Origin of the sequence: Sphingomonas sp. S2M10 (assembly GCF_012650175.1) — a bacterium.
In the GTDB taxonomy this organism is placed as follows: Bacteria; Pseudomonadota; Alphaproteobacteria; order Sphingomonadales; family Sphingomonadaceae; genus Sphingomonas.
On record NZ_JAAILI010000028.1, the window covers coordinates 1 to 45,186 of the forward strand.

33 protein-coding genes and 1 pseudogene are annotated in these 45,186 nt (G+C 67.9%); 17 read left to right on the forward strand and 17 right to left on the reverse strand.

Going from position 1 to position 45,186, the window contains the following annotated elements:
- Positions 1–258, forward strand: a 258-nt coding sequence (locus tag S2M10_RS22390; RefSeq protein ID WP_211090920.1) for a hypothetical protein, incomplete at its 5' end; no start/stop codon positions are given.
- 163 nt (positions 259–421) lie between these two features.
- On the opposite strand, the gene S2M10_RS07370 is transcribed toward S2M10_RS22390, so the two are convergent.
- Complete coding sequence (locus S2M10_RS07370) at positions 422–1,654, reverse strand: FAD-dependent oxidoreductase (protein ID WP_168845550.1); 1,233 nt, start codon at positions 1,652–1,654, stop codon at positions 422–424.
- Between the two features lie 126 nt (positions 1,655–1,780).
- Between S2M10_RS07370 and S2M10_RS07375 the strand changes: the two genes are divergently transcribed.
- Positions 1,781–2,425 carry a GntR family transcriptional regulator gene (locus S2M10_RS07375; RefSeq protein ID WP_168845551.1) on the forward strand — a complete coding sequence of 215 codons (645 nt, stop codon included), beginning with the start codon at positions 1,781–1,783 and terminating at the stop codon, positions 2,423–2,425.
- 63 nt (positions 2,426–2,488) lie between these two features.
- Here S2M10_RS07375 and S2M10_RS07380 read toward each other — a convergent pair whose 3' ends face one another.
- Positions 2,489–3,487, reverse strand: a complete 999-nt coding sequence (locus S2M10_RS07380; protein WP_168845552.1) for a 4-hydroxyproline epimerase — start codon at positions 3,485–3,487, stop codon at positions 2,489–2,491.
- Between the two features lie 4 nt (positions 3,488–3,491).
- Positions 3,492–4,418: a dihydrodipicolinate synthase family protein gene (locus S2M10_RS07385; RefSeq protein ID WP_168845553.1), complete on the reverse strand. Its 927-nt coding sequence runs from the start codon at positions 4,416–4,418 to the stop codon at positions 3,492–3,494.
- 194 nt (positions 4,419–4,612) lie between these two features.
- Between S2M10_RS07385 and S2M10_RS07390 the strand changes: the two genes are divergently transcribed.
- Positions 4,613–7,807, forward strand: coding sequence for a helicase-related protein (locus S2M10_RS07390; protein ID WP_168845554.1), 3,195 nt, complete (start codon positions 4,613–4,615; stop codon positions 7,805–7,807).
- Positions 7,808–7,876: 69 nt separating this feature from the next.
- Positions 7,877–8,203: a hypothetical protein gene (locus S2M10_RS07395; RefSeq protein WP_168845555.1), complete on the forward strand. Its 327-nt coding sequence runs from the start codon at positions 7,877–7,879 to the stop codon at positions 8,201–8,203.
- Between the two features lie 36 nt (positions 8,204–8,239).
- Here S2M10_RS07395 and S2M10_RS07400 read toward each other — a convergent pair.
- Positions 8,240–9,498, reverse strand: a pseudogene (locus S2M10_RS07400) (M20/M25/M40 family metallo-hydrolase).
- Between S2M10_RS07400 and S2M10_RS22620 the strand changes: the two are divergent.
- Complete coding sequence (locus S2M10_RS22620; RefSeq protein ID WP_247650691.1) at positions 9,395–9,916, forward strand: hypothetical protein; 522 nt, start codon at positions 9,395–9,397, stop codon at positions 9,914–9,916. The pseudogene S2M10_RS07400 and the gene S2M10_RS22620 overlap by 104 nt on opposite strands.
- Before the next feature lies 1 nt (position 9,917).
- Here the strand turns inward: S2M10_RS22620 and S2M10_RS07410 are convergent, their stop codons facing one another.
- A complete protein-coding gene (locus S2M10_RS07410; RefSeq protein WP_247650688.1) occupies positions 9,918–11,258 on the reverse strand; it encodes an oligogalacturonate lyase family protein in 1,341 nt (446 codons plus the stop codon).
- A 111-nt stretch (positions 11,259–11,369) separates the two neighbouring features.
- Between S2M10_RS07410 and S2M10_RS07415 the strand changes: the two genes are divergently transcribed.
- A complete protein-coding gene (locus S2M10_RS07415; RefSeq protein WP_168845557.1) occupies positions 11,370–12,887 on the forward strand; it encodes an MFS transporter in 1,518 nt (505 codons plus the stop codon).
- Between the two features lie 89 nt (positions 12,888–12,976).
- Here S2M10_RS07415 and S2M10_RS07420 read toward each other — a convergent pair whose 3' ends face one another.
- The 4 genes from S2M10_RS07420 to S2M10_RS07435 form a co-directional block, all read right to left on the reverse strand.
- Positions 12,977–15,667 carry a Tat pathway signal sequence domain protein gene (locus S2M10_RS07420; RefSeq protein WP_168845558.1) on the reverse strand — a complete coding sequence of 897 codons (2,691 nt, stop codon included), beginning with the start codon at positions 15,665–15,667 and terminating at the stop codon, positions 12,977–12,979.
- Positions 15,668–16,265: 598 nt separating this feature from the next.
- Entirely contained in the window at positions 16,266–17,480 is a 1,215-nt protein-coding gene (locus S2M10_RS07425; protein ID WP_168845559.1) for a replication initiator protein A, read from the reverse strand.
- Positions 17,481–17,643: 163 nt separating this feature from the next.
- Positions 17,644–18,726 carry a ParB/RepB/Spo0J family partition protein gene (locus S2M10_RS07430; protein ID WP_168845560.1) on the reverse strand — a complete coding sequence of 361 codons (1,083 nt, stop codon included), beginning with the start codon at positions 18,724–18,726 and terminating at the stop codon, positions 17,644–17,646.
- 31 nt (positions 18,727–18,757) lie between these two features.
- Positions 18,758–19,957: an AAA family ATPase gene (locus S2M10_RS07435; protein ID WP_168845561.1), complete on the reverse strand. Its 1,200-nt coding sequence runs from the start codon at positions 19,955–19,957 to the stop codon at positions 18,758–18,760.
- Positions 19,958–20,116: 159 nt separating this feature from the next.
- Here S2M10_RS07435 and S2M10_RS07440 point away from each other — a divergent pair, with 159 nt between their 5' ends.
- A complete protein-coding gene (locus S2M10_RS07440) occupies positions 20,117–20,398 on the forward strand; it encodes a type II toxin-antitoxin system Phd/YefM family antitoxin (protein ID WP_168845562.1) in 282 nt (93 codons plus the stop codon).
- Positions 20,395–20,727, forward strand: a complete 333-nt coding sequence (locus S2M10_RS07445) for a type II toxin-antitoxin system RelE/ParE family toxin (RefSeq protein WP_168845563.1) — start codon at positions 20,395–20,397, stop codon at positions 20,725–20,727. Before S2M10_RS07440 ends, S2M10_RS07445 begins: the two co-directional genes overlap by 4 nt.
- 9 nt (positions 20,728–20,736) lie before the next feature.
- On the opposite strand, the gene S2M10_RS07450 is transcribed toward S2M10_RS07445, so the two are convergent.
- Positions 20,737–20,994 carry a LuxR C-terminal-related transcriptional regulator gene (locus S2M10_RS07450; protein ID WP_247650689.1) on the reverse strand — a complete coding sequence of 86 codons (258 nt, stop codon included), beginning with the start codon at positions 20,992–20,994 and terminating at the stop codon, positions 20,737–20,739.
- A 235-nt stretch (positions 20,995–21,229) separates the two neighbouring features.
- On the opposite strand from S2M10_RS07450, the gene S2M10_RS07455 reads away from it, so the two are divergent.
- On the forward strand, positions 21,230–21,907 hold the full coding sequence (locus S2M10_RS07455) for a FadR/GntR family transcriptional regulator (RefSeq protein WP_168845564.1): 678 nt from the start codon (positions 21,230–21,232) through the stop codon (positions 21,905–21,907).
- On the opposite strand, the gene S2M10_RS07460 is transcribed toward S2M10_RS07455, so the two are convergent.
- Positions 21,897–22,442: a gluconokinase gene (locus S2M10_RS07460; protein WP_168845565.1), complete on the reverse strand. Its 546-nt coding sequence runs from the start codon at positions 22,440–22,442 to the stop codon at positions 21,897–21,899. The genes S2M10_RS07455 and S2M10_RS07460 overlap by 11 nt on opposite strands.
- Before the next feature lie 138 nt (positions 22,443–22,580).
- Here S2M10_RS07460 and S2M10_RS07465 point away from each other — a divergent pair, with 138 nt between their 5' ends.
- The 8 genes from S2M10_RS07465 (at position 22,581) to S2M10_RS07500 (ending at position 36,796) form a co-directional block, all read left to right on the forward strand.
- Positions 22,581–25,604: a glycosyl hydrolase family 28-related protein gene (locus S2M10_RS07465; RefSeq protein WP_168845580.1), complete on the forward strand. Its 3,024-nt coding sequence runs from the start codon at positions 22,581–22,583 to the stop codon at positions 25,602–25,604.
- Between the two features lie 114 nt (positions 25,605–25,718).
- On the forward strand, positions 25,719–28,688 hold the full coding sequence (locus tag S2M10_RS07470; RefSeq protein ID WP_168845566.1) for a TonB-dependent receptor: 2,970 nt from the start codon (positions 25,719–25,721) through the stop codon (positions 28,686–28,688).
- 132 nt (positions 28,689–28,820) lie between these two features.
- A complete protein-coding gene (locus S2M10_RS07475) occupies positions 28,821–29,027 on the forward strand; it encodes a hypothetical protein (protein ID WP_168845567.1) in 207 nt (68 codons plus the stop codon).
- A gap of 99 nt (positions 29,028–29,126) precedes the next feature.
- On the forward strand, positions 29,127–29,738 hold the full coding sequence (locus S2M10_RS07480; protein ID WP_168845568.1) for a TetR/AcrR family transcriptional regulator: 612 nt from the start codon (positions 29,127–29,129) through the stop codon (positions 29,736–29,738).
- Positions 29,739–30,174: 436 nt separating this feature from the next.
- Complete coding sequence (locus tag S2M10_RS07485) at positions 30,175–30,588, forward strand: hypothetical protein (RefSeq protein WP_168845569.1); 414 nt, start codon at positions 30,175–30,177, stop codon at positions 30,586–30,588.
- Positions 30,566–31,816 (forward strand): efflux RND transporter periplasmic adaptor subunit, encoded by a 1,251-nt coding sequence (locus S2M10_RS07490; RefSeq protein WP_168845570.1) that lies wholly within the window; start codon positions 30,566–30,568, stop codon positions 31,814–31,816. The genes S2M10_RS07485 and S2M10_RS07490 overlap by 23 nt, the downstream gene beginning before the upstream one ends.
- Before the next feature lie 160 nt (positions 31,817–31,976).
- Positions 31,977–35,150, forward strand: a complete 3,174-nt coding sequence (locus S2M10_RS07495) for a multidrug efflux RND transporter permease subunit (RefSeq protein WP_168845571.1) — start codon at positions 31,977–31,979, stop codon at positions 35,148–35,150.
- Between the two features lie 239 nt (positions 35,151–35,389).
- Positions 35,390–36,796, forward strand: coding sequence for an efflux transporter outer membrane subunit (locus tag S2M10_RS07500; protein WP_168845572.1), 1,407 nt, complete (start codon positions 35,390–35,392; stop codon positions 36,794–36,796).
- 4 nt (positions 36,797–36,800) lie between these two features.
- Here the strand turns inward: S2M10_RS07500 and S2M10_RS07505 are convergent, their stop codons facing one another.
- The 6 genes from S2M10_RS07505 to S2M10_RS07530 form a co-directional block, all read right to left on the reverse strand.
- Entirely contained in the window at positions 36,801–38,045 is a 1,245-nt protein-coding gene (locus S2M10_RS07505; RefSeq protein WP_168845573.1) for an MFS transporter, read from the reverse strand.
- Positions 38,046–38,090: 45 nt separating this feature from the next.
- A complete protein-coding gene (locus tag S2M10_RS07510) occupies positions 38,091–39,143 on the reverse strand; it encodes a glycoside hydrolase family 88 protein (protein ID WP_168845581.1) in 1,053 nt (350 codons plus the stop codon).
- Between the two features lie 83 nt (positions 39,144–39,226).
- Positions 39,227–40,171 carry an alpha/beta hydrolase gene (locus tag S2M10_RS07515; protein WP_168845574.1) on the reverse strand — a complete coding sequence of 315 codons (945 nt, stop codon included), beginning with the start codon at positions 40,169–40,171 and terminating at the stop codon, positions 39,227–39,229.
- Positions 40,168–43,152 carry a beta-galactosidase gene (locus tag S2M10_RS07520; protein WP_168845575.1) on the reverse strand — a complete coding sequence of 995 codons (2,985 nt, stop codon included), beginning with the start codon at positions 43,150–43,152 and terminating at the stop codon, positions 40,168–40,170. The genes S2M10_RS07515 and S2M10_RS07520 overlap by 4 nt, the downstream gene beginning before the upstream one ends.
- Positions 43,149–43,463, reverse strand: coding sequence for an L-rhamnose mutarotase (locus S2M10_RS07525; protein WP_168845576.1), 315 nt, complete (start codon positions 43,461–43,463; stop codon positions 43,149–43,151). The genes S2M10_RS07520 and S2M10_RS07525 overlap by 4 nt, the downstream gene beginning before the upstream one ends.
- A gap of 15 nt (positions 43,464–43,478) precedes the next feature.
- Positions 43,479–44,960 (reverse strand): glycosyl hydrolase family 28-related protein, encoded by a 1,482-nt coding sequence (locus S2M10_RS07530; protein WP_168845577.1) that lies wholly within the window; start codon positions 44,958–44,960, stop codon positions 43,479–43,481.
- Positions 44,961–45,186: the final 226 nt, after the last annotated feature.

Sequence of the window (45,186 nt, forward strand, 5' to 3'; positions counted from 1 at the left end):
CATCTAAACCAACAATGTCAAAGAGCGACAAAAATCGACGCTGCGCCTTTCCCCTTTTTCCAGGGGCGGCCGCTGCGCCTCAATTTCGGTGACCGCCGCTGCCTCAGTGAAGAGCACCGCGTCGGTGGAGTGGCTTCTATGCCCGACATCCAAACCCGTCAACACCGTTTTGCATTTTTGTGGCGCTTCGTCCGCCGAAGCTCCCAAAAGTGGCAGAAAACCTTGGTTTGTCCAGGGGCGCAGCAGCGCCTCGCATGACCATTTGATGACCTGTGCGCCCCGAATCACCCCGAATCAGCGTCGAATCGCGATCCTGAATCGAAGAATCGGGCGCAGCCGCCCCGGCCGCTCGCCGCCGCGCGCGTCCGCTTTCCGCGCGAAGGGCGATGTCGCAGGGGGCCGCCATGCCCATGCGTCTTCTTCATGCATCGAATCGTCGCAGGTCGAAGGGGGCAAGGTCGATCGTCGCAGGGCGGCCCTCTGCCAGCGCGACCAGGCGTTCTGCGGTCGCCGCGGCGAGCGTGAGCCCGAGATGCTGGTGGCCAAAGGCGTAGAGCAGATTGCCGGCCCGCACGCTTCTTCCGATCGCCGGCAGATAGTCGGGCAGCGTCGGTCGCGCCGCCATCCAGCGCGTGAACGGGGGACGCAGCGGCAGGCCGAGCGCGGCAACATGTGCCTCGAGGCGCGCCCATTTCGCCGGGTCGGGCGGCGTGTCGATGCCGGCGAACTCGGCGAAGCTCGCCGCCTGCACGCAGCCGACAAAGCGGGTGAGGATCATCGAGCGATCCTCAAAGACAAGCGGCGGCAGATCGGCAGGCCAGTCGTGATCGGTCGCGCGGAGATGATAGCCGCGCTCGGCGATGATCGGGACACGGTGGCCAAGGGGCGCGAGCAGCCGCCCCGAACTGACCCCCGCCGCGAGCAGCAGCTGGTCGACCTCCGGTACCGCCGCACCGTCAATGGCCAGTCGCGCCTCCCCATCGACGAGCGCCAGCGTCGCGCGGCCCGGCAGGATCCTGCCGCCCGAAGCCAGCAGCGCGGCGCGCAGCGCATGACCCAGTGCGCCGAGATCCGCGATCTGCCCGCTATTGGTGCAGCGGATGGCGCCGGCCAGCGCCCTTCCCGGCAGCTGGAGGAGTTCGGCGGGAGTCGCGTCGCGCAACGCCGCCGTGCCGATGTCGGCCCTTGCCCATGCACGTCGTCCCGCCTCGGCTGCCGCGACACTCTCCCACGCCACGACATGGCCCCCCTCCCGCAATAGATGCGGCGCATCGAGGCTGGCGATCAGCCGCCGCCACGCCGGCATCGCCTCCTCCAGCAGGCCGGATAGCGCGGTTCGTCCGCGCACGAATCTGTCCGGGCGCGCGGCAGCGAACGCGCGCAGGCCGAATGGCAGCCAGTGGCGCCATGCCGCCGCCGGCAAAGATATCGCCCCGCCCGCCCCGAACCGCCGCGTCGGCAGGCTCCGCAGCATCGCCCTGGAAGCGAACGGCTCCACCTGCTCGATCGCGATATGGCCGGCATTGCCCCATGAGGCCGCGCGCCGCTGCGGATCGTCATCGACCAGTCGGACGAACCATCCCGCGCGCGCCAGCGCCAGTGCGCTTGCTAGCCCGATCACCCCTCCCCCGATCACCACCATGCTGCGCCGCATCAACTCCGCCTTGTCCGGATCTTGCTGCTGGTATACTGTATCTTGAGTCGATTGCGCCATTTGTCGCTTGCACCAGGCGCGCAAACCAGCCTGCATATTCGCACCTACCAAGGAAAGCTTCGCCGCATGAGCATCGTCGTTCGCACGCTGTCGGAACAGATCTTCACGATCGTCCGCGAGCAGATCGTCTCCGGCAAGCTGCCGGTCGATCAGGCGATTCGGCAGGACGCGCTCGCCAACCAGCTGGGCGTGAGCAAGATCCCGCTCCGCGAGGCGCTGGCGCGGCTCGAGCAGGAAGGACTTCTCGTCGGCCAGGCGAACCGTGGCTATTTCGTGCGCGCGATGTCCGCAGGCGAGGCGGAGGAGATCTTCGCGCTGCGGCTGGCGATCGAGCCCGATGCGGTGGCGACGGCGGCGGTCGCGGCGAACGATTCCGACCGCGCAGCTGCGCGCGAGGCGGTGGCCGCGCTGGACATGGCGGCGAGCGAGCATCTCGACGACGTCGCCGCGCGCAATCGCGAGTTCCACATGGCGCTGGTCCGCCCCGGCGGGCGACTGCTCACCACCCAGCTGGTGGAGCGGCTGCAGATCCTGTCCGAGCGCTATGTGCAAAAGCATCTCGAGCCCGCCGGGCGCGAACACCGCGCCCATCTGGAACATGCCGACCTGATCGAGGCGTGGCAGCAGGGCGACGGCGCCCGTGCCCGCGAGCTGGCCCGGGCACATATCGAAGGCACCCTGGCCGATCTGCGTCGTCAGCTGAACGGCTGATCCCAGGGCGCCTCGTTGCGGTGCCCGTCACCGCAAACCGCGCGGCTCCGGAAGCCGCAAGGATCAGATGACCGAGAAACCGGCCCAGAACGGGTCCTCGCGATCGATCCAGATCGTGTTGAACCCTGTCGCCGTTGCCGAGCCTTCGATCGAAGGGATGATGCCGGGCCGATCACCGACCATCACGGCTTCCTCGATACGGCCGATGAAGCGGCTGCCGATATAGCTCTCGTGGACGAAGCGATCGCCGACGTTGAGACGCCCTTGCTGCTCCAGATGCGCGAGCCGCGCCGAGGTGCCGGTGCCGCACGGGCTGCGATCGATGGCGCGCTCGCCGTAGAACACGGCGTTGCGGCCATCGGCCCCCGCCCCCTTGGGCTGGTCGGCCCAGAGGACATGGCTGACGCCGCGAATGCGATCGTCGAGGGGGTGCACCGGCTCCACCTTGCTTCGCACAAGCTCGCGGATCGCTCGGCTGAGCTCGACGATGCGCGCGGCGCCGAGCGCGTCGAGGCCGATATAGGGGCCCTGCGGTTCGATGATGGCGTAATAGTTGCCGCCATAGGCGACGTCGACCAGCAGCGCGCCGAAGCCCGGCACCTCGATCCCGATGCCGACGGCTGCAACATAGGCGGGCACGTTGCGGATGCGTACCCAGCGCACCCGATCGCCCTCCATGCCATAGGCGATGTCGATCATGCCCGCCGGCACTTCGATGCGCAGCTGCCCCGGCGTGCGCGGCGTGATCAGGCCGTTTTCCAGACCGAACGTGACCATGCCGATGGTGCCATGGCCGCACATCGGCAGGCAGCCCGAAGTCTCGATGAACAGGATGCCGCAATCGGCATCCTCGCGCGTGGGCGGGTAGAGGAACCCGCCCGACATCATGTCATGCCCGCGCGGCTCGAGGCACAGGCCTGTGCGGATCCAGTCGAAGCGCTCGAGAAAGTCCGCGCGGCGCGCCAGCATGTCGCCGCCCCGCAGCAGCGGCGTCCCGCCCGCCACCAATCGCACCGGATTGCCCGCGGTATGGCCGTCGATGCAGAAAAACAGGTGGCGCATGGGTTCAGGCTGCCTTGCTGCTGGTCCGCCGGCTCGGGCGGCTTGCCGCGGCCTCCTCGACCCAGCGGATCACCTGCGCGCGGCGCTCGCCCGAAAGCGGCAGGCGCGGCAGGCGGACCCGCTCGCAGCCGCGGCCCATGATCTGCTCGGCGAGCTTGATGGATTGTACCAGATCATGCTCGGCATCCAGGTGAAGCAGGGGCATGAACCAGCGATAGATGGCGCGCGCCTCGTCGTACCGGCCTTCCTCGAAGGCGGCGACCAGCCGCACCGATTCTGCAGGAAAGGCGCTGGTCAGACCCGAGACCCAGCCCGCGGCGCCGAGGAACAGCCCTTCCAGCGCCACATCGTCGAGGCCGGCCATCAGCGTGTAGCGATCACCATAGCGGTTGAGGAGATCGGTGAAGCGGCGCGGATCCGGCGCGCTTTCCTTCACGGCGATGATGTTCTTCACCTCGGTCAGCCGGTCCAGCGTCTCGGTATCGATCGACACGCGATAGGCAGGCGGATTGTTGTACAGCATGATCGGCAGCGACGTCGCCGCCGCCACCGCGCGGAAATGCGCTTCCAGCTCCGCAGGCGTCGGCACATATACCATGGCCGGAAGCAGCATCAGCGCGTCGACACCGATCTTCTCCGCGTCACGGGCATATTCGATCGCGCGCGCGGTGGTGCATTCCGATACCCCCGCGACCAGCGGCACGCGGCGGCCGACCGCCTCCACGCCGGCACGAAGCACCAGCCGCTTCTCGTCTGCCTCAAGCGAATTGTTCTCGCCACAGGTGCCGAGCAGGACCAGCCCATCGACGCCTTCGTCGATCAGGGCGGTCTGGGTCCGCTGCGTGGCGCCGAGATCGACCGAAAAATCCTCGGCGAACTGGGTGGTCACCGCGGGGTAGACACCGGTCCATAGCGTCTTGGCTGCGGCCATAGGAACACGATCCTCCTGGATGTCGCATGGTTTCGTATACGGTAGCCGCGCGGCTTTCAACGTTTCAGCGAAACAGTATATGCGTCCTGCCGCGGTGGAAGCGGTGCCGCGCACGGGCTGCCGACGAGCACTACCGGAACGGGGGCGCAAGCCGCTCGTTAGCGGTAGCTCGTTCTTTCCAAAGGCCTTGCTGCATGACGTCCCCCTGCGATCCGGTTGCGCGCGCGATCGCGCCGAGCGAGGCGCCTGATCCTCTCGCAGCGGGAGAAACCGCCGCGCTTCTTGCCGAGGCGCTCGCGGCGCAGGATGTCCTCTACGCGGCGACGGACGAGCCGCGTGCCGTCGCCGTCGCCCATGCGCTCGCAGCGCTGGTGCCGGAAGCGATCGTCGTCCTTTGCCCGGGGAGCGACGCGCTTCCCGGCGATTCCGCCCCTGCCTCGCCTGCCAATGTCGGCGCGCGCGTTGCCGCGCTGCGGCGCCTGTACCTTGCACAGGGCACCGAGGCGCGGCAGCGCCTGGCCTGCATTACCACCGGCGAGGCGCTGGCCCGCCGCTACCCGCCGCCCTCGGCGTTCGACGCCGCCCCGCCGCGGGTGGCGATGGGGGATCCGGTGGACCTGTCGGCCCTGTTCGACGCGTTGATCGAGGCCGGCTATGTCGAGGACGAGCGGGTCGACGAGCCCGGCGAGGTGGCACTGCGCGGGCAGGTGCTCGACGTCTACCCCGCCGATGCGGAAGAGCCCCGGCGGATCGAAGTCGCCGATGGGCTAGTGCACGCGCTGCGCAGCTACGATCCCGCCTCCCAGCGCACCACCGGCGAATGCGACGCGCAGGAACTCGGCCGCGTCGCCGAACCCGTACTCGGCAAGGACGGCGTGCCGCTGCTCGCGCATCTGCCCGGCGCGCTGCTGGCGATCGAGCCCGCCGCCGAAGATCGGCGCCGGCGATTTCTCGTGCTTGCCGCTGATGCCGCGCGTCGACGTCCGGGCCGGGCGCTGCGCGACGTGATCGAAACCGCCGACTGGCAGGCTGCTGTCGCGCAGCACCCGGCGCTGGCGCTGGAAACCGGCGGCGATGCCCCGCCCCGCTTCATCGAAGGCCGTTCGCCGCTGCGCGCCTTTGGGCGAGTCGCCCGCGCCGCACTCGACGCGGGGAACCGGCTGGTGCTGCTGGGCAGCGCGCGCGACCTGCGCTTCCTGCGAGGCCGCATCGCCGGTACGCTGAAGACAGACCTGGTACCGGTAGAAGGCTGGAGCGCGCTCCGCGATCTCCCCCCGGGTACGGCCGCGCTGCTGGAGGCGCCGGTGGACCGCGGATTTCGGCGCGACGGCCTGCTCGCCGTCGCCGCTGCGGACCTGCTCGGCAGCCGTGCCGAACGCGACGCAGGACTGACAGCCGCCGCCGACATCGCAGTGTTCGGCCAGACCGAAATTCGCCTGGGCGATCTGGTGGTGCACGAGGACCATGGCATCGCCGTGGTGGCGGGGCTTGCACCACTGCCGGGCGAGGAAGCGGCCGGCGGCGACGCGATCATGCTGCGCTATGCCGATGGCGGCACGCGGCTGGTGCCGGTTGCCGAGGCGGATCGGCTGTGGCGCTATGGCGGCGATGCCGATGCGGTAGCGCTCGACAAGCTCGATGGTTCGAGCTGGCAGAAGCGGCGCGGTGCCATCGACCTCGCCATCGCCGAGACGGCGCGCGGCATGATCGCGATGGCCGAGGAAAGGATGGCGCGCACGGCCCCCGTGCTCTCGCCCGACACTGCCGCCTATGAGCGGTTCGTCGCAGGCTTCCCCTATCATGAGACACGCGACCAGGCGCGCGCGATCGACGCGGTGCGCACCGATCTCGCCAGCGGGACGCCGATGGACCGGCTGGTGATCGGCGATGTCGGCTTCGGCAAGACCGAAGTCGCGCTGCGGGCCGCCGCACTGGCCGCGCTGGCCGGCCATCAGGTGGCGATCGCCGCTCCCACGACGGTGCTTGCTCGCCAGCATCTTGAAACCTTCGGCGAGCGCTTCGAAGGCACCGGCATCGCCGTGGCGGGTCTGTCGCGCCTGTCTAGCACGGCGGAGAAGAAGCGGGTGAAGGCCGGGCTCGCCGATGGATCGATCCAGGTGGTGGTCGGCACCGGCGCGATCGCCGGCAAGGGCGTCGCGTACGACAAGCTCGCGCTGGTCATCATCGACGAGGAACAGCGCTTCGGCGCGGCGGACAAGGCCAAGCTGCGCATGCTCGGCGCGGGCCATGTCCTGACGCTGAGCGCCACGCCGATCCCGCGCACATTGCAGGCGGCGCTGGTCGGCATTCAACATCTCTCGGTGATCGCCACGCCCCCCGCCCGGCGCCAGCCGATCCGCACCGCCGTCGGCAAGTTCGACGACGCGGTGGTGCGCGCGGCGCTGCTGCGCGAGCGCAGCCGGGGCGGGCAGAGCTTCGTCGTCGTGCCGCGGATCGAGGACATGGCCCCCCTCGCCGCAAGGATCGCGCGGCTGGTGCCCGAGCTCACCCTGCTCCAGGCGCACGGCAAGATGCCCGCCGCGGAGATCGACGAGGCGATGGTGCGTTTCGGCCGCGGCGACGGCGACGTGCTGCTGGCAACCAACATCATCGAGGCGGGGCTCGACGTGCCGCGCGCCAATACCATGGTGCTGTACCGCGCCGACCGCTTCGGGCTGAGCCAGCTCCACCAGTTGCGCGGCCGGGTCGGGCGCGGCAGCCGGCGTGGTCAGGTGCTGCTGCTCACCGAGCCCGACAAGCCGATCAGCCCGCGCACGCTCAAGCGGCTCCGCACGCTCGAGGCGTTCGACCGGCTGGGCGCAGGCTTCGCAATCAGCGCGCAGGATCTCGACATGCGCGGTGCCGGCGACCTGCTCGGCGAGGCACAGGCCGGGCACATGAAGCTGATCGGCGTGGATCTCTACCAGCACCTGCTCGAGGCGGCGCTGCGCACCGCGCGCGGCGAGACGGTGGAGCGCTGGGCACCCGAACTCCATCTCGGCGTGCAGGGATGCCTACCCGAAAGCTGGATCCCGGACGAGGAACTGCGTGTGGGCTTCTATGTCCGCCTCGCCCGCGTGCAGGACGGCGGCGCGATCGACTCGCTCCAAGCGGAGCTGGAAGACCGTTTCGGCGCGCTGCCCGATGCGGCGGCGACGTTGCTCGCCGTTGCGCGCGTCCGTGCCCAGGCGCTGGCGCTCGGAATCGCGCGGATCGACGCCGGACCGGCGGCGATCGCCTTCACCCCCCGCGGCGATTTCGCCGGCGATCCGGCTCGGGCCGGCCTCACGCCGAAAGGCGATCGCCTGCTGCTCAGCGAGCGGATCGAGGCCCCCGAAGATCGACTGACCCGGATCGAAACGGCGTTGGAGGTCATGGGGAGCGATTGACGGCGTTGTGCAGCGTGCAGATCCGGCATAGGCTCCTCCCCAGAAAACATAATTGAGAGGAATGGCGCGATGATTCTGCCGATCCTGCTGCTGATGCTCCAGACGACCCCGGCGTTCAATGCCGAGGAGGAGATCATCGTCGTTTCCCGCCAGCTGCGGATGATCAAGGTCGATCTCAAGACCGACAAAAGCAGCGACGGCATGGCCCTGCGCAATTGCCGGATCCTGCGCAGTTCGGGCCAGACCGATCTCGACGCGATCCCGTGCGGCGTCGCACAGCAGTGTGTCGAAGCCGGGGTGCCGACGCGGCGCGAGCTGAAGGCTTGTGTGGAGGATCGCTCGACCGACCGGATCAACGCCGTTCTCGCCGCGCGCCGCGCCGCACGCGACGGCTGACCGCCGTCCCCGACGACAACGGGCACGGCCAGCACTTCACCGGCGCGGCTGGGCGCTGAGCCGCGACATCAGGATGGCTGCGCGCTTGGCCTGGCGGCGGATGCTCGCGAGATCAACCGTCTCGCCCGGCGCATGGTCGCCTGTGCTGTACGGCCCCAACCCGGCCAAGCTGTCGACATCGGCCGCGACGAACGAGACGTCCCCCGCCCCGCGCTTCAGCGGATCAAGCGCCGGCATCTCGGGCAGCCCGAGGTCGCGATTCACCCCGTTGAGGGCGGCGAGCAACGCACGGTTCCCCTCGGTCGGCGCCATTGCGGGATAGCCCTCGCCGAAGGTGATCTTTGCATCGGTTTCCAACGCGTGCGCGGCGACGATCGCTTCCATCCTGGCCCGTACCCGCGCCGTCTGTTCCGGGCTCAGCGTGCGGAAGTCGCCGATCGCGATCGCCGTCTGCGGGATGATGTTGGTCTTGCCCGCCGCGGTCGCGTCGCCGCTCTCGGTGAGCGTGGCCTGGGCGCCGCCGGCGATGACGCCGGTGTTGAAGGTGAGGTTGGGCTCGGGCAGCTCCTTGCGGAAGGCGGCGAGGATCCGCGCCAGCTCGTTGATCGCGCCGTCGCCCATGCCGGGTGCGAAGATGCCCGAGCTGTGCCCGGTCTTGCCGGTGGCGGTGATCCGCCAGTCGATCGCCGAGCGCCGCGCGATCGAGCCCATGTCGCGCCGCCATCGATCACCAGCCCCTCGAAATCGAGCGCGACATCGGCGCGCTTGCCCGCCGCGATCAGGTCGGCACGCGCGATGCTGTGCGGGCTGCCGGACTTTTCCTCGTCGCCGGTCAGGACGATCTCGATATTGGCGTTCTTGAGCGTGCCCGCGGCCTGCATCGCTCGGAGCGCGGCGAGCATCACGACCATGCCGCCCTTGTCGTCCCCCGCCCCCGGCCCTTCCGCCAGTTCGCCCTTGCGGACGAAGGTCTGGAAGGGCGAATTGGTCTCGAACACCGTGTCGAGATGACCGATCAACAGCAGCCGTCTGGTCCCCGGCCGCCCCTTGTGGACGGCGATCAGATGGCCGGCGCGCTGCACCGCGTCCATCGGCATCCAGGTGACGGCGAAGCCTAGCGGCTCCAGTTCGGCGCGCATCATCGCGCCGACCTTCGTGACGCCGGCGAGGTTCAAGGTCCCGCTGTTCTGATTGACCAGCCGCTCCAGCAGCGCCACCGAGCGATCATATTCCGCATCGACGGTGCGCGTCATCGCCGCCTCGCGCGTGGACAGGCGCTGCGCCGCCGCAGGCACCGCGAACAGCAGGGCTGCCAGCAGCAGCGCGGCGGTGCGGCCAAGGCGAAACGGTTCGATCATCGGAGCCCCCGGTGCGGAATGGATCATGCTGATTGACCACAGCCGCGCAGACCCGGCAAGCCGCACTACCGTGTCAGGAGAGCTGTCGCGCGAGATCCGCAAGGAGGATCCGGGCGACCGGCTGGTCGCGCTCGTCCTCAATGTCGAGGCTGCCGCGCAGGGGCGACCGGCCGTCGCGGTGGCGCAGCAGCGATCGTGCCAGGCCGTGGCCCGCGATCAGCGCCGCGCGCAGATCCGGCAGGTCGCGCCGCTCCGTGCCATGGGGATGGTGGTCCGGCGTGCACAAGCGAAAGCGGTAAGCGGGCATGCAAGCATAATGCCCACTGCATCAAGTAGTTGCCGAGACCTGATGTAGTTTATTGTTGCTGCGGCACGGGCCTTGCCACCTCCACCGCGTAGAGGTGCGCGGCGCCTTCGAAATTTCCGCGGAACAGGATCCATTTGCCGTCCGGCGTGAAGATCATGTTCGGTTCGAGCCGGTAATCCTGCCGACGCATATCGACCAGCTTCTCCGCCGATAGCGTGCCGGGGGCGATCAGCGCGGCGGCATTGTCGGCATGGATGCCCGCAACATCGGCGATGCTGTCGGGTGTGAAGAGGTAGAGATATTTCCCGTCCGGCGCGTGCGCGACCATCTCCGCGTCGCCGCCGTCCCCGGAGAAGCGGGTGCCGTCGGGCGCGATATTGTAGTGCACCGACCAGAGGTTGCGCTCGACATGGAGCCAGCGACGCTTGCCGGTCGCCAGCTCCACCCCGGCGAGCCAGAAGACCTGCCCGCGTGGCGTCTGCAGATCGTACCAGACCCATTTGCCGTCCGGCGAGAAGAACTCGTGGCCGGCAATCTCCATGTTCATCGTGCGGGTGTGGAGCCGGTGCTTCCCCGTACCGTCGGCGCGGATCGCCCAGAGCCGATCGACCCGGTGCCACGGCCCCTCGTGGCAATAAAGGATCTGCTGCGGATCGGTAGGCGAGAACTGGACGTGGTTGAGCCAATCGGTCGACGCGGTGACCACCCGCCTCGCGCCGGTGCGCAGGTCGATGGTGAAGATCTCCATCGGCACCTGCGCATCGAGGCGGCGGTTCATGTGCACCTCCTTCGCCTCGGCATAGGGCAGCGGTTTGCCGTCCGGCCCGTTGGCGCGATAGTCGTTCACGCCGGGCGTGTTCACTTCGCCCTCGGCGCGCGCGAGCGTTCCATCAGGCCGCAGGGGCACGACGGGCTTGGCGACCTGCCCCAGCAGCAGCGTCTCGTCGGCGTTGATCGATCCGATCCAGCCGCCCGGTACGGTCGCCACGCGCCGAACCGCGCCGCTATCGGCATGGACCGCGAAGACGGCGAACGGCCCACCGGCATCGTCGCGTCCGCGCTCGGCGAAATAGACGTTGCGGCTCCTGCGCCCGGTGAACAGCAGCACCGCGCCGGGCCGGGTGACCAGCGGCCGTATCTCCCAGCGCTGCAGATCGACCAGCGCAATGCCCCGGGGCGTCGTCACCGCCATCTTGTCGCCCTGCGGCAGGAAGCCGTTCTGGGTGAAATAGAGGCTCACCGTGCCCGGTTCACGGCTTATCCGGAGGACGCGATGCCCGGTCGTCGCATCGATCCAGCTGGCCGCGGGATCGGCAGTGGCTGTGCCAGTTAGCGAGAGCGCCGCAAATGCCGCTCCCAGCATTCGCATCCAGCTGCCCAGCCGTGCCATGATCGCTCTCCCAAGCCGCTTGATGTTGTTTCACATAGTATGATAGCAGTTCATATTATGGAGTAAAGTAGCCGGTGCCGTCGAAGCGGACTCCGGAGTCCAGGAGAGAGCATGGCCCGCAGCGCGCCCACCCCCCGTCCCGTACGATGGTATAACTACGCGGCATATGGCTCGAACGACGTGCTGGGCGCGGGTTCGATGGCGGTGATCTCGGGCTGGGTGCTGATCTTCTACACGCAGTTCTGCGGACTGGAGGCATGGCAGGCGGCGTTGATCTTCACCGTGGCTCGCGTGCTGGACGCGATCGCCTCGCCAGTCATCGGGCACCTGTCCGACGCGATGGGCGAAACCCCGCTCGGCCGCCGCTTCGGACGGCGTCGCTTCTTCATCCTGGCGGCCATCCCCCTCCTCCCCTCCTTCGCGATCATGTGGGTCGCGGGGCAGGGTTTCTGGTATTATCTGGCTACCTACGTCCTGTTCGAGCTCGTCTATGCGATGGAGATCATCCCGTACGAGACGCTCGCGGCGGAAATGGCCCGCGACTATCGGACCAAGGCCAAGTTTGCCGGCGTCCGCATCCTCTTCGCCCAAGCCAGCGCGATCCTGGCGGGATTCCTGCCCGGCATGCTGATCCAGGCGCTGGGCAAGGACAGCCCGCAGACCTTCCTCTACATGGGCATCCTGTTCTCCGCGCTGTTCATGGTGACGGCGGGGCTGCTCTACCGCTTCAGCTGGGAGCGGCCTGCGGCGGAAGTGGCGGCGCTGCGCCCCGCAGGCGCGCCGCGGCCCAGCGTGGGGGCGGCGATCCGCGGGCTCTACACCAACCTGTTCTCCACCTTCCGCATCCGCGCCTTTCGGCTGCACCTCGGCATGTATCTGGGCGGCTATATCAGCCAGGACGTGTTCAACGCCGCCTTCACCTTCTTCGTCGTCTTCGCGCTGATGGGCTCGATCGAGGCGGCGTCAACGCTGCTCGGCACGATGTACATCGTCCAGTTCGTCGCGGTGATGCTGGCGATCAACCTGGCGCTGCGCAGTTCCCCTGCCCGCGCCTATCAGCTGGCGGCGCTGAGCTTTGCGGCGGGCGTGCTGGTACTGCTGGCTCAGTGGGGCGCGGGCGTCCGCGTGGGCAATGCCTGGCTGTGGCTGCCGATCGCGCTGGCCGGGCTGGGCCGCGGCGCGCTCAACTATATCCCCTGGGCGACCTACAACTACATGGCCGATGTCGACGAGATCGTCACCGGCCGCCGCCGCGAGGGTGCGTTCGCCGGCGTGATGACCTTCGTGCGCAAGCTCACCCAGGCGGCGGCGGTGGCCGGCGTCGGCGCGATCATGAGCGCAGGCGGCTTCGCCAAGGGCGCCGCAGTGCAGAGCCCGCAGGCCATCCACACCATCGCGCTGGTGCTCGGGATCGGCACGGTGGGCGTGCTGATCGCGGGCATGTTCGTCTCCACCCGCTTCCGGCTGAACGCAGCGCGCCATGACGTGCTGATGGCGGAGATCGACCGCTTCAAGCGCGGCGAGACGGCACCTGGATCGGAAGAAGCGCGCCTCGTGGTGGAGGATCTTTCGGGCTGGCGCTACGACCAGCTCTGGGGGCGCAACCCGGTGGCCGGGGTGCGAGCGTAGCTCGCGACCATAGGACACGGGAGACCATGGAGCGGGCAGCGGACCAGGCCCGCTGCCAGACATCGTGTCGCCTATGCAAGGCTCGGATATCATTCGCCCTTTGTTGGCGAACGCGTCTGGCCCCGATCCAGCGCCTCCGGAATCAGCGCGAGGTTCTGGATCGCCGCCAGCCCCCATTGCGACGCCGCATTGGTAGAGATGCCCGGCCATTCCACCCCGCCTCCCGGCAGCGGCCGCCGAGGATCGCCGCGATGGAGCCCCAGTCCCGCATCGCCCGACAGGAACTCCTCCGCCGCGCGCGCGGCCAACGCAGCGTCGCCAGTGGCATGCGCCGCATAGGCCGTCAGCCGCGAATGCGATTCGCGCAGATTGCGCGGGCCGAAGGGCGCTCCCCATTTCGCCAGCCATTCGGCCTTGGGGGCATTGTACCAGCGGCAATAGTCGAGCCACGCCGTGCGATAGCGCGGCACGTCCAGCAGACGCAGCAGCTCGGCATTGATTTCCACCGCGCCGAATACGGCGTTGAGGTGCGACAGGCGGATCTTTGCCCCGCGATCAAGGAAGCGCCCGCTCGCCAGGTCATAGGGCGCGCTGCCGGTCAGCCAGCCGTGCGGCAGCCTGCCGATGCTGTCCATGCCGGCGACGATCCGATCGCGCCATTGCCGGTCGCCGGTCCGCTCCCATTCGGCGAGCCATGCCCCCGCCAGCACTGCCCAGCTGGTGCCGAAGGCCATTTCGATCACGCCCGGCGGCAGCGGCTCCCGCGCCCCGCCCGGCACCTTGCGCCCGATCTCGACCGTGCGCAGCGCCTCGTGCGACGCGACCAGATCGCGCATCAGGTCGCCGGTGCGTTCGTCGGCGGTCAGATAATGGAAGATGCGGCGATAATTGGCATTGCTGACGCGTGGCTGCTTCGAACTGTCACTCCAGTGCTGCACCCCATGCCGCGTGCCGAGCCCCGCGAAACGGCCAAGATGATAAACATCAACCTCGCTGGTATGCCGCGTCATCGCCTCGGCCAGGCGAAACGCCTTGGGATCGCGGCTGCGCAGCGCGGCGGTCCATAGCCAGAGGTCCGGCGACAATTCGCTGTTCGCCCAGGCGAACCCGCCGATATCGTAGCGCCACTGGTGCCGATCGGCATCATAGCTGTGCATCACGTCGCCGTGGTTCCAGAAGCCGTACCAGCTGCGCCGATCGACCTCGCCGGCGTAGAAGTCGACCAGCCGCTCCAGCTGATCCTCGACGGCGGTGCGCATCGGCGTCGAGCGATCGGGCAAGCCCCAGTCGCCGAACACGCCCGCCGCATGGAGCTGGGCCGGATCCGCCATCAGGCGCGGGGGTTCGGCCGTCGTGCGGGCAAGCGCCTGGAGCCGCTCGGTCGGCGGCGTGGCGGGGAAAGCCCACAGCATTACCTCGCTGGTACGCGCGATCCCCACGGGCGAATCCCAGCCCGGCTCGTAATCCTCATAGGTGATGTCGAGCCCCTGGTTCTGCGCCGCATATCCCTCCATGCCCATCACGCCGCGATACCGGCGCAGGTCCATCGGCTGGGCGCGCGGCGACCATAGCCAGGCGCAGAGCCGCGCCTTGTCGCCAGCAGCGCCTTCGATCTCCAATTCGGTCGGATGCCGCTGCCAGAACCAGCGCGCCGCGATCGCCGCCCCTCCCCAGGGTGAGCCGACATAGGCGAGACCGGGTGCGCGCCGCCCATCCCCCGCATCGATCCAGGCCATGTCGGGCCCGTTCCGCTTGGTGAGGGTGAAGCCGTTGGCCGACGCCTGGAGCAGGCGGAACGCGTCCCAAGCCGGAATGCGTTCGAGAAGGGCGCCCACGGGTGCGCGCATCTCCGCCACGGGCGGCACCGGCTGTCCGGCAACCTGCGCGGCACGGAACGCTGTCCCCGGATCCCTCCGCAGCCCGGTGAGCGGGCGCACCGCCTCCGCGAACATCGTGTCAGCGGCGGTGGCGAGGCGGATATGACGATCGTGAAGCGCGCCGCGCATCGGCACGCTTGCGGCGATTCCCAGACCCGAGACGAGATGCTTTTCGGGATCGACGTCGTTGATGACGCTATGGACGAGCCGGAGGCCCTCGGCGCCCGCATAGCATTCGATCCGTACCGTGAAGGGCAGGAACGCCTGTTCGCCCGCGCGGTGATGCCCCTGCACGCGGACGACCGCGCGCACCGGCCCGCTCTGCTCGACATCGGCCCGGTCGATGATGCCGATCAGGGGCATGCGTTGGCCCTCCGGCGTGCCGAGACGTAGTTCGCCGACAAGCTCGACGGCTTCCATCAGCGTGGTGCCGTCGGTTCCCTGCGCTTGAAGGACGGTGGAGCCGCTGCGGGCGATGCGCCAGGCGAGGCTTCCGGTGCGCAACGTGATGGCGTCCGGCGTCGTCTCGACCCGTACCGGGGCATCCGGGAGGCGGGGCTTGCCGGGCAACACCCGTACGGCAGATGGCGGCGACGCAAGGGCCGGCAAGGCGTGTCCGGTCCATTTGCAGGAGCCGTCCGGCCAATAGGCAAGCGGCCAGCTCTGCAGCGGGAGGGGCGCACCGGTGGAGTCCGTTGCGGTGAGCGCGGTGTTGCGGCGCAGACGGCCGATGGGCCAGACCTGGCCCCAACAAGTTCCGTCAACGCGGAGGGCGGGAGCAGGGTCGTCGATCCAGGCGGCGTTGGCGATGCCGGGCGCGGTCGCTAGGGCGGGCTTGGCGAGCAGGGCGGGCAGCGCCACGCCGGCCTGAAGAACACGACGTCGATCGATCGAATGGCGCATTTGCCTCTCCCATCCAGCGCACGCGTCCATGTTCCGATATGTGGGACGTGCTGTCATATCATGGCGGGTTGTGCGCAGATAGGCAATTGGCTGCGGACGATCGGCAAGCAGAAGGTTGTGGGACGAGGATCGCCGGAAAGGGCTTCTTCTCTCGTCTATCTTCAAAAAAGAGAGAACTCTCAGCGTTAGAGGGTTTGATGAATCTTTAAGGAGTTAGGCCGCGCCGGCCGGGCATGCGAATCGCGGGTTTCGCACGATTCGTGCATGGAGCGCCGTTCCCTTTGTGTCGAGGCAGCGTTCCCGAAGGATCGGCACGAGCGTTCCCGAAGGATCGAGAGCGTGTTCCGCAAGGATCGAAAATGGTTCCTCAAGTGTCGAAGGTCAGTAGCAAAGCGCTCCTTTTCGGCATGCCCACTGGCAAGCTGGCCGGGTATTGAATCACTTGGCCGTGAAACGGGCGGGAACAGCTTCAAAGAAATGGTGCCGGAATGCGAATGGGGTGCGTGATCTTCCTGCCGCCCGACACTTCGGGAACGCGGATCGTGGGCGTGAGACAGCGTCGACGCGCGATCAACGATAGGTGGGGAACAGCCGCAGGTCATCGCAGCTGGTGCTTGTTACGGGCGTGCCACTGGCGGACGAAGCCGAGAAAGGCGTTTTGATAATTCGCCGGCGTCCGTGCGGGATCGGCCTCCACCCAGTCGCGAAACTGACGATGTAGTTCCTGGTAATCCCAGCCAGGACATTCCTGGCGGAGCTGCACCAGCGTGGCGTCGGTGACCATCCCGCTCGTCCCGCGGGTGGCGAGGCTGGTCAGCGAACGGCGAATGCGCGAACGTGCCTCGGGGCCGAGGGGCGTCTCCGTATGCGCCGGCAGGTCGGCAGCCGGATCGGCGATCAGATCAGTCGGCGGTTGCGGCAGGGCGGCCTGAGCTGCCTTTGTCGGCACGGCTCGGCGCGCGCGCGGGCCCTCCCCTTCCGCCCTGCGGCGCATGCGAAGGCTTGGTTCGCGCTTGCCGGGAGGCGTCTCCAGGGAGAGAGTATAGCCCGGAAGTTCGTCGCGCTCGACGATCTTGGCGATCTCGAACTTGAACCGGCGATACTGACCTTCGGCGCCGGATTTCTCGAACAGGGTCGGCATGGAGATCGCGAACCCGGCCTCCCCTGCCCCGCCGGCATGCTTGCGCGCGACCTTGTACAACCAGCGTTCGCGCCCGCCGGTGAGGTCGAAATAGGCGCGGTCGATGGACAGCACGCCCCCTGTCATCAGCACGCCCTCATAGAACCAGCTGGACAGTTCGATGGTCATGCCGCGCGACCGCTCGGTCCGCTCGTCGACCAGCTGGGTCCAGCCGTCCAGCCAGCTGAAGGTTGCCTCGCGCCGGTTCTCCGCGCGGATATTGGTCTTGATCGTCGTGGCGACCAGCCGGTCCAGCGACTGGCCCAGCAGCTCATAGGCGCGGCCGGTGGTCGGGCGGCCGATCGCGCGCAGCAGGTCGTAAGGCATCAGGTGCAGCTTGCGCGGAATGTCGTTGCGGCCGCGTCGCGCCATGTCGGCCAGCACGCTGGCGCAGTAGATCAGGATGTCGGCATCCCAGATCGTCGCCATCCCATAATCGGGATTGGCCGAAACGTGGACCCACAGTTTTCCATCCGGACTGCGATAATCGATCGGCTTGATCCGTTTGGTCTTGGCGAGGCTGAAGAACGGGCGCTCCATCATCTCGCGCTGGTCGCGGAGCGGCATGTCGGCAAGATAGGGTAGGAACAGGTCGAACTGTTCCGGGATCGACTGGCGATCGGCCTGGGTCATGGAACCTCGAACGGGGGAAGGGGGCGGGGGAGTTTCCCCGGGGAAACGGGAATGGGCAGGGCGCCGGTGGTGTGCAACAGCTGCAAGCCGATGCGGCAACGGTGCGTTTCCCCGGGGAAACCGGCGGGCCGAGTGGCACCGTTGTTTTCCCGGGGAAACAACATCAGCGTTGCAACCCGCGGCCCTCGCGCTCGAGCTGATCGAGCGCCTCGCGGAACGCGGTGACAAGGTGGTCGTGATCCGCGCCGGCACCGGCATGCAGCCGCAGCGTCACCCCCTGGCGGTTGGCCGACAGCACGCTGAGCGCCGTGCGGCCGCCGGGCATTGCCCAGGAGAACAGCGTTTCCGGTACCTGCGGGCCGGCGGGCGCGGCCAGCAGCCTGCGCAGCACATCGCCGGAGCCGATCGAAGCCGCGCCGCGCGCACGGCGCTCGCCCTGCTCCCGTGCGATCTGGCGGGCTTCGGCAAGGATCGCCTTTGCTGCCGCCTTGTCGTCGAGCGCCTGGGCCAGCGGATAGGCCGGCTTGAGCTGCACGTCCGCGGTCGAAGCGAAGGCGGCGATCACCGCATCCGGAATGCCGGCCACCTTGATCACCTTGGACAGCCAACCCTTCGACAGCTTCAGCCGCTCGGCCATCCGGGTGAGGTGGTTGCCGTAGTGCGTGCGAAGCGCCTCGGCATAGTTGCGCGCGCGCTCCAGGTCCGACACGTCCTTGCGGGCGCGGTTTTCCAGGTCTGCAAGGCGGAAGGCGGCCTCGTCGTCGAGCTGGGCGACCTGCGCCACGAAATGCATGTCGGGATAGCTGTGCGCGCGCAGCCAAGAGACGGCAAAGTGCCGGCGTGTGCCCGCGATGACCTCGAAGTCATGGTCGGGATCGCCTTCGATCCGGCGCACCACGGCGGGCACCTTCTGGCCATTCTCCGCGACGATGGAGTCGATCAGCTCGCGGGCATTCTCTTCGGTCAGGTCGGCATATACGCGCGCATTGCCCGGCCAGATGCGTACCCGCGCCGGATCGAGGAGCAGCTGGGTGACCTGACGGACTTCGCCCGAGGCGACGCGGGCGAGCGCCGATTCCCGGCCGAGCAGGGTGGTGCCGCGGGTCCGCGCCAGCCGCGCCGGGGGCTCCGGGTCCACCGCCGGAGCAGCGGTCGGCGCGTGAGGAGCGGCTGCCTCGTTCGCCGCTTCCGCCGCAGCTTCTTCCGCCAGCAAGTCGGCGAGATAGTCTTTCTGGGTACGTGCCACGGTTCAGCCCTTCTGCCCGGGTGCGGCGTGATCAGGCCGCTTCATTGACGACATCCTCTTCGCTCGCCGGCGCCACCCGACCCCAGTTGCGGCGCACCAGCGCCTCAACCTGTCCTAGCGCCTCGTCGAGATTGGCCTTGCAGCGCTTGTGGGTGCGGGCGGTCCCGATCGGGCGATCCAGTTCGTAGATCGTCATCATCCGCATCGCGGCATGGCTGATCTCGGCCGATTCGAGGATCGGCACCGGCAGCAGGGCAGGACCAAATGCCTGCTCCATGATCTGGCGAACCATGGCGTGGCTGGGATCATTGCCATCGAACTTCGAGCAGATCAGCCGGACGAAATCGTAGCGCACCTCGATGCCCGCCTCGGTGAGCTGGTGGAGCACCTGGTCCATCATCGAGAGGAACTGGACGGTGGAGCAGAAGTCCGGCGTGGTCGCGGCCAGCGGCACCAGCAGCGCATTTGCGGCCTGCATCACCGCTAGGCTGATCGTGCCCAGCGCCGGCGGGGGATCGAGGATCACCACATCATAATCGCGGGCGAGATCGCTCAGCCCGGCCTTGAGTTTGCGAAAACGCGTCGCGAGAATGGAACCGCCATCGGCGCCCGCCGCTGCCAGTTCATATTCTACATCGAACAGCTCGAGGTTGGACGGGATCAGGTCGACATTGGGCCAAGGCGTCTTCTTGACCGCATAGAGGAGATCCGCCTGGGTCGGATCGATCGAGAGATACGGATAGAGCGTCTCTTCCCGGGTGATGTTGAAGTGCGGATTGAAGCCGAACAGCGTCGTGGTCGTCGCCTGGCTGTCGCAATCCACCACCAGTACGCGATAGCCCTGCACCGCGAAATAATGGGCGAGATGGGTGGTGACGGTCGACTTGCCGACGCCGCCCTTGAAGTTCTGGACCGCGATGATCGCAGGTACGTCGAGCGGGGCGCGGGCAGGGGAGGCGCCCAACACCTGCCGCATGTTGAGCAGTTCCTCGACGGTATAGCCTGGCCGGCGGCCGTTCTCGCTCGGCGGGGGCGGCGGCAGCCGGCCATCGTCCTCTGCCATGCGGATGCGGTTGGTCGAGCAGCCGAGCAACTGTGCGGCCTCGGCAATGCCGAACCGGACGTGGAGGCCTTTCCGGCTTTCAGGTAGAAACGCCTTGCGGCGCAGTCGTTCGATCATGCGTTCGCCTGCGTCAGCAAGCTCGCCGATCCGCTCAATGTCTGAATGCATTCTTGCCTCGCCCCGCGCGATTGAATGAGAGTTCGATATCCTATGCACGAATTCGTTCAAATCAACAAGCTGCTGTGATGATGACGCGGTATGGTTATGGACGATTGCTTACATGCCGTGGCAGGACTATATTCGGACCATTATCGGTCTGAGGGCATCATGCGCTATACGGAACAGGTCAAGCCCGTCAGCTATCTGAAGGCGAATGCGGCGGATGTGCTGCGCGGGCTCGCCGAAGGCGCGCCGCCCCTGGTGATCACCCAGAACGGCGAGGCGCGGGCCGTGCTGCAGGACGTGGCAAGCTACCAGGCAACGCAGGAGACGCTGGCGCTGCTCAAGCTTCTCGCGCTTGGCACCCGCGATGTGGAGGCCGGGCGCACTACCCCCGCTCGCGACGCGATCGCGCGGCTGCGGAAGGGGCGGGACATACCGGCGGCATGACCAGCCGCTATGTCGTCCATTTCACGGCCGGCGCGGAAACCGACCTGGCCGACATCCATGGGTGGATCGCCAACAACCGTTCGCCGGAGCAGGCCGATGCTTTTCTCGATGCCATGCTGGCCAGGGTGGAAAGCCTGGAGACGTTTCCCGAACGCGGCAGTGTGCCGGGTGAACTGGACGCAATCGGTGTCCGCGAGTTTCGACAACTGGTCGCGCCGCCCTATCGGCTGATCTACCGGGTGATCGTCGACCATGTCTTCGTGCTGCTGATCGCGGACGGGCGCCGCGATTTCCAGGCACTGCTGGAGCGGCGTTTGCTGTCCGCCTGAGCGCCGCGATCAGCCGTGCGACCAGCCAAATTGGCCGGCGGCAATCGCGGCCTGGGTGCGGTTGCGGACGTTCAGCTTGCGCATCACCGCGGTCATGTGGACCTTTACCGTCGCCTCGGCCATGCCGAGCTCATACGCGATCTGCTTGTTGAGCAGACCCGAATGCACGCAGCGCAGCACCTGCATCTGCGTCGGTGTCAGCCGGGGCGGCGTGGTCGTCTCCACGCCGATGCGGTCAATCTGCTGTGCTTGAGTCGCGGCCTGCATGCCATCCTCCCTGACGATCCGCTTTGCGAGGCACTGCCTCCAGATTCGTTAACGTTAACTACGCCAACTTGTCGGACAGGTTCAAGCGAAAACTCGTAGGCAGCACCAGTTCCGATCGTTTCGACTGGCCGATGTCCCACTGGACGTGTAAATCTGTCCGATAAGTTGCCGCAACCATCGCGGCGAGAACGCAGGGGAGGGGCATGGCGGCTGCAATATTGCGGAGGCGGGGTCGGTGAATCAGCCCCGGCTTTCCGATCACGCCTATGCCGCGATCGTCGAACTCATCAAAGCCGAGTCGCTGGAAGTCGGCGCGCGGCTTCCCTCGGAAGCGCGGCTGGCCGAGATGTGCGGCGTGTCGCGCGCCATCGTCCGGGAGGCACTGGTGCGCCTTGGCTCCGACGGGATCACCGAAGTCCGCCGTGGGGCCGGATCGTTCGTGAAGGGGCGCCCATCGGAACGGCTCGCCGCCTTCATGCCGCTGGCGGAGCTGCCGGCGACCCTCGGCAGCTACGAGGTTCGCTTCGTGCTCGAAACCGAGGCGGCGCGGCTGGCGGCGGTGCGCCGCACCCCGGACCAGATGGACGCGCTGGAAGCGGCGCTGGGGGCACTGCGGACGGCCTTGCTTTCCAGCGCGCCGGCGCATGACGAGGATCGGGAGCTCCACCGCGCGATCGCAGATGCCACCGGCAACCTGGCGTTCCAGCAGGCCTTCGACGCACTTTGGCCGGATGTGGAGAAGGTGATGCAGGCGGGCGTGGACATCTCCCGCTCGCGATCGGCGGAAGTGGTCGCGGTCATGCTCCACGAGCATGAGGTGATCGTCGATTCGATTCGGGCGCAGGATCCGGAGCGTGCCGCGCTGGCGATGCGCTGGCATCTCGGCGAGGGGCGGCGCCGACTCATGCCCTGAGCGCGGACGGCGCCAGATGGGCGAGGACGCGGTCGCGCAGAACCTCCGGCGGCTGCCCGGCGGAGAGCGTGAGCGCGCCTTCGACGGGGAGGGGGCGTTCCAGCGTCGCCAACTGGCTGTCGAGCAGGCTGGCCGGCATGAAATGCCCCTTGCGCGACGACATGCGCGCGACCAGCTGGCTGCGATCCGCCTCCAGAAGCACGAACTGCACCCATCCCGGTATGCCCGCGCGCAGCCGATCGCGATACGTCAGCCGCAGCGCCGAACAGGCTGCGACGGCGATGCCGCAGCTATCGATCGAGGCAGCGGCAGCCGCGGCGACTCGATCGAGCCAAGGCCAGCGATCCGCATCGGTGAGTGGCGTCCCGTCCCGCATCTTCGTCACCGCATCGGCCGAGTGGAAGGCGTCGCCTTCGAGGAACACGCAGCCCAGCGCCTCGGCGAGCAGCGCGCCAAGCGTCGACTTGCCGCAGCCGCTGACCCCCATCACGATCACGGCCTTGGGCACGGGCGATCGTTCGGCAGGGCTGGGCATGGCAACGAGCTCCGATGGCAAGGATTTGGTCGCTTCTGAAAGGCTGGAACGGTGCTGGGAACTACGACCTTCGTCGCAGATGCTCGCATTGCCTCAGCGGGTTAGCTCCTTCAATCAAGAAAGAAGCTCAACATGGGGATGGATATGCGCTGGACCTTGGCCGCTCTGCTCGCCGCGAGCTCGCTCGCTACCCCCGCCTGCGCGCAGCAGGCGTCGATCTTCCCCATGGCGCCAGACGAGCCGCGCGCGGTGACGGTGAAGGCCAAGGGAGACGGCAGGGCGGACGACAGCGCCGCGCTGCAAAAGGCGCTCGACGATGCTCGCGACGCGACGCGGCACGGCATCGTCTTCCTGCCTTCCGGCCGCTACCGCATCAGCCGCACCCTGGTGGTGCCTGCAGGAGTGCGCGTGTACGGCGTGGGGCCGACGCGGCCGGTGATCCTGCTCGGGGCGAATACACCGGGGTTCCAGCAGGGCGTCTCCACGATGATCGTGTTCGGCGGGGACGATCAATATGCGGTAGGCAAGGTGCCGGTGCCCGTGCCGACGGTGGTGCCGCGCGACAAGATCGTCCGCGATGCCAATTCGGGTACCTTCTATTCGTCGATGAGCAATGTCGACATCGAGATCGGGGGCGGCAATCCGGCGGCGGCCGGCGTGCGCTTCCGCATGGCCCAGCACGCCTTCCTCAGCCATATGGAGTTCCGCATCGGTTCGGGTTTTGCCGGCGTCTATCAGGCCGGCAACGTCATGGAGAAGGTGGCGTTCAAGGGCGGGCGCTACGGCATCGTCACCGAGAAGACCTCGCCCGCCTGGCAGTTCACGCTGATCGATTCCACCTTCGACGGGCAGCGCGAGGCGGCGATCCGCGAGCATGAGGTGGACTTGACCCTGGTCAACGTCGCGATCCGCGACACGCCGGTGGGGATCGAGATCGACCGTGGTTATTCGGACTCGCTGTACGGCAAGGACGTGCGGTTCGAGCGCGTGTCCAAGGCGGGGGTGGTGATCTCCAACGAGGACAACGTCTTCACGCAGGTCGGCTTCGACAATGCGGTCGCGATCGACAGCCCCGTCTTCGCGCGCTTTCGCGACAGCGGCAAGACGGTGGCGGGGAAGGGGAGGGCGTACCGCGTCGGCGCCTTCTCCTACGGCTTGAAGGTGCCGAAGCTCGGCGAGATGGGGAAATACGATCTTCAGGCCGAGGTGCAGCCGCTCGCCGCTCTGCCGGCAGCGCGCGATCCGGCGGTGCGCGCGCTGCCGCCGATGTCGGAATGGGCGAACGTGCGCACGCTGGGCGTGAAGGGGGACGGCACGAGCGACGATACCGCCGCGCTCCAGAAGGCGATCGACGGCCATCGCGTGCTGTATTTGCCGGCCGGCTTCTACAAGGTGACCGACCGGCTGACGCTGCGTCCGGACAGCGTGCTGATCGGCCTGCACCCGGCGACCACGCAGCTCTATATCCCCGATGACAATCCCGCCCATGCCGGGCTGGGCAGCGTGCTGCCGATTCTGGAGACGCCGCAGGGCGGGGACAATATCCTGTCGGGCCTGGGGCTCTTCACCGGTCGGGTGAACCCGCGCGCCGCGGCGGTGCTGTGGCGCTCCGGCGCGAACAGCCTGATGCACGACGTGAAGATCATGGGCGGCGGCGGCACGCCGACGGCGGACGGCAAGCCGCTCGGCACCCAGCAGGCGCGCAGCGGCGATCCCGTGGCGGACGGCCGATGGGATGCCCAATATCCAAGCATCTGGGTGACCGACAACGGCGGCGGCACCTTCACCGACGTCTGGAGCCCCAACACCTTCGCCCAGGCAGGATTTTATGTCACCAACACCCGCACGCCGGGTCATGTCTACGAGATGTCGGTGGAGCACCACGTCCGCAACGAGATCGTGCTCGATAATGTGCAGAACTGGGAGTTCCTGGCACCGCAGACCGAGCAGGAAGTGGGCGACGGGCCCGACGCGGTGTCGTTGGAGATCCGCAACTCGCGCAACCTGCTGTTCGCCAATTATCATGGCTATCGGGTCACGCGCAGCTACCATCCCGCGCTGAGCGCGGTGCGGCTGTTCGGCGCCTCGGACATCCGCTTCCGCAACGTGCATGTGAATGCCGAAAGCGGCTATGCGGCGTGCGACGACGAGGGGTGCGGCACCTTTTTGCGGGTCAGCAAATATCCGTTCGACAACGCCATTCAGGACGTGACCGGCAAGCGGCTGGTGCGCGAACGCGAATTCGCATCGCTCGACATCGGCGCGGCCACCCGCCCGGACGCGGTGGTGCGCGCCGGCGGCACGCCTGTCACCAAGCTGGAAGACGGCTTCTACTCGATCTCCGGTGCTGCCGTGGACGCCAAGGGCCGGCTCTACTTCATCGATCGACGCTTCCAGCGGATCCAGCGCTGGACAGCGGACAAGGGCCTCGAGATCATCCGTGATCACGCGCTCGATCCGGTGAACCTCGCGGTCGATGCGTCGGGCCATCTGCTGGTGCTGTCGTCACTGGGGCCGAAGGCGGCGGTCTATTCGATCGATCCCGATGGCCCGCGCGACCAGATCACCCGGATCGAGCCCAGCGCGATTCGCGTCGACGCGAGCACGAGAACCCTGTTGCCGGTCAATTGGTGGGCGAACGGCGAGTTCCGAGACCAGCTCGACCAGCAACGCTATCAGTTCACCACCATGGGCGAGCTGTTCGCCAGGGAGGCCGGCGAGCCGAAGGCCCAGGCCTATGTCTCGCCCGATGGCAGCATCGCGCTGCCTGCCTTCCGGGTGTGGCAGCAGGGGCCGGCAAATCATGTCGGCTGGCGCTGGTCGCACGCGCTCAACGCCAACGGCCTGATCGACGGCAAGCAAGGGGAGCGGCTGTTCGTCACCAACGGCTCGGAGAACCTCACCTATACCGGCACGGTCGGTCCGGGCGGCACGCTCACCAACCTCAAGCCCTTCGCGAATCGCGGCGGCGAAAGCGTTGCGGTGGCGCCGGACGGCCGCGTCTATGTCGCGAACGGACAGGTGTTCGTCTATGATGCCGCGGGCAAGGAAACGGGCCGGATCGACGTGCCCGAACGTCCGCTCCAGATCCTGTTTGGCGGCACCGACAGGCGCACTCTGTTCATCCTCACCCACCATGCGCTGTACGCCGCCCGCCCCTGAGGCGAGGCGTCTACCACCTATGTCGTAGGTGTCCGCCGCCGCCTGCGGGACTAGCCTTCGGCATTATCGCCACGGGTCGGATAACGGCCGGAAAATATTGGAGGGGTTGGACGCATGAAGGGGGTTTTCACATCGCAGCTGCGCCTGTGCGGCGCTAGCCTGATCGCGCTGGCGGCCATGGGCGCCAGCGCGGCCCGGGCCCAGACGACGGCCGATCCGGCGCCCGCCGCGGTGCCGCAGGCCGAGCCGGCCGCGCAGTCGGATCAGGTGGAGCAGAACGACCAGATCGTCGTCACCGGCTCGCGCATCGTCGCCAGCGGCTTCACCGCACCCACGCCCACGACGGTGATCGGCGCCGAGCAGATCGCCGCCAACGCGCAGCCGAATCTGTTCAACACCATCGCCCAGCTGCCCTCGCTCCAGGGCTCGACCGGCTCGTCGACCGGCACGTTCAGCACCTCGAGCGGGACTCAAGGGCTCAGTTCCTTCTCGCTGCGCGGCCTCCAGCCGATCCGCACGCTGACCCTGCTCGACGGCCAGCGTGTCGCCGCAGCCAATGTCAGCGGCGTGCCCGATATCAGCCTGTTCCCGCAATTGCTGGTCAAGCGGGTCGATGTCGTGAACGGGGGCGCCTCCGCCACCTATGGCTCGGACGCGGTCGGCGGCGTGGTGAACTTCATCACCGACACCCGCTTCACCGGCTTCAAGGCCAATGTGATGGGCGGCATCACCACCTATGGCGACAACAAGCAGATCCTGGCGCAGGGCGCCTGGGGCGGATCGTTCGCCGGCGACCGGCTGCACCTGATCGTCAGCGGCGAATATGCCCATGACGGCGGCGTCGGCCCCGGCGATTTCGGCACCGATCTCGCCCGCGATCGCGACTGGTACAAGGCGACAACGCTGCTCAACACCGGCGTGACCACCGGCGGCGCGCCGCAGTTCGTCTACAGCGATTTCGCCCAGCCCTATCAATATGCGCGCTACGGCCTGATCAACAACGGCCCGCTCCAGGGCATCGCCTTCGACGTCAATGGCGCGCCCTATAATTTCAACTATGGCTCGAACGGTCAGCCGCTCGGCAACGGCCGGGTGAGCAACTGCTATCCCGGCAACAGCTTCTGCGTCGGCGGCGACCTGAGCGGTGCCCCGGGCTCTGGCGCATCGCTGGTCTCGAAGCTGCAGCGCGTCGTCGGCTACACGCGGATCGGCTATGATTTCGCGCCGGGCAATGAATTTTACGGCACGCTCAGCATCGGGCAGGTCAAGACCAACAACCAGCCGAGCCCCGGCTACAACCGACCCAACCTGACCGTGCAATGCGCCAATCCGTATCTGCCGCAGCTGGTACGGGACCGCTGCGCGTCGGCCGGGATCACCTCGTTCAACTTCGGCACCAGCAACGGCGCCTTCCCCGATCCGCAGGTCTACACCGATCGGCGCCAGTATCGCGGCGTACTTGGCGCCAAGGGCAAGTTCTCGGCGGCCGGCGGCGAGTGGAATTATGACGCATATTACGAGCATGGCGAGACCATCGCGGATATCGATGTCCAGGATATCGTGCTGCAGAACCGCTATGTCGCCGCGACCAACGCGATCACGCTGAACGGTGCGATCGTCTGCGCCGATCCGGTCGCGCGCGCGGCGGGCTGTCAGCCGATCAACGTCTTTGGCGGCTTCGCGCCCTCCTCCGCGGCCTTGGCCTATGTCACGCCGGTCAACGGCCCGTTCCAGCACACCAAGCTGACCCAGGACGTGGTAAGCGCGAACCTGTCGGGCAATCTGGTCGACCTGTGGGCCGGCCCGCTCAGCCTGGCGATCGGTGGCGAATATCGCCGCGAATTCTACCGGGTGAACGCCGATCCGTACGGCGCCGGCGCAACCAGCCCCAACAGCGCCGCCTATCCTGCCGATCCGCTGCTCAACCAGGCGCAGGGCAGCAACTGGGCGGCGGGCAACTACAAGAATGGCGGCGGCAAGTACAATGTCTACGAGTTCTCGGCGGAAACGAACCTGCCGCTGCTGGACAGCGAGAGCGTCGGCCGGGCCAACCTGAACGCGGCCGCGCGCTACACGCATTACAGCACGTCGGGCTCGGTATGGGCGTGGAAGATCGGCGGCAGCTGGGCGACGCCGATCGACGGCATCCGCCTGCGCGCGGTCACCTCGCGCGACGTCCGCGCGCCGAACCTCTCCGAACTGTTCGCCGCGCCCACGGTCACCACGCTGCCGAACTTCAACGATCCGTTCCGCAACGTCGCGGTGCAGGCGTTCCAGAACACGGTGGGCAACCCCAATCTCAAGCCGGAAATCGCTCGCAACACCGAAGTGGGCATCACCCTCGCCAATCCGAGCTGGCTGCCGGGGCTGAGCCTGTCGGTCGACTATTACACGATCAAGCTGAGCGGCGTCGTCTCGACGTTGTCGCCGGACCAGATCGTCCGCTTCTGCTTCGAAGGCAACCAGGCCTTCTGCGGAGGCTTCGTGCTCAACAGCCCGACCCAGGGCGGCAATTTCATCAACGTCCAGCCGTTCAACCTGGCGAGCTGGAAGACCAGCGGCTTTGACATCGAGGCGAGCTATCGCTGGCAGCGGCCGCTGGGCCTGCCGGGCAATTTCACCGTCCGCGCACTGGGCACGCATGTGCAGGAATTCCTCGTCCGCGCCGGCATCGCCGGAGTGGCGACGGTGGACAATGCCGGCGCGAACACCGGCGCGACGCCGAACTGGAAGTGGCTGGCGATCCAGACCTACGATACCGAGAAGTTCAGCCTGCTGGTGCAGGAGCGCTGGTTCTCCGACGGCGTGTTCGGCAATCAATATGTCGAATGCCAGAGCAGTTGCCCGGTTTCGACCGGCAACAACCCGACGATCAGCCGCAATTTCATGCCCGGCGCGTTCTACGTGGACGTCGGCGGCTCCTATAAGGTGACGCGCGGTCTGGAGGGCTATTTCAAGGTCGACAACCTGTTCAACGTCGACCCCGCGCCGTCTCCGCAGACCAACACGGGTCTGGACGTGAACCCGGCGCTCTACGACACGATCGGCCGCACCTATCGCATCGGTGTCCGCCTCAACTTCTGACCCGCTCGTCCCCCGACGAATACCTGGTCCCGGTCGCAAGGCCGGGACCCTTGTTTTCCTGGGGAAACCCGAACGGCCGCAGGCGTTGAGGGCGGGTGCGCGACTGCCGCGCCCCGACCAACGGAGACGAGCATGACCGAAGCCACCCAGCAAGCGACCAAGACCGTATCGAACGGCAAGACTGCCCTCACCGACGATATCCGCGCCCATTTCTCGGGCGACGCCCCGATCACCGAGAAGGCCAAGAGCTTCGCCAAGGCGCGGCCCTGGACCAGCGCCGCCTTTATCGGCATCGCCGCGCTCGCGGTGCTGAACGGCGTTCGCGGCGTCCGTCCGTGAAGCCACGCCGGTGGACGCGCAGGTCGCTTCCACCGGCACCCAGCCGCGGGCATACGCGTACTGGCATTCCTGCGCCGCCGGGGTTATATACCGCTCGTTATGAAAACCGCTGCCTGTACCGTAGCCAAGGGGCGCCCCCGTGAGTTCGACGTCGAAGAGGCGTTGACGGCGGCACTCCGCATCTTCTGGACCAAGGGATATGAGGGGGCCTCGCTGACCGACCTCACCGAGGCGATGGGCATCACCCGACCCAGCCTCTATGCCGCTTTCGGCAACAAGGAATCCTTGTTCTGCAAGGCGCTGGAGCTCTACGAGCGCGAGAAGCTCTGCTATATTGGCCGTGCGCTGGAAGCGCCCACCGCGCGCGGCGTGGCGGAGGCCCTGTTGCGCGGCGCGCTGGAGCGCCAGCGCGACACCGCCGACCCCAAGGGCTGCATGGGTGTGATCAATTCGGTCGCCTGCGGCGTCGAAGCCGAGTCGATCCGGGAGGAAGTGCTCAAGCGCGGCGAGTCGGCCAAGCGCGCGATCGTCGCGCGGTTCGAGCGGGCGAAGGTTGAAGGCGATCTGCCCGCCGATGCGGACCCGGAAGGCCTGACCGGTTATCTGATCGCGCTGCTCCAGGGAATCGCGCTGCAAGGCGGGGCGGGAGCAACTTGCGCCGATCTCGAGCGCCTCGTCCAGACCAGCCTGTCGATGTGGCCGGCCCGATAAGGCGGCGTATACCAACGTCGCTGAAGAAAACGTTTCGCCCCTGAAAAACAAGCTTGCGAGGAAAAATACCGGCCGGTATAAAAAGCATGTTGACGCACCGCAGCGAGACTTATATACCGAGTGGTATAGAAAGTGATCCGCCGCCCTCAGGGGCCGCGGGGCAGACGGAGACGCGGACATGCGCCAGCTTGCACGCAAGAAACGGGGTGAGCCCTAGGCTCTAGCCTTCCATAGCAATCCAGTCACGGCGTTCGCGGTTCTGCGGGGGCTGCGACGAACAACGCGCGCCTCGCACGGGGCGGTTCAGCGCGGCGGGGCCACTCGCAGCGGGGAGCTTCGCGCATTCACGACACACCATGCCGGCGCCCGCGAACAAAGGGGTTTTGCGGGGAGGGCGGAGCCTTGCTCGCGGCCGGTCAACCGAGGGAGAAGCATCATGGCATATCTCGATCTCACCGACATGGCCGGCAACGCCGCCGCACTTCCGGCCTTCCTGGCCACCCCGCGCGAGGAAACCAAGCTCAGCGCGCTCGAATGGCAGGTCGTCGCGATCGCCCAGCGCGATCGGCTCTCGTCGCTGGAGACGCCGAGCCGGCTTTCGATCGCGCTGGGCGTGATTTTCGGCGGCGAGCGCGGCAACCCGCGCCTGGCCGATCCCAAGCTCGAGGCGCTGCGCCGCATCGCCGTGCTTTCCTGGCATCGCGGCTTCCGCGTGCCCCAGTCCGAAATCCAGCGCTTCCATGCGGCCGGCTACACGCCCGGCCAGCTGGAGACGCTGCTCACCAGCATCAGCCGTGGTCGCGCGGCGATGAATCAGGGGAATCACCATGAATATGCACGCGCCCATTGAGGGCGAGGCGGCGGCAGCAGGCCGCCCCAAGCGACTGCGCACCTGGCAGAAGGCGGCCCTGGTCGTCGTGCCGGTGGGCGTGGTCGCCGCCGGCTTCGCGATGAGCGGGCGCAACGCGCCGGCCGTCGCGGCGCCGGCCGCACCCGTTGTCACCGTCGCCACACCGCTCGCGCGCGAAGTCAACGAGTGGGACGAATATGTCGGCCGCTTCGAGGCGAGCCGCACCGTCGAGGTGCGGCCGCGCGTCTCGGGGGCGGTCACCGCGATCCACTTCACCGATGGCGCGGTGGTGAAGCAGGGCCAGCTCCTGTTCACCATCGATCCGCGCCCGTTCACCGCCGCGCTGGCCGAGGCCAAGGCGGGCGTCGCCAGTGCCCAGAGCGATCTGGCGCTTGCCCGCTCCGATCTCGACCGCGCCCAGCGGCTGGTGAGCGTCGAAGCGGTTTCGAAGAGCGATGTCGAGCGTCTCCAGGCCCGCGTCCGTGCGGCCACTGCCGCTGTCGCCGCGGCACAGGCCCGGGTCCGCGCCCGCGCGCTCGACGTCGAGTTCACCCAGGTGCGCGCGCCTATTTCGGGCCGCATCTCCGATCGCAAGGTCGATCCCGGCAATCTGGTCGCCGCCGGGGAAGGGCAGGGGGGTACGCTCCTCACCACGATCAACGCGCTCGATCCGATCTACTTCACCTTCGACGGCTCGGAAGCCCTGTTCCTTAAGGCCAAGCGCGCCGCGGGATCGTCGGCCAGCCCGGTCGAGATCCGGTTGCAGGACGAAGGCGACTATCGCTGGAAGGGCCGGATCGACTTCACCGACAACGGGCTCGACCCGCGCTCGGGCACGATCCGCGGCCGTGCGGTGCTGTCGAACCCCGACATGTTCCTGACGCCGGGCATGTTCGGCAACATGCGGCTCGCCGCCGGCGGCACCGCGCAGGCGCTGCTGGTGCCCGACGCCGCGATCCAGACCGATCAGGCGCGCAAGCTGGTGCTCACCGTCGGCGCCGACGGCACCGTGGTGCCCAAGCCGGTGGTGCTGGGTCCGGTGGTCGACGGCCTCCGCATCGTCCGTTCGGGTCTCGCGCCCAAGGACAAGGTGGTGATCGCCGGCACCCAGATGGCGCAGCCCGGCGGCAAGGTGCAGCCCAAGGCCGGCACCATCACGCCGAACGCCGCGCAGGAAGCGCCCGTCGTTCCCGCTCCGGTCACGGGCCAGGCGACCTTCGCCCGCTGAGGCTCCCACGTAAGCCCCTCCTCCTGGGAGGAGGGGTTGGGGGTGGAGGGATGCCAGAACCTCTGTTGGTCTCGGTGAGACACTGCCCCACCCCAACCCCTCCCCTGAAGGGGAGGGGCTCGATTTGTTGCGCCCAACTCGCTCGCAAAAGGAGAAGGCCATGCGCCTCTCACGCTTCTTCATCACCCGCCCGATCTTCGCGGCGGTGATCGCGATCATCATCACGATCATGGGCGGCATCGCCTATTTCGCTCTGCCCATCTCGCAATATCCCGACATCGTGCCGCCGACGGTCACGGTGACGGCCAGCTACCCCGGCGCCTCGGCCGAAACCGTGGCGGAAACCGTCGCCGCGCCGATCGAGCAGGAAATCAACGGCGTCGACGACATGCTCTACCAGTCGTCGCAGTCGACCGGCGACGGCAATGTGACGATCACCGTCACCTTCAAGACCGGCACCAACCTCGATGCCGCGCAGGTGCTGGTGCAGAACCGCGTCGCGGTAGCGATCCCGCGCCTGCCGGAGGAAGTGCAGCGCCTCGGCGTCGTCACGCGCAAGACCAGCCCCGACTTCCTGATGGTCGTCAACCTGATCTCGCCGGACAATTCGATCGATCGCAGCTATATCTCCAACTACGCCCTGACCCAGGTCAAGGACCGCCTGGCGCGCCTCGAAGGCGTGGGCGACGTGCGCATGTTCGGTGCGCGCGACTATGCGATGCGGGTGTGGATCGATCCCGGCCGTGCCGCCGCGCTGAACCTCACCGCGGGCGACATCGTCCACGCGCTGCGCGGGCAGAACATCCAGGTGGCGGCGGGCTCGCTCGGCCAGCCGGGCTCCCAGCCCAGCGGCAGCGCCTTCCAGCTCAATGTCGAGACGCAGGGCCGCCTCAAGACTCCGGCCGAGTTCGGCCGCGTCGTCATCCGTACCGATAGCGAGGGCCGCCAGGTCCGCGTGAGCGACGTCGCGCGCGTCGAGCTCGGCGCCGCCGATTATTCCTCCAACACCTATCTCTCGAACCAGCCGACCGTGATCCTGGCCGCCTTCCAGCGCCCGGGCTCCAACGCGCTTGCCGCCGCCGAGCGGATCAAGGCGGAGATGGACGAGATCGCGAAGACCTTCCCCAAGGGCCTCGAATATCGCGTGATCTACAACCCCACCGAGTTCATCGCCCAGTCGATCGACGCGGTGTATCATACGCTGGGCGAGGCGGTGATCCTCGTCGTCATCGTCGTGATCGTGTTCCTCCAGAAATGGCGGGCGGCGATCATCCCGGTGGTGGCGATCCCCGTCTCGCTGATCGGCACCATGGCGGTGCTGCTGCCGATGGGCTATTCGCTCAACAACCTGTCGCTGTTCGGGCTGGTGCTCGCGATCGGCATCGTCGTCGACGACGCGATCGTCGTGGTCGAGAATGTCGAGCGCAACCTTGCGCAGGGCATGACTCCGCTCCAGGCGGCGCGCACCTCGATGGACGAGGTGTCGGGCGCGCTGGTCGCGATCGTGCTGGTGCTGTTCGCGGTGTTCCTGCCGACCCTGTTCCTGAACGGGCTGTCGGGCGCCTTCTACAAGCAGTTCGCGGTTACGATCTCCGTCGCCACCGCCATCTCGCTGCTCGTCTCGCTCACGCTCTCCCCGGCGCTCGCCGCGGTGCTGCTCAAGCATCACGAGGGCGAGGCGAAGGGCAGGATCGGCCGGGTCTTCAACCGCGCGGCCGATGCGTTCAACCGCGGCTTTGAGCGGATGAGCAACGGCTATGCCCGGCTCACCCACAAGCTGGTGCTGCGGCCGGTGCGGATGATGATCGTCTATGCGGGGCTCATCGCCGCCACCGTCGCGACCTTCTGGGTAACGCCGGTGGGCTTCATCCCCGCGCAGGACCAGGGCTATTTCCTCACCGTCATCCAGCTGCCGCCGGGCTCGTCGCTGGAGCGTACCGATGAGGTGATGCGCAAGGTCGTCGCGCGGATCCTGCCGATCCCGGGCGTGAAGGGATCGGTGATGCTCGCGGGCTTTGACGGCCCGTCGCAGACGCTCGCCCCGAACAGCGCCGCGGCGTATGTGCCGCTGCAGAGCTTCGAGGAGCGGCAGAAGCTGGGCGTCAACCTCGCGGGCATCATGGCCGAGGCGCGCAAGCGCACCGCCGACATCAACGAGGCGATGCTGCTCGTGGTCCCGCCGCCGCTCATCCAGGGCATCGGCTCGGCCGGCGGCTACCGCCTCATGGTCGAGGACCGCGCCGAACACGGCTATCAGGCGCTGGGCAACACCGCCTTCGGCCTGATCGGCCAGGCCAACAAGACGCCGGGGCTCGCCCAGGTCTATACCTTCTTCAACACCGCGACGCCGCGCGTCTTCGCCGATATCGACCGCCGCAAGGCCGAGATGCTGGGCGTGCCGCCGGAGCGGGTGTTCGAAGCGCTGGGCGTCTATCTCGGCTCGGCCTTCGTCAACGACTTCAACATGCTCGGCCGCACCTACCGGGTGACCGCGCAGGCCGACGCGCCCTTCCGGGCGACCGAGGCCGACATCGCCAACTTGAAGACGCGCTCGGACGCCGGCGGCATGGTGCCGATCGGATCGGTCGCGACCTTCGAGAACAAGACGGGCCCGTATCGCGTCACGCGCTACAACCTGTTCCCGGCGGTGGAAGTCGACGGCGATACCGCGCCGGGCTACAGCTCGGGCGCCTCGCTCGACGCGATGGAGAAGATCGCCGCCGAACTGCCCGCCGGCTATGCGGGCGAGTGGACCGGCATCGCCTACCAGCAGAAGATGGCGGGAAGCACGGCGGGGCTGGTGTTCGCGCTGGCGGTGCTGTTCGTCTTCCTGGTGCTGGCGGCGCAGTATGAAAGCCTGACGCTGCCGCTGGCGATCATCCTGATCGTGCCGATGTGTCTGCTGGCGGCGATGGCGGGCGTGAACCTGCGCGGCATGGACAACAACGTGCTGACGCAGATCGGGCTGGTCGTGCTGATCGCGCTCGCCGCCAAGAACGCGATCCTCGTGGTCGAGTTCGCGCACCAGGCGGAAGTCCGCGACGGCCTGTCGCCGGTGGAAGCCGCGGTGCGGGCGGCGCAGGACCGGTTGCGGCCGATCCTGATGACCAGCTTCGCCTTCATCCTCGGCGCGGTGCCGCTGCTGATCGCGAGCGGGGCGGGCGCCGAGCTCCGCCAGGCGCTGGGTACCGCCGTGTTCTTCGGGATGATGGGCGTCACCGGCTTCGGCCTCTTGTTCACGCCGACCTTCTACGTGGTGTGCCGCGCACTGGGTGCGCGGCTCGCCCGCCGGCGCGGGCAGGGTGGCGAGCATCAGCTCCAACCGGCCGAGTAAAAATGGGGCCCGCTCTCGACTCTAGTCCCCCTCACCCTTCCGCCGCTTCGCGGCTCCCTCCCTCTCCCACAAGGGGAGAGGGAGCAGGTTGCCGAAACGCCCTCTCCCCTTGTGGGAGAGGGAAGGGGCCCGCCGCCGAAGGCGGTGGGAAGGGTGAGGGGGACCAGGAGCGAGGCGAAGATCCCCACCCAAACAGACCAAACCGGTGGTATCAGCAAGCCCGCCGCAGGAGATTTCGCATGCAACGCATGGCTTCGATCATGGCCGCAGTCTCGGCGCTGGCGCTTTCCGCCTGCGCCGCCGGCCCGAACTACAAGGCTCCCGCCCGGCCGCAGAGCGCCGCGGGCGCGTTCCTGTCCACCAGCCCGGCGGTCTCGACCGCGCCGGTGCAGGAGGGCTGGTGGCGGCTCTACAACGATCCGGTGCTCGACCGGCTGGTGACGGAAGCGCTCGCCGCCAATACCGATGTCCGCCAGGCGGTCGCCCGGATCGAGCGCGCGCGCGCGACGTTGCGCGGCGCAACTGCCAACCGGCTGCCCCAGGCGCAGGCGCAGGCCGGCGCCAACTATGCCCGGTTCCCGCAGATCCAGCGCCCGATCGGCGTGGGCGGCGAGACCTGGCAGATCGATGCCGGGCTGAGCATCAACTATGAGGTCGATCTGTTCGGCCGCATCTCCCGCAATGTCGAAGCCGCCCGCGGCGATGTCGCGGCGGCGCAGGCCGATGCGGAGGCGGTGCGGGTGATCGTCGCGGCGGACACCGCGCGCGCCTATGCCGACGCCGTCTCCTCGGCCGAGCGGCTGGCGGTGGCGGAGCGGATCGTGGCGCTGCTCGACCAGTCGATCGACCTGACCCAGCGGCGCCGCACTGTCGGCCTCGCGACCCGGCTCGACGTGGCGCGCATCGCCGCGCTGCGCAACCAGCGCCAGGCCGATGTGCCGGCACTCGCCGCGCAGCGCGACGCGGCGCTGTTCCGCCTCGCCACGCTGATCGGCAAGACCCCGGCCGACCTGCCGGTGGAGGCGCGGGAACGTCGCACCACGCTGCGGCTCGACCAGCCGATCCCGGTTGGCGACGGCGCCGCGCTGCTCGCCCGGCGGCCGGACGTGCGCGCCGCCGAACGCCGGCTCGCCGCCGCGACCGCGCGGATCGGGGTGGCGACCGCGGACCTCTATCCCCGCATTTCGCTGGGCGCCTCGGGCGGGTCGACGGGAACCGATGTCGACAGCATCTTCGGCGCCGGGCCGCTGCGCTGGCTGCTGGGCGGGATGATCAACTGGGCGATCAACCCCGCCCCGGCCCGCGCCCGCATCGCCGCTGCGGAAGCGGATAGCCGCGCCGCGCTCGCCAGCTTCGACGGCACGGTGCTGACCGCGCTGCAGGAAACCGAGACGGCGCTTTCCAACTATGGCCGCGCGCTGGAACGGCGCACCGCCTTGCAGGCCGCGCTGGGCGAAGCCGAGGCGGCGGTGCGGATCGCCCGCGCGCGCCAGACCGAGGGGGATATCAACTCGCTCGACCTGCTCGATGCCGAGCGCACCTTCGCCGATGCCCAGGCGGCGCTGGCAACGGCCGATGCCGCGATCGCCGAGGCCCAGGTCAACCTGTTCCGCGCGCTCGGCGGCGGCTGGCAGGCGACTGCCTGAGTACTCAGCCCCGCGCGCGTTCGATCGCCTCCAGCGATTTGCCTTCGTTGCGCGGGGCCCAGATCAGCCCGATCACGCCCGAGGCGACGAGGAAGCCGGTGAGGATCCAGGCGAGCGTCGTGAAGTCGCGAGCGGCCAGAGTCGGCACCGCCAGGCTCCAGATCCCAAGCCCGATCCGCACGATCGCGAAGGTGAGCCCTTGCGCGGTGGAACGGATCGCGGTGGGGAAGAGCTCGGCGGACCAGAGCTGGAAGAAGCTTTGCGCACCGAAGCCAGCCGCAACGCCCATGATGACAATGTGGAGGATGACGACCTCCAGCCGGAAGCCGAAGATCGCCAGCAGCGCCATGCCGGCGACGTGGAGCGCGGCCGAGATGCCAAACAGCAGCCGCTGGTTCACCCGGTCCGACAGCGTCATGAAGATGCCGAGAATCGAGACCATGCCGATCAGGAAATAGCTCGCCGGCAAAATCGTCGCGGTCCATGCGGGCAGATGGTTCTGCGCGATCAGATAGGGCGTGAAGAAGCCGTTATAGCCCGCCCACAGGTTCCAAAAGCCGTACATGCCGGCCAGAAAAGCGATCGCGCCGAGATGGCGGGGGGTGAACAGCGCCCGCCAGTCAAGGCTCGGCGCCCCGGAACGGCGAGCGGCCTGCACTTCCTCCCAGCGCTCCGATTCCCGCATGCGCGAGCGTAGAAAGGTTAGGGCGAGTGCTAGGACGGCGAGATGGGCGAACAGCCAGCGTAGGCCGGTAATGCCAAACGGCCGCAGCCAATAGGCGACCATCAGCACCGCGACGGGCCCCAGATACCAGAGAAGCTGCGCGACACCCGAATGCGCGCCGCGCCGGGTGTCGGGCGCCTGCTCGGCGATCAGCGACCAGGAGGCCGGGATGTCTGCCCCGACAGCCAGGCCGACCAGCACGAAGCCCAGCACGATCATCCAGGGGGCGCTGGCGAATACCAGCCATGCCATGCCGAACGCATAGAACAGCATGTCGAACTGGTAGATCTTCTTGCGGCCGAAGCGATCGCACAGCACGCCACCCAGCAACGCGCCGACGCCGGCCGAAATCGCGTTGGCGCTGAACGCTCCGATCAGGCCGATGAACCCGTCGGACAGCCCGAACTCCGTCTTCCACAGCGCCAATGCGACCGACCCCGACACGATTGAGCCGGCGTCGATATAATTGGCCAGCCCGGCGAGGATCGAGTCGCGCCACGAACCCCGGCCTGCCCCTGACGCCATCGTATTCCCCTTTGCTGCCCCTTCCGCCCGGCCGCTCGGGAACGATCAGATATAGGTGCGCAGCAACTCGCCAAGCGCGCAGATCGCCAGGCTCTGGCCATAAGGCATCGAGGTGAGGCGGATGTCCTTGTAGAATTGCAGCGTGTCGCCCATCGCTGTGCCGAAGCTCACCTGCTGCAGTTCGCCGTTCGCGTCGACATTGTCGAGCACGCCGCGCACCGCCTTCAGACCCACCGTTTCATAGCTGCGCGGCAGATAGCCCTTCCGCACCGCCTTGAGGATGCCATAGGCGAAGCCCGCGGTGGCCGATGCCTCGAGATAGCTTGTCGGGTCCATCACGAGCGTATGCCAGAGGCCGCTTGCGTCCTGCGTCTCCGCCAGTGTCTTCACCTGGGCAGCGAGCGTGTCGATCAGAAAGCTGCGGAAGGCGTCGCCCTCGGGAAGATCGAGGATCTCGATGATCTCGGGAATCGCGATCGTCACCCAGCAATTGCCGCGCGCCCACAGCGCCTCGGCGAAATTGTGCCGGCCGTTGAAATCCCATCCGTGGAACCAGAGGCCGGTCTTCTTGTCGAACAGATATTTGATGTGGACGAGGAACTGGCGCTTGGCCTCCTCCACATAGCGCGGGCGGTTCAGCAGCAGGCCGATCTTGGCGAGCGGCAGCACGCTCATCATCAGCGTGTCGTCCCACATCTCGCCGGGGTTTTCATCGTTATAGACGATATGCTGGAAGCCGCCCTCCTCGGTCTTGGGCAGACCGTCGGGCGTCATCAGCCACTCGGCCCAGGTGTCGAGATAGGGCAGGTAGCTGGGATCGGGTTCGTGCTCGTACAGCCAGGCAAGCGTGAGGAACGGCGCCATGGTGTTGATGTTCTTGGTCGGCGTGCCCTCGGCGAAGCGCTCGGCGAACCATTGCTTGATGATGGCCAGCGCCTTCAGGTCGCCCGTCTGCTCGAAATAGCGCCACATGCCGAACAGGCCGACGCCATGGGTCCATTCCCAACCGGCCCAGCCTTTGGTGTCGATGATGCGCCCGTCTTCGAGGTGGAGCAGGAACTCGCCGGTCTCGTCCTTTATGTGGACGAGATTGTCCATCAGCAGGTCGATCTTCTGCGTGACGAGGCTGCGGGGGATGTCGTGCGAGGCGGCCAAGGTTCGTGTCTCCGTGGAATAAAGTGTCAGAGGCCGTGGCGCCGCGCGAACCGCGCGAACAGGCCGGGCCAGGGATGGGGGGTGCCGTCCGGCTCCTCGAGCGGCAGGCCATGCCCGCCCTTCTCGAAGAGCATCAGCTCGGATGGGATCTTCGCCGCCTGCAGCGCGGCGAACAGGATCAGGCTGTTGGCAGGCTGCACCGCCGGATCGTCGGCGGCGTGCGCGACGAGGGTGGGGGGCATGTCCGCCGGCAGGTCGCGCTCGGCGGAGTAGCGGCGGATCTGATCCTCGCTCGGCTGCATGCCGAGAAGCTCCTTGCGGGAGCCGCCATGCGCCTCGGGCGTACGCAGCGTGATGACCGGGAAGAAGAGCCCGAGCGCTACCGGACGCGCCGAGAGCCGATCGGCGGTATCGACCGGCGTATAGGTGGCGAGCCCGGCCCGGCTGCCCAGACGTGCGGCGAGGTGGCCGCCGGCGGAAAAGCCCATCGCGCCGACCCGCGCCGGATCGATCTTCCAGCGCGCGGCGCCCGCGCGGATCAGCCGCATCGCGCGCTGTGCATCCTGGAGCGGCGCATCCGGCCCGGCGGCCCAGCCGTCATGCGGCAGGCGGTAGAGCAGCTCGAATACCGTCGTGCCGCGCGCGGCGAAGTGGCGGGCGATTGCCGATCCGTTGCGGCCGAGCGCGACCCGGGCATAGCCGCCGCCGGGGATCATCAACAGCGCCGATCCGTCGGGCCGATCGGCCGGCACGACGTTGAGCATCGGCGTGGCGACGTGCGGCCAGGCGATGTCGTCGGCATCGCCGGTGGGCGAACGCTTCACCCATGCGTCCTGCACGGCAACACCCTCGCCGCCCGGCGGACGGCCCGGCCAGAGCGGCAGTCGCTCGATCGGGGCTGCGCGCGCGGAGAGGGTGGTGGCGGCCGTCGCGGCGGCCGAGGCTGCAAGCAGCATGCGGCGCGTGATCATTGCAACGCCTCCGGTCGCTGCGGCGCGGGCACCATTGCGACGGGCAGGCCGCCGCGGACGTTGCGCAGCGTCACCAGCTTCACCGGTTCCAGCGCGTTGCCGGCCGCGCCGTCCGAGGTGACGGCCAGCGCGATGCTGTTGACCCCGCGATGGTTGAGGATGCCTTCCGGCACCGGGAAGATGCGCTGCGGTCCGACATGGGCGATGAACTGCCCCATGTTCCAGCCATTGACGAACAGCAGCACGCGGTAGCGGGCGCCGGGCGAGCGCGGCCTGGCCGTGTCGCCGAACGCGACGCCGATCGTGGCGTCCTGGCTTTTGGGCACGTGGAGCGTGAAGCGACTGCGGTACCAGGTCGTGCCCGGGGCCGCCGGCGTCTCCGTCTTCCAGCCGCGATCGTCGAATCCGGGGAGATGCCAGCCCATCCGCTCGCCATATTGGCCGCCCGTGTTGGCAACGCCGCGTGCGGGATCGGGCAAACCCTCGCCGCCCTTGCGCCCCTGGATCTTCCAGGCCACCGGCACGGCGAAGCTCGGTCCCCCGGCCGGTTCGACCGAGGCGAAGACGATTCCCCGTGCCTCCTTGTGAAAGTCGTCGGCGTCGAGATCCCAGTTGTGACCGTTGTTGCGGACCATCACCGACAGCACATGGGTACCGGGTGCGCGCGCGGCTTCCGGTAGCGTGAACTCGGCGACGCCGGTGGTGATCGGGCGGGGCAGGCCGGCGGGGATCTCGTCGCTGCCGACCAGCTTGCCATCGAGGAACAGCTGCAGCATCCCCGCGCCGCCCGCGCCGTAATGGATGCGGATGCGCTTGGCGGCGGTGCTGCCCTCGAAGCGGCCGCGGTACCAGACATCGCCCTCGTGGAAGCCATAGGCGTCCATCAGCATGTTGGGCACGCCATCGGGCCGCGCGGTGATGCTGGCATAGGCGCGGTTGTCGATCGCCTGCCAACCGCTGTCGTCGAACTCGGGCGCTGCCTCGGGCGTGCCGGGGGCGGAGACCCAGGTCAGCGCCGGCAGCGTGATCGGCGCGGGTCCGGGCAGGGGCAGGGTGGCGATGAGACTGCCGGAGGCGGTGCGGGTCGTCGCGACCAGCGCGCCGTTCCAGCGCAGGCTGCGCGTTGCGGCCGGGACCCAGACTTCGAGGGGCGTCGGCGCCTCGGTGTCGCCGGTGAGGGTGAGCGCGCTGCCTTCCGGCGTCGCGCTGCGGACCAGGGCGGGGCCGCGCACCAGCAGGTCGCCCATCCGCCAGAAGCGGGCGCCCTCGGCCTCGTCGCCGATCAGCAGGATGCTTTCCGGCCGACCGCCGCCGGTGATCCGCAGCCGGGTAAGGCCTTGGTGGGCATAAGCGAGCTTCAGATCACCGCGCCCGGCATCGAAGCTGGAGGTCGCGGCGCCCGCCAGCACCTCGACCTTGGGCGCAGAAGCAAAGCGCAGCACGGTCTCCCCCGGTTCGCCGGCGCGGCCATAGAGCAGCAACAGGTCCCGCCCGTCCTGACGCAGCGCCGCCTGCAGCTCTGAGCTTGAATAGACCAGCCGCTGGCCGCCCAGCGTCACGCCCGCCACCAGCCATTTGGCGTCGAAGCCGTTCAGCGCCATCGGCCAGCTATAGCGTCCGTCGGGCAAATCGGCGGTGACGGTGAAGCGGTCGTCCGTCTGGCCGTTGGACGGCTTGTGGGTGACGAGCAGGAACCGCGCGTCTCTCTCCGGGCTGCGGTTGTGATAGATCTGAATGCGTTCGGACGAAACTGCCACCGGTCCGGCGGGCACCATGCCGGCGAGGTCGGGCACGCTCTGGATCAGTCCGGCGAGCTGCTTCAGCTCCTCGGCCTTGGGGCGCAACGCGCGCGTTTCGGCGATCGCGGAGCCATAGTCGTAGCTGGTGAACACCACCGGCGCCGGCAGCCAGCCCCAGCTGGTGCCGCCGAACCCCATGTAGAAGCTCTGGATGCCGATGCCGTTGGCGAGGTTGGTGCCGTAGAACACCCGCTGGAACCGCTTGCCCCGCTGGATCGCGTTGCATTCGTATCCGCCGTTCGATCCCCAATAGTCGAACCAGCCGCCGCCGAATTCCGCTAGGAACCCCGGGGTGTTGGGCGAGGCCGAGGCGCCGCCTCGGGCTCCGCCGGGCCCATAGAAGCCCCAGTCTGGCGCCGCCGAGCCGCGCGTCGGTTTGCCCGCCACGGTACAGGTGCCGCCAGGGTAGCCGTCGAACGCGTAGAGGTCGTTCGGCCCTTCTACCGTCTTCTCCACCCCGCCGCCTGCCGGCACCCAATAGCCGTTGCGGCCCTGGTCGTTGTGGAACAGCGGCACGGTGATGCCGTCGGCGCGCGCCTTGGCGGCGAGATGGTCCATATAGCGGCGCTGCGAAGGCGTTGTCAGCGCCAGCTCATTCTCGATCTGGTGGAGGATCACATTACCCGAATGACCCTTGCCGTCGCCGTTGATCTGGTGCCGGGCGATGATCGCGTGGACCCGGGTCAGCCACTCATCAGCGGCGGCCATATAGTCGGGATCGTCGGTGCGGGCGCGGGCGCGCTGGTTGACCAGCCAGCCGGGGAAGCCGCCGCGGGTCAGCTCGGCATTCACATAGGGGCCGGCCCGGGTGATGACGTAGAGGCCCTCCTCCTCCGCCATGGTCAGCAGCCGGTCGATGTCGCGGATGCCGGAAAAGTCGTAGACCCCGCGCTTCGGGCTGTGGAAGCCCCAGTCGAAATAGAAGGCGACGGTGTTGAACCCGCTTGCCTTCATCTTCTGCAGCACGTCGCGCCACAGGTCGGGGGAGGGCAGGCGGAAGGCATGCATCTCGCTCGACCAGATGACGATGCGCTTGCCGTCGATCTTCAGCGAGCGCGCGTCGAACGACACGCGGCCGAAGGTCTTACCCGGCGCGGCGAGATTGGCGGTGGGCTTCGCTTCCTGCGCGGCGGCAGGCACTACGGCGATCAGGGTCGCGGCCAGGAGCGCGGTGCGGATCATGGCAGATGGAACACCGGACGGAGCGGCCATTCGAGCGGCTGATTGTCGGGCGCGACTTCCATCAGCGCAGCCATGTGATCCCACCAGCGGCGCATCACCGGGTGGGACGGCAACTGGTCCATGGTAGCGTCCTCGGTCAGCTTCAGCATCGCGAACAGCGCGCCGGTCGCCTCGTCGAGGAAGATCGAATAGTCACGGATACCGGCCTCATGCAGCAGCGCGGCAAGCTCCGGCCAGATCGCGTCGTGGCGCGCCTTATAGTCCTCGGCCATGCCGGGCTTGAGCTGCATCCGGAACGCATGAACCCGCATTACCCCTCCGCGCCACTATGTGGAATTATTATGCAGGATATGGTAGCGATGCGGCGCGTCCACGTCAAATCCGATCCTCGTGTCCGCCGCATCGTCGAGCAGGATGGGCGGGCGCGGATCGGTGCCAGTGCGGCGCAGCGACAGGCGGGTCGCGGCCAGGCGACGCACATGTCGCGCCCAGAGGCCCCAGGCCGGGGTCGGGCCGAACATGCTCGGCTCGGGATAGGCGTCGGCCAGTTCGGGCGGCGTGGACGGCGGAGCACCGTCCAGCGCGCCGGCGAAGCGCAGGTCGATGTCAGATAGGCGCAGGTCTTCGATGGGGTGTCCGGGAAGGCCCGCGAAAATCGCGGCGAAGCGCGGATCAATGCCCGAGGCGCTGACCCCGTGGATGCCGATATTCTGCAGTCCGCCGGGGCGCGTTCCCGCCGGACCGCGCAATCGGGCGCCGAGACGGAGGAAGATCGGCGCGGTGGTCACCTCGTCCATCACGAGATTCTCGGCCAGCACATCCTCGATCATCCCGCCGTCGACGCTTTCGATCGCGAGGCCGCGGCTGCGCTCGAAGCGGCAATTGCGGATGCGGATGCGGCGGAAATCGCCATTGCTCTCCGTGCCCAGCTTGATCCGACCGGTTACCCGGTCGCGATCGGGGGAAAGCTGCTGGGTGCGCGCCTTGGTGCCGTCGAGCAGCGTGCCGAGGTCGTAGCCGGAAACGGTACAGTCCTCGATGGTTACGTCCTCGCAGGCGGTGCGGCCGAGCGCGAGGCTGGTCTTGAGCACGATCGCGTCGTCATTGGGCGTGTTGACCCGGCACCGCGAAACCTGCGCGCGGCGGACGCCGTCCAGGTCGATGCCGTCGCGGTTGCTGTCGATGGTGAGGCCGGTGCAGCTGAGGTCCTCCACCTCGCTCGCAAGGATCGCGAAATGGCCGCCGCGGAAGATCGTGACGTCCGCGATCGTCACGCGGCGACAGCGGGCGAGGGCGATTGCCTTGTTGCCCTGGCCCCGCATCGCGGCGGCATCCTGCTCCAACCGCGCGACATCTGCGGCGGTCATCGTCGCCATGGAGAGCGGGCGCTCGCCGCGCTGGGCGCTCCACGGGGTACCGGGGCCGTTGCGCGTGAGGCCGGCGCCGTCGATCGTCCCGGCACCGAGGATCGCGATGTCTTCGGCATTTTCGGCCCAGATCAGGCTGTTGTGCCAGTGGCTGTGGCCGAAATCCTGGTAGAGCTGCGGTCCCCGCGCCTCGGGGAGATCATAGGCGCCGTCCGCGCCCGGCATGGCGGCGAGCAGCGTGGCGCCGGCTTCGATGGCAAGCGTGACGCGGGAGGGCAGGCGCAGCGAGAAGCTGCGGTAGGTGCCGGGCGGGAGCAGCACGATGCCGCCGCCCGCCTGGTGTGCGGCGGCAAGGGCCGCGGCGATGGCTTGGCCGTCGAGCGCGGTCCCGTCGCCGCGCGCACCATGGTCGCGGACGTCGAGGACGAGGCCGGTGCGCATCAGATCCTCCCCGATACGGGGAGGGGGACCGCGCCGAAGGCGTGGTGGAGGGGAACCTCCACCAGGGGCTCGCGCGTGGAGGGCTCCCTCCACCATGCTGCACATGGTCCCCCTCCCCGTGCCGGGGAGGATCTAAGGAAGGTGCCCATCAACTTCCCGCCGGGCGTTCGCTGCTGGCGGCCAAGCTCGGGGCGAGCGCAAGACTGTCGATAGCGGGCGGGTGGGC

Bases quoted from the DNA above. Each gene is read 5' to 3' on its own strand.
- S2M10_RS07370 (WP_168845550.1), bottom strand. From the start codon at position 1,654: ATGCGGCGCAGCATGGTGGTGATCGGGGGAGGGGTGATCGGGCTAGCA.
- S2M10_RS07375 (WP_168845551.1), top strand. From the start codon at position 1,781: ATGAGCATCGTCGTTCGCACGCTGTCGGAACAGATCTTCACGATCGTC.
- S2M10_RS07380 (WP_168845552.1), bottom strand. From the start codon at position 3,487: ATGCGCCACCTGTTTTTCTGCATCGACGGCCATACCGCGGGCAATCCG.
- S2M10_RS07385 (WP_168845553.1), bottom strand. From the start codon at position 4,418: ATGGCCGCAGCCAAGACGCTATGGACCGGTGTCTACCCCGCGGTGACC.
- S2M10_RS07390 (WP_168845554.1), top strand. From the start codon at position 4,613: ATGACGTCCCCCTGCGATCCGGTTGCGCGCGCGATCGCGCCGAGCGAG.
- S2M10_RS07395 (WP_168845555.1), top strand. From the start codon at position 7,877: ATGATTCTGCCGATCCTGCTGCTGATGCTCCAGACGACCCCGGCGTTC.
- S2M10_RS07410 (WP_247650688.1), bottom strand. From the start codon at position 11,258: ATGGCACGGCTGGGCAGCTGGATGCGAATGCTGGGAGCGGCATTTGCG.
- S2M10_RS07415 (WP_168845557.1), top strand. From the start codon at position 11,370: ATGGCCCGCAGCGCGCCCACCCCCCGTCCCGTACGATGGTATAACTAC.
- S2M10_RS07420 (WP_168845558.1), bottom strand. From the start codon at position 15,667: ATGCGCCATTCGATCGATCGACGTCGTGTTCTTCAGGCCGGCGTGGCG.
- S2M10_RS07425 (WP_168845559.1), bottom strand. From the start codon at position 17,480: ATGACCCAGGCCGATCGCCAGTCGATCCCGGAACAGTTCGACCTGTTC.
- S2M10_RS07435 (WP_168845561.1), bottom strand. From the start codon at position 19,957: ATGCATTCAGACATTGAGCGGATCGGCGAGCTTGCTGACGCAGGCGAA.
- S2M10_RS07440 (WP_168845562.1), top strand. From the start codon at position 20,117: ATGCGCTATACGGAACAGGTCAAGCCCGTCAGCTATCTGAAGGCGAAT.
- S2M10_RS07445 (WP_168845563.1), top strand. From the start codon at position 20,395: ATGACCAGCCGCTATGTCGTCCATTTCACGGCCGGCGCGGAAACCGAC.
- S2M10_RS07450 (WP_247650689.1), bottom strand. From the start codon at position 20,994: ATGCAGGCCGCGACTCAAGCACAGCAGATTGACCGCATCGGCGTGGAG.
- S2M10_RS07460 (WP_168845565.1), bottom strand. From the start codon at position 22,442: ATGCCCAGCCCTGCCGAACGATCGCCCGTGCCCAAGGCCGTGATCGTG.
- S2M10_RS07465 (WP_168845580.1), top strand. From the start codon at position 22,581: ATGGATATGCGCTGGACCTTGGCCGCTCTGCTCGCCGCGAGCTCGCTC.
- S2M10_RS07470 (WP_168845566.1), top strand. From the start codon at position 25,719: ATGAAGGGGGTTTTCACATCGCAGCTGCGCCTGTGCGGCGCTAGCCTG.
- S2M10_RS07475 (WP_168845567.1), top strand. From the start codon at position 28,821: ATGACCGAAGCCACCCAGCAAGCGACCAAGACCGTATCGAACGGCAAG.
- S2M10_RS07480 (WP_168845568.1), top strand. From the start codon at position 29,127: ATGAAAACCGCTGCCTGTACCGTAGCCAAGGGGCGCCCCCGTGAGTTC.
- S2M10_RS07485 (WP_168845569.1), top strand. From the start codon at position 30,175: ATGGCATATCTCGATCTCACCGACATGGCCGGCAACGCCGCCGCACTT.
- S2M10_RS07490 (WP_168845570.1), top strand. From the start codon at position 30,566: ATGAATATGCACGCGCCCATTGAGGGCGAGGCGGCGGCAGCAGGCCGC.
- S2M10_RS07495 (WP_168845571.1), top strand. From the start codon at position 31,977: ATGCGCCTCTCACGCTTCTTCATCACCCGCCCGATCTTCGCGGCGGTG.
- S2M10_RS07500 (WP_168845572.1), top strand. From the start codon at position 35,390: ATGCAACGCATGGCTTCGATCATGGCCGCAGTCTCGGCGCTGGCGCTT.
- S2M10_RS07505 (WP_168845573.1), bottom strand. From the start codon at position 38,045: ATGGCGTCAGGGGCAGGCCGGGGTTCGTGGCGCGACTCGATCCTCGCC.
- S2M10_RS07510 (WP_168845581.1), bottom strand. From the start codon at position 39,143: ATGGACAATCTCGTCCACATAAAGGACGAGACCGGCGAGTTCCTGCTC.
- S2M10_RS07515 (WP_168845574.1), bottom strand. From the start codon at position 40,171: ATGATCACGCGCCGCATGCTGCTTGCAGCCTCGGCCGCCGCGACGGCC.
- S2M10_RS07520 (WP_168845575.1), bottom strand. From the start codon at position 43,152: ATGATCCGCACCGCGCTCCTGGCCGCGACCCTGATCGCCGTAGTGCCT.
- S2M10_RS07525 (WP_168845576.1), bottom strand. From the start codon at position 43,463: ATGCGGGTTCATGCGTTCCGGATGCAGCTCAAGCCCGGCATGGCCGAG.
- S2M10_RS07530 (WP_168845577.1), bottom strand. From the start codon at position 44,960: ATGCGCACCGGCCTCGTCCTCGACGTCCGCGACCATGGTGCGCGCGGC.